The organism is Streptomyces sp. NPDC005266 (genome assembly GCF_040607655.1).
Taxonomy (GTDB): Bacteria; Actinomycetota; Actinomycetes; order Streptomycetales; family Streptomycetaceae; genus Streptomyces.
This window is the reverse complement of the sequence record NZ_JBEXHC010000012.1, coordinates 123,508-177,613: the sequence shown is the minus strand read 5'-3', so window position 1 is coordinate 177,613 and position 54,106 is coordinate 123,508. Positions and strand designations below refer to the sequence as shown.

Sequence of the window (54,106 nt, the reverse complement as noted above, 5' to 3'; positions counted from 1 at the left end):
GAACCCTAGGAAGTCCCATTATCCCAGTTCAGAGGGCATCCGCGTCTTCATGTCCAAGCCATGAACCGGCTGTTGCCCGGTGGATTCAGGCTAAGCGGATGCGGTGGGGTTCGCCGCTGATCCCTCGCCGTTCGGCCTGGCCGAGGGCTTGGACGCCGAGAAGGATCAGCACTTGACTTCGCCGTAACCGCTTAGCGCAGTTCCTCGGGGGGCGTACGGCGCGCGTCGACCTTCTCCGTGCGCTCCAGCTCACCCCAGACGACATAGCGATGGCGCGAGGTGTAGACCGGGGTGCAGGTCGAGAGCGTGATGTAGTGGCCCGGCTTCTCCCGGCCCGACTCCTTCGGGACCGGGTCGAGCACATCCACATTGAACTTCGAGGTCTCGGGCAGCGTCGCGTAGACCTTGTAGATGTACCAGGTGTCGCGGGTCTCGAAGACCACCGCGTCGCCTTCGTGGACCTTGTCGATGTTGTGGAACTTCGCACCGTGGCCGTCCCGGTGCGCGGCGAGGGAGAAGTTGCCCTTCTTGTCCCAGGGCATCGCGGCCTTGACCGGGTCCGTGTAGTACCCGGCGACGCCGTCGTTGAGGATCTTGGTCGAGGTGCCCTTCTTCACCAGCACCTCGCCGTTGTGCATGGCCGGTACGTGCAGGAAGCCGATGCCGTCCTGGGTGTCGAGCCGGCCGGGCCCCTGCCCGGCCCAGTGCCTGCGCACCTGGTCGCCCTGCTTCTTCGCCTCGCGGTCGGCGAGCACGTTCGTCCACCACAGCGAGTAGACGACGAAGAGGGCGAGGATCAGCCCGGCGGTGATCAACAGCTCGCCGAAGACGGCCACGGCCGCGGCGATCCGCCCGCGGCCGGTGTGGCGGCTCGGTGCCGCGGGTGAATCGGGGCGCCGGCCCCGCCGCTGGTCGTGGTCGGTCCGTGCCACCGCGTCGTACCCCTTTTTCTGGTGTTATGGCTGTTCGAGCTCGGCGCCTGGACTTGCCGCGCTCACTCGACCAGCGCGTCAGGCTTGCCCTCGCTGCGCGGCCGCTCGTCGACCATCTTGCCCCAGACGATCATCCGATAGGTGCTGGTGAATTCCGGAGTGCAGGTCGTCAGCGTGATGTAGCGGCCCGGCTTGGTAAAGCCGGAGCCGGGCGGCACCGGCCGGATGACGCTGGTGTTGGAGGGCGGCGTCTGCGGCAGGATGCTGCGCATCTCGTAGGTGTAGTACCGGCGCTGCGTCTCGACGATGATCTTGTCGCCGGGCTTGAGGCTGTTGACGTAGCGGAACGGCTCGCCATGGGTGTTGCGATGCCCGGCGAGCGCGAAGTTGCCCTGCTTGTTCCACGGCATCGCGGTCTTCAGCTTGCCCTTGCCGTAGTGGCCCACCATGCCGCGGTCGAGGACCTTGTGCTTGTCGATGCCCTCGGCGATCGGCGCCTTCACGTCCAGCTTGGGGATATAGATGATGGCGAACCCCTGGCCGGGCGAGAACTTGCCCGGATCGCGGTCCTCCTCGCCGTCCCGGTCCCAGTTCTTCTGCAGATCGCTGGCGGCGCCGTCCGCCTGCTGATGGGCCCGGATGTTCGTCCACCACAGCTGATACGCGACGAACAGCAGCATCACCACACCGAGGGTGATGAACAGCTCGCCGAACAGCCGGCTCGCGACGACCCCGGGACTGTCCTTGCGCGCCCGCGCGGCGCGCTTGGCCTCCATCCGGGTGCGGGGCCGGCCGGTCCCGGCGGCCGCTGTGCCCGCTTCCGGCGCGCCGCCCCCCGCACGGGCGCCGTGCCTGCCGGCCCGCTTGCCGCCCCCCTGGGCGGCCTTCCGGCGGGCGGCCCGGCCGCCGGGCGGCGGCGTCGGGCCCGGGGCCGCGTCCGGCGCGACCTTGCGCAACATCACGGTCTGGTCGCCGCCGGGGGAGGCGGCCTGCGGGCCCACGGCGCGCAGGGCGACCGTCTCGTCGTCGCCCCGGGGCGCGACCGGGCGCAGAACGGCCGTCTCGGCCGCCTCCGCGGCGCTTCGGGGGCCGGAGGGGGTGGCGGGGGCCGGAGGGGCCGAGGAGGCCGCACGGGCCCGTCTGCGCCCCGTGGGTGGCCCGGCCGGCTCCCCGGCGCTGCCGGGTGCGGAGGGGGCCGGGGAGCCGCGCCTGCGCCGTCCGGTGGCCGGCGGCAGCGGGAACGAGGCGGTGCCCACGCCGTGGCCCGTGGCCGCGTCGTCCGGGGCGGATCCCTGCCGCGGGTCGTTCAGGGAGTCCCCGGCGCCCGGCACAGCCGCCCCGAACGCGTCCGGGCCCCGTCCCGCCTCGTACGGCTCATGAGGCTCGTACGACGCGTACGGGGCGGGTTCCCGGGCACCAGGGGCGGATTCCCGGGCGCCATAGGCCGCGCCCTCTCGCTCGGGGCGCAGTGCGGTCACTCGCCGGCCTTACCGCCGACCGCCCCGACCACCGGGGCGAGCCCCGTCGACCGCTCCACCGCCCCGATGTCCCCGCACTCCACCAGCCAGTTGGCGAGCATGCGATGGCCCCACTCGGTGAGGACCGACTCGGGGTGGAACTGGACGCCCTCGACGCGCAGTCCACGGTGACGCAGCCCCATGGCGATGCCCGTCTCCGTCCAGGCCGTGATCTCCAGCTCCTGGGGAACGGTGCCCCGCTCGACGGCCAGCGAGTGGTAGCGGGTAGCGGTGAAGGGGGACGGCAGACCGCTGAAGACGCCCGCGCCCTCGTGAGTCACCAGCGAGGTCTTGCCGTGCAGCAACTCCGGGGCGCGGCCGACGACCCCGCCATAGGCGACGGCCATGGACTGCATCCCCAGGCAGACGCCGAACACCGGCACCCCGGTGCCCGCGCAGTGCCGCACCATGTCGACGCAGACGCCCGCCTCCTCGGGGGTGCCGGGGCCGGGGGACAGCAGTACACCGTCGAAGCCGTCCTGGGCGTGCGAGAGGGACACCTCGTCGTTGCGCACCACCTCGCACTCGGCGCCGAGCTGGTAGAGGTACTGGACGAGGTTGAAGACGAAGCTGTCGTAGTTGTCGACGACCAGGATGCGCGCGCTCATCGCAGAGTCCCCATTCCCTCGTCGACCGTCACATCGTTGAACGGCAGCAGCGGCTCCGCCCACGGGAAGACGTACTGGAAGAGCACGTAGACGATCGCCAGCACCAGGGCGAGCGAAACCAGCGCCCGCACCCATGCGTTCCCCGGCAGATGCCGCCAGATCCAGCCGTACATGCCATCCCTACTCACCGATGACGGAGTCGATTGCGAGACCAGGGTAAGGGCCGGGGCGGGCCGGGAGGGTCAGCTGACCAAAGCTTGGGGCTTGCCGTGGGCCACGGGCCGGGTCGCGTCGAGGTGCGCCCAGGCGATCAGACGGTGGCTGTGGCCCCACTCCGGTTCGCAGGTGGTCAGGGTCAGACAGCGGCCGGGACGCTCGAAACCGGACGCGCGCGGCACCGGGTCGATCACCCGACGTCGGAGGGCAGCGGGCGATGGGGCCGGCGGTCGATGCGGTAGGTGAACCAGGTGGTGCCGTCCGTCAGGACGACCGCGACGCCGGAACGCAGCCGGGGGAAGTCCTTGAAGGGGTCGCCGTAGGTACGGCGGTGCCCGGCGACGGCGAAGTTGCCCAGGGCTCGTGGGGGCGGTGCGGGGGCTTGGGTTCCAGGAGTCGTCGCAACACTCCAGTTCAGGGGATGCGATGGACTTCGAGATCCGTAAGGACCGGACGAAGCCTCAGGGCAGGAAGAAGCTCACCAGGGAGCGGGAGGCATATTCCCGGCTCATGCAGCAGGGTCTGAGCAACCGGGAAGCGTGCCGGATCGTCGGGATCGACCGCCGGACCGGCCAGAAGTGGCGCAACGGTCGTCACGCATACGGAAACCGGAAGGCGCTGCCACCGATCAACGCGGTGGCAGCGCCTTCCGGGCCGTCCCGGTACCTGCGCGAGGCGCGGGATGTACATGATCGCGAACGGCTCGCCCGTCCGGTAGCGGCGCGGCTGGAACGCGGGCCGGGCGCCGGCGGCGCGGACCGGCCGCCCATCGGTCCTGGAGGTGGCCGATCCCGCCGTCCATGGCCCGGTCGGCGCGGATCGATGCCCAGTACAGGAGGTGGACCACCAGCGGGATCATCACGGTGCCGACGGTGACGCAGACCTCACTGAGCACTCTGATGACCAGCCGCGTCCTCACCGGCCCCCGATGCGCTACCCGATGGGCTGTGCCTGATGCAGATCCACTGTGCCGGAGTAGCCGGGAAGAGTCACCGTCTCGTGCTGGTCGACTTTCCAGCCGAGGCCGTACGCGTCGACATAGCTGCGGTAGTTCTGGATGGCCGGGGACATGGCGAGCGCGGCGAGCAGCTTGTTCCGGTCGCCGACGGCGGTCACCTTGTACGGCGGCGAGTAGACCTGGCCCTGGAGGATCAGGGTGTTTCCGACGCAGCGCACCGCGCTGGTGGAGATCAGCCGCTGGTCCATCACCTTGATGCCCTTGGCGCCGCCCTGCCACAGGGCGTTGACCACGGCCTGCAGGTCCTGCTGGTGGATGACGAGATCGTTGGGCTGGGGTTCGGGAACGCCGGGGATCTTCGGGGTGGCGTTCGGCGGGGCGTCGGTGAGGGTGACGGTGAGCCCGGGGCCCGTGAGCGCCCTGGTGCCGGCGGTCTTCTCCAGCTCGGCGAGTTTCCGGCGCTCGGCCTTGGTGGATCCGTTGTCCCGCCGGGCGAGGGCGTCGACGTCGGAGCGCATCCGGGCGGCGCTGTCGTCCAGGGCGCCGTTCTTACGGCTGCGCTCGAGGATGAGGTCGGAGAGGCGCAGCATCGATTCATCACTGCGGAGGTTGGTGCCCTGGGCCGTATTGAAGCTGGTCCAGAAGATCACCCCGGCCAGGGCGAAGACCGCCGCGGTCAGCAGCCGGATGGGGCGGAACCGGGGGCGGCGGGAGGGCGGGGTGGGGGAGTCAGCGGAATTGCTCAACGTACCCTTGCTCCTTACGACGCCGCGGAAGGACTACGCTAACCGACGTGTGGGGGAGGGAAGTGGTCCCCTTCGCTGTCCCGCCCCGGCGCCGTCCGTACATATCCCCGCGCGGTCACGCAGCGCATTCGACAGGAGAGTTCCTCGTGCCGAAGTCACGGATCCGCAAGAAGGACGACTTCACGCCGCCGCCGGCGAAGCAGGCAGCCAACATCAATCTGAACAGCGGCCGCGGGTGGGTGGCACCGCTGATGCTGGCCATGTTCCTGATCGGCCTCGCGTGGATCGTCCTCTTCTACGTGACCACGGGTGACATGCCGGTCAAGTCTCTGGGCAACTGGAACATCGTGGTGGGCTTTGGCTTCATCGCCGCGGGGTTCGTCGTCTCCACCCAGTGGAAGTGACCCCACTCCGTCGGCTCTGTCCACGGCAGCCCTGCCCACGGCTTCGTCCACAGAGTTATCCACAGCCGGGGAAAACTCAGAAGATCTGTGGATAACCTCTGCCGCGTTGACGCCGGTGTGACCGGCGGAGCACCTCTGTTCGACCGTTCACACCTGCGATTTCCTGGGAAAACGCAGGTCAGCGGCGCTCGCACAGACGTTCTCCACAGGGTGCGCAAGATCCACCCCCATGCTGTGGACAACTGACCGAGCCCGACCTCGTTCGAGGTTTTCCGGGGTGGGCTCGCGCCGCCCCGACGCGCCCCTCAGCCGGTGAGCTGGACGGTACGGATCCACACCGCCGCGACCATCGCGAGCAGCATCAGCGCACAGGTCCCCCGCTGTACCAGCGCACGCCGCTCACGCGGCGCGTGCACCATCCCGTAGGCCACCACCGTGCCGACGACCAGCCCGCCGACATGCGCCTGCCAGGCGATGCCGTGCCAGGTGAAGGTGAAGAGCAGATTCAGCGCGAGCAGCGCGATGACCGGGCGCATGTCGTAGTTGAGCCGGCGCATCAGGACGGCCGTGGCGCCCAGCAGACCGAAGATCGCCCCCGAGGCGCCGAGCGAGGCCACCTCCGGCGCGGCGACGAGATACGAGAGGGTACTGCCGCCCAGCCCGGAGAGCAGATACAGCGCGATGTAGCGGGCGCGGCCGAGCGCGGCTTCCAGCGGCGCGCCGATCCACCACAGCGAGAGCATGTTGAAGGCGATGTGCATCAGCTGCTGATGCAGGAATATCGAGGTCAGCAGCCGGTACCACTGACCCTCTGCGACGCCCTCCGAGGCCGAGGGCCCTGGCGGCCACTGGGCGACCAGGGCGAAATCGTTCACCACCCGGTCGCCGGCCGCCAGCACCGCGAGCCATATCGCGAGATTGAGCGCGATCAGGATCTTGGTGACCAGCCGCGGATCCGAGGTCATCGTGGCGCCCGCTATGGTGCGCGGCTGGGCCGCGCGCATCGAGGGGCCGGCGTTCGCCGGGCCGGACGCGGCGGACGCGTGGCCGCGGACGCACTCCGGGCAGTGGAACCCGACGGAGGCGCTGATCATGCACTCCGGGCAGATCGGCCGCTCACAGCGGGAACAGCTGATGCCGGTCTCCCGCTGCGGATGCCGATAGCAGCAGACCGCCTGGTCCTCCATGGTGTCCCTTCGCCCCCTGTCACAGGATTGCGCGTGTCCCCCGCCCCGCTTGTTCACGCGGACACTTGTTCACACGGACAAGCGGGGCGCGGAGTTCCCGTGCGGGATCAGCCCTCGCGGGTCTCCACGACGACCGACTCGATGACGACGTCCTGGAGCGGGCGGTCGGTACGGGGGTTGGTCGCGGCGCCCGCGATCGCGTCGACGACCTTCTTGCTGGCCTCGTCGGCGACCTCACCGAAGATGGTGTGCTTACCGGTCAGCCACGCGGTCGGGGCGACGGTGATGAAGAACTGCGAGCCGTTGGTGCCCGGTCCGGCGTTGGCCATCGCGAGCAGGTACGGCTTGTTGAACGCCAGGTCCGGGTGGAACTCGTCCCCGAACTCATAGCCGGGGCCACCGGTGCCATTGCCCAGCGGATCGCCGGCCTGGATCATGAAACCGCTGATCACCCGGTGGAAGACGGTGCCGTCGTAGAGCTTCTCCTTGGCCTTCTTGCCGGTGGCCGGGTGGGTCCACTCCCGGCTGCCCTCGGCCAGCTCCACGAAGTTCTTGACCGTCTTGGGGGCGTGGTTCGGCAGCAGCCGGACCACGATGTCGCCATTGTTCGTCTTCAGGGTGGCGTAAAGCTGCTCGGCCACGATCTACCTTCCATAGTTTTCACTTCCGTCTCCTGATCCTCGCACGGACGCAAGGGCGACGAGTAGCGGCCGAAACAGCGCACGGCGCGCCGATTCGCGCTGGTTCCGGAAGAATCTCTGCCATGACCCGGATGCCCGGTCACGCATGCCTTGCGCGCAGCGAACGGGCATGATCTCCACAAACAGGCATGATCTTTCTTGGGATGGAAACACGAGACTGCGCAGATGGAGTAGCACCACTGAGTACACGACTCTGAACCCCGGAGCACGAACGCCACCGAGGAGGAGGATCCCGTGACCCGCATTGACAGCGTGCGAGCCGCGACCGGCACCGCCAAGGGCGGCGTCCTGCACGCCGCGGAGGCGGTGGCGCCCTACGCCGGCACGGCCAAGGACACCGCCGCGCGGTACGCGCACGAAGCCCGCGAACGGCTCGCGCCGATGGTCTCGCAGGCCGCACATCAGGCCCGGTGCAGCGCCGGTGCGCAGTACCACGCGCATGTCGCGCCCCGGCTCAGCCAGGCCCGCGGCACTCTGCCGCCGAAGGTGGACAAGGCCGCCGCCCGGGCCGCCAAGCGCACCCGCAAGGCCGCGCGCCGGGCCGCCGAGTACACCGGGCCGCGCGTCGAGCACGCGGTGGCCGGAGTGCGTGCAGCGGCGGGCCCGGCCCGCGAGGAGGCGGCGGTACGCACGGCCGCGGCCGTCGCGGCGCTGCGCAACCATGTGACGGCGGCCGACATCGAGAAGCTCGCCCGGAAGCGCCGCCGCCGGTCCCGCGTCGCCCGCGTCACCAAACGGGCCACGGTGATCGGACTGATCGGCGCGGGCGTCTTCGCCGCGTGGAAGTGGTGGGACAAGCAGGCCAACCCCGACTGGCTGGTCGAGCCCCCCGCCGCGACCGAGGTGGGCGACCGCGAGCGGCTGTCGGCGGTGGACGGCAGCGAGCAGAGCGCCCTCGACCCGGAGGTGCGGGCCAAGCAGGACGAGGCCGAAGCGGGCAAGGACGACAACCAGCGCTGACCGGCGGCAGGCGCGGCCGAGGGGCGGGGGACCGAGGTCTCCCGCCCCCGTCGTTTCCCCGCCCGGATGGCATGTCCGGGGGGCCGGCTGGTGCGCACCGATGCCCGGTGCAGCGCCCGCACCAGCTCTATGGCGGCCGGAGTGGCGGCGGAGCCCCGATGCGCCCCGAGATCGGTGAACAGATCGAGCACGAACTCCCACGGCGGGCTGCGGGTACCGCTCAGGAAGCGCGAGATCGTGCTGGGGTCCCGGTGGCGGCGCACGGCATAGCGGCGCACCGAGATCTCCAGCCCGGCGAACAGCTTTCTCAGCTCCACGGCGAACGCCCGGAACTCCTCGGGCAGATTGTCGCCCAGTGGACGCAGTTCACCCATCATGTCCCCCCTACGGCGGCTTGCGCCGGTCAGACGACTCCCGGGCGGCTTGCCCGAGTTATGAGGGAAAGACTGGGGCATCGCGCCAGTGTTGCGCGGGCCAATTCCGCGAGTGGCAACACCGTGCACCGGGCCCACAATGAACCAGCCAGGACACCGGATCCGGTGTCCTGGCTGGTGACAGAGGTGGAGCCTAGGAGAGTCGAACTCCTGACATCCGCCATGCAAAGACGGCGCTCTACCAACTGAGCTAAGGCCCCGTCGCCGATCAGGATACCTGGTATCGAGCACCTTTCCCGACCGGGTATCGCTCGCGCGTACCGCTCTCCGTAGGATGCCACGCAAGATTCGCGGCAGCGAAGCGAAGGGGAGAGCGAGATGGACGCAACACAGCAGGATGCCACCGCGCGCGCACGAGAGCTGCAGCGCAGCTGGTACGGGGAACCGCTGGGGGCGCTCTTTCGCCGTCTGATCGACGATCTCGGCCTCAACCAGGCCCGTCTCGCCGCCGTACTCGGTCTGTCCGCACCCATGCTGTCGCAGCTCATGAGCGGTCAGCGCGCGAAGATCGGCAATCCTGCCGTCGTCCAGCGGGTGCAGGCGCTGCAGGAGCTGTCCAGCCAGGCGGCGGACGGCAGGGTCAGCGCCGCGGAGGCCGCCGAGCGCATGGAGGAGATCAAGAAGACCGCGGGCGGCTCGGTGCTCAACTCCACCCAGGCCACGGCGAGCACGGGTGCCCCGACCGTGCGTCGCGTGGTGCGCGAGATCCAGTCGCTGCTGCGGTCCGTGGCCGCCGCGGGGGACATCATCGATGCCGCCGAAGCCCTCGCCTCCACCCATCCCGAGCTGGCAGAGTTTCTCCGTGTGTACGGCGCCGGGCGGACCGCCGAGGCGGTCGCCCACTACGAGGCGCACCAGAACTGACGGGCTGATGGACTGCTGACGAGTCGATGACGGGGCGGGCACGGCGCGATGGGTGAGATCTTCGCGGGCCGGTACGAGCTGGTGGACCCGATCGGGCGCGGGGGCGTGGGCGCCGTATGGCGCGTCTGGGACCACCGCCGCAGGCGGTACGTCGCGGCGAAGGTGCTCCAGCAACGGGACGCCCACACACTGCTGCGCTTCGTACGGGAACAGGCCCTGCGGATCGACCACCCCCATGTACTGGCGCCGGCGAGCTGGGCGGCGGACGACGACAAGGTGCTGTTCACCATGGACCTGGTGGGCGGCGGCTCGTTCGCCCACCTCATCGGCGACTACGGCCCGCTGCCGCCGCGCTATGTATGCACCCTGCTGGACCAGTTGCTCTCCGGGCTGGCGGCGGTGCACGCGGAGGGCGTGGTGCACCGGGACATCAAGCCCGCGAACATCCTGCTGGATGCCACCGGAACCAGGCGGCCGCATGTGCGGCTGTCCGACTTCGGCATCGCCCTGACGAAGGGCGAGCCCCGGCTCACCGAGGTCAACTACGTGATGGGCACGCCCGGTTACTTCGCCCCCGAGCAGATGATGGGCGAGGAACCGGACTTCCCGGCAGACCTCTTCGCGGTCGGTCTGGTGGCGCTCTACCTGCTCAGCGGACACAAGCCGGACGCGGAGGCGCTCGTCAAGCGGTTCAGCGAGCAGGGCGTGCCGAACGCGCCCGCGGGGGTGCCCGAGCCGCTGTGGCAGGTGGTCGCGAGCCTGCTCCAGCCGGATCCGGAGGACCGGTTCCGCACGGCCACCGGGGCACGGAAGGCCCTCGCGACCGCCGTCGAGCTGCTGCCCGAGCCCGATCTGGACGACGAGGCGATCGAGGTCTTCGACCAGCTCGGGCCGCTGCCCGCGGGGTTCGGACCCGGCGGTCCGACCCGGCCGGGCCGCCGTCATGCGAAGGCGGACGCGCCCGAGAAGACAGGCGCGGCGGCGCCGGCCCGGCCATCCCGGCCCGCGGCCGAAGCCGCCGCCCCGGCCCCACGGCCCTCCATGTCGGACACCGGCAGCTTCACCCTCCCGCCGCCGCAACCCCGCAACCAGCAGCCCCCGGCACCGCGCCCCGAGACCCCGCGCCAAGAGATCCCGCGCGCCGAAACCCCGCAGCCTCTGACGCCATCCCCCAGCACGCCAACACCCCAGCCGACGGCCCCGCCGACAGCCACCCCACATCCACCGGCCGTGCGGCCTTCGGCCCTCCAGGGGGCGACACCACACCCCCGGCTCCCGCAGCCGCCGATATCCCAGCAGCCTGCCCCACCCCCGCCCACGCCCTCGACCGCGGTCCCTCTCCCGCACTCCCCGCAGCCGCCCGTGGAGCGCCCGCACCACGCACAGCATCCACAGCACCCCGTACAGCACGCGCACGCGCACCCGCATACGCACCCGCATACGCCCACCCCCGCTCCGGCCGCGCCCGCACCGGCGCCGCGTGAATACCCTCCTACTCGTCCCTACACCGCTCAGCGGCCCCGGGTTCCCCACGCCGCCGGGCGGCGCCCGGGCGGACCGTCCCGGAAGGCGACGCTCTTCGTCCTGATCCTCGCGGCCCTGTGCTTCGCGGTCGGTGCGTGCGCACTGATCATCGCGGGCTGACCTGCGGTCAAAACCGGCCGCGGCGATCCGCAGGACGGGGCCGAACGGGGCCGAACTACCAGGCGGGCGGCGGGCCGTAGCGGTGCTGACCCGTCGTAGGATCCTCCACCAGCCCTTCCGAGACCGCGGACGCGGCCGAGGGCGCGGACGTGGCCGAGGGCGCGGACGTGGCCGAGGGCGCGGCCGAGGGCGTGGACGCGGCCGAGGGCGCGGCCGAGGGCGTGGACGCGGCCGAGACCGTGGACGCGGCGCGGCGCCGGCCGGCAAGCGTCCACACACCCAACCCGAGCAGCAGGGCCGTCCCGGTGCCGAGACCCGCGTACCCCACCGCCCAAAGCCCGTCCTGGCCATCGTCGGCGTGCCCCTGGGGGCCGGCGGCCCGCACGGGCGTCGCCTGCCGCTCGGCCGCCTTCCTCTCGTCGTCGGAGAGGCCGAAACCAGCCTTGACCGCGTTGCCGTCATAGGTCGGTCCGCTGCGCGCGTCACCCGCGACACGCACCCGCAGGAGGACCGGCACCGAGCCCTTCACATGTGGTTCGACGTCCGAGGGGTTGAGCGTGACCGCCAGGTAGTACCCACCGGTGAGGCTCATCGCGCGGACCGAGTAGTCGGCCCTCGCGAACCGGTTTCCGTACGCCGCGGGCACGGTGCTCACCGCGGTCCGGGGCGGCTCGCCCTCCTGCGTGGAGACGGTGCCCCGTTTCGCGAGCCCGCGCGCCGGGTTGTAGGCGCGTATTCCGACCGCCTGGTCGAGCAGTCGGGTGCTCTTGTCCGCACCGTCGGCGGGCAGTTCGGCGACTGCGGAGAGCTGCTGTCCCCACTCGACCGGCACCCGGTAGAAGTGGGTCTCCCCCGGTTGGAACCGGTCCTCCCACGTCCCCGTGGCCACCAGGGGCGCGTCGGCGAATCCGCGGCCGCCCTGCCGGGGGCGGGCGGTGCCGCCGGGCGGACTGGGCGGTGCCGTATGCCAACTCCCCTCCGGCGCCTGGCCAATGGCCCCGCCCTTCACCGGCGGTTCCGCCATCAGCCGCAGCTCCAGCGGCCAGCGGTCCGGGTCCTGGGAGCCGGCCTGCCGCTCCACCGTGACGAGGTAACGCCCGGCCTTCCGGCAGGACGTCACCGAGCCTGAGCCCATCTGGCGGGAGGCGTAATCGGCCAGGGGGTAGGCGACATCGTCCGTCTCCACCTTCGGGGACGCGGTGTCGCAGATGCCCCCGTCGGGGTTCTGCAGCGTCACCTTGATCCCGTCGCGGTACGAGGCCACGCCCGCGCCCGGCCGGGGGGCCGCGACCGCCGAGACGTAGGCGGTGGACTGGGCGTCCAGCTGTGCGCTGTAGTACCGCTTCTCACCCGGCGCGACGCTGTCGACGTAGGTACCGCCGTTCTTGAGGGGCGGGGCACCCGTGGCGTCTGCGGCGCCACGTATCCGGGTTCCCTGTGTCTCGTACGCCCGTGCCCCGGCAGTACTGTCGGCGGCCGCCACCGGGATCAGCCCCGGCGCCGCGGTCACCACGCTCAGCGCCGCCACCGCGGCGAGGCCGGTCCTGACCCTGCAGCGGTCCTTCATCGCGCCCCCTCGTCCTGCCGGCCGCCCAGCCGTCATATTTGCCCATGCAAGCAAATCATTCGCGAGAGTGAATAACAGCGGTTGCCGCCGTCACATCCCCGCCAACGCCACGGCGCCAGTAAAGCCGACGGGGCCCCGACCGCTCCAGCGGTCGGGGCCCCGTACCGGGACTCTGTGGGAGCTCACACACCCGAACCTGCGGGCACGGAGTCGGTCGCCTCCGTCCACAGATCCTGCTCGGCGCGATCCGCCTGGATCTGGCGGTACACGAGGAGCCCGCCGATGGCGGCCAGTGCGACCAGGAGAAGCTTCTTCACCGCGCTACCTCGTCTCTTTCTTGACGTAGGGGACCTCTGGCGCCCGATGATACACACCGACCGATACCGTTCGGTGACCTATGCACGGCATCGGTCGCGCAACAAACGGCCGTCAACTACCGGCGCCCATACGCGATCAGCCCGGACGGAAGAAATCTCCGTCCAGGCTGATCGCGTCGGTGGGGCTAACAGGACTTGAACCTGTGGCCTCTTCCTTATCAGGGAAGCGCTCTAACCGTCTGAGCTATAGCCCCGCGCTGCACCGAAAGATTAGCGCACCACCTGCCCTGTCCCAAAATCGGTAACGTCGGGCCGCTACTCGTCCTCGGCGAGCGTGAGCTCCACGCCGCCCACGAAGCCCGCCGACAGGTTGTAGATGAACGCGCCGAGCGTCGCCAGCGCGGTCGCCAACACCACGTTGATCGTGGCGATGATCGAGGTGAACGTCAGGACGCGGGGCAGCGACAGGAAGGATTCCAGGTCGAACCCGCTGCCCTTCTTCGACTCCGTCGCATCGCTGATCGTTCCGCCCACGGCGCTGAAGACCCCCATGGCGTCCATGACCATCCACAGCACCGCCGCGGCGATCACCGTGCAGATCCCCAGCGCGATGGCGAGCAGGAAGCTGACCTTCATGACCGACCACGGATCGACCTTGGCGACCCGCAGCCGCGCCTTGCGCGTACGCGGCACCGGACGGGCCGCGACGCCCGTACGCGGACGGCGCACGGCGGCCGCGGCCTGCTGCTGGCCGCCCTGACCCGCCTGCCCCGGCACCGCGTAACCGCCCCGTCCGGCTCCGCCGCCGGACGGCGGAGCGTAGGCCTGCGGCGGGTGGTACGGCTGGGCGGGCTGCGGCGGAGCGGGCCGCTCCCCGGGCAGCGGGCTCGCGTGCTGCGGCTCTGGCTGGGGCTGCGGCTGCGGCTGCCGGGTGTCCGTCACGGTTCCCCCCTGGGGGTCGTCGGCTGGGCCACGGGTGCCTTCCGGAGCGGACGTACCGCCCGCCGCGGCCGGGGCTCCCGATCCCGGACGCCCTCCGGCATCCGCACCGCCACCCGCGGCACCCGTGGCTCCACTCACGACTTACTCCTCGGTGTCGTCAGCCGGGGGCGGTGTACCCCCAGCCGCCTCGGACGCGGCCTCCTCGGCTGCCTCGATCGCGGTCTCGATGACGTCCTCGACCTCTTCAGCCTCACGACCGGCCTCGGCGTTCTTGGCGATGCCCACGACGGCATCGCGCTTGCCCAGGTTGATCAGTTGGACGCCCATGGTGTCACGGCCCGTCTCCCTGACCTCACTGACCCGTGTACGGATCACACCGCCGCTGAGCGTGATGGCGAGGATCTCATCCGACTCCTCGACCACCAGCGCACCGACCAGGGACCCACGGTCCTCCACGATCTTGGCGGCCTTGATTCCGAGGCCACCGCGACCCTGGACGCGGTACTCGTCGACGTTCGATCGCTTCGCGTACCCACCGTCGGTGGCGGTGAAGACGAACGTACCCGGCCGGACGACATTCATCGAGAGGAGTTCATCGCCCTCGCGGAAGCTCATGCCCTTCACACCGGAGGTCGCACGCCCCATCGGCCGCAGCGACTCGTCCGTCGCCGTGAACCGGATCGACTGCGCCTTCTTGCTGATCAGCAGCAGATCGTCCTCGGCGGAGACCAGCTCGGCACCGATCAGTTCGTCCTCGCGGCCGTCCTCCATCTCCCGGAGGTTGATGGCGATCACACCGCCGGAGCGGGGCGAGTCGTAATCCTTCAGCGGAGTCTTCTTCACCAGACCCGACTTCGTGGCGAGCACCAGATACGGCACCGCCTCGTAGTCCCGGATGGCGAGGATCCGCGCGATCTGCTCATCCGGCTGGAACGCCAGCAGATTCGCGACGTGCTGGCCGCGCGCCTCCCGGCCCGCGTCCGGGAGCTCGTACGCCTTCGCCCGGTAGACCCGGCCCTTGTTGGTGAAGAACAGCAGCCAGTGGTGCGTGGTCGAGACGAAGAAGTGGTCGACGATGTCGTCCTGCTTCAGCTTCGTACCGCGCACGCCCTTGCCGCCGCGCTTCTGCGAGCGGTAGTCCTCCGTCTTGGTCCGCTTCAGATAGCCGCCACGCGTGATGGTGACGACGATGTCCTCCTCGGCGATGAGGTCCTCGATGGACATGTCGCCGTCGAAGGGGATCAGCTTGGAGCGCCGGTCGTCGCCGAACTTCTCGACGATCGCCGTGAGCTCCTCGCTGATGATCTGCCGCTGCCGCTCGGGCGAGGCCAGGATCGCGTTGTACTCGTTGATCTTGGCCTGCAGATCGTCGTGCTCCTGGACGATCTTCTGCCGCTCCAGGGCCGCCAGCCGGCGCAGCTGCATCTCCAGGATCGCGTTCGCCTGGATCTCGTCGATCTCCAGCAGCCCCATCAGGCCGCCGCGCGCGGTCTCCACCGTGTCGCTGCGCCGGATCAGCGCGATGACCTCGTCGATCGCGTCGAGCGCCTTGAGCAGACCGCGCAGGATGTGCGCCCGCTCCTCGGCCTTGCGCAGCCGGAAGCGGGTCCGGCGGACGATGACCTCGATCTGGTGCGCGACCCAGTTGCGGATGAACGCGTCCAGAGAGAGGGTGCGCGGCACCCCGTCGACCAGCGCCAGCATGTTGGCGCCGAAGTTCGTCTGCAGATCCGTGTGCTTGTAGAGATTGTTGAGGACGACCTTGGCGACCGCGTCCCGCTTGAGCACGATGACCAGCCGCTGGCCGGTGCGCGAGGAGGTCTCGTCACGGACGTCCGCGATGCCGCCGACCTTGCCGTCCTTCACCAGGTCGGCGATCTTCTGCGCGAGGTTGTCCGGGTTGACCTGGTACGGCAGCTCGGTGACCACCAGGCACTGACGGCCCTGGATCTCCTCGACCTCGACGACCGCACGCATCGTGATCGAGCCACGGCCGGTTCGGTACGCCTCCTCGATGCCCTTGCGGCCGACGACCAGCGCGCCGGTCGGGAAGTCCGGGCCCTTGATCCGGTCGATGAGGGCGTCGAGCAGCTCCTCCTGGGTCGCCTCCGGGTTCGCCAGGAGCCACTGGGCGCCCTCGGCCACCTCGCGCAGATTGTGCGGCGGGATGTTGGTGGCCATGCCGACCGCGATTCCTGCCGAGCCGTTGATCAGCAGGTTGGGGAAGCGCGACGGCAGGACCGTCGGCTCCTGGTTACGGCCGTCGTAGTTGTCCTGGAAGTCGACGGTCTCCTCGTCGATGTCCCGGAGCATCTCCATGGCCAGCGGGGCCATCTTGCACTCGGTGTACCGCATGGCCGCCGCGGGGTCGTTGCCCGGGGAGCCGAAGTTGCCGTTGGAGTCGACCAGCGGCATCCGCATGGACCACGGCTGGGCCAGCCGCACCAGCGCGTCGTAGATCGACGAGTCGCCGTGCGGGTGGTAGGTGCCCATGACGTCGCCGACGACGCGGGCGCACTTGTAGAAGCCCTTCTCGGGGCGGTACCCGCCGTCGTACATCGCGTACAGCACGCGCCGGTGCACCGGCTTGAGGCCGTCCCGGACGTCGGGCAGCGCACGGCTCACGATCACGCTCATCGCGTAGTCGAGGTAGGAGCGCTGCATCTCCGTCTCGAGACCGACCGCCTCGACGCGGAGGGCGGCACCTTCTGCGAGCTCGTCGGGGTTCAGATCGTCAGGGGTGTTCGGGGTGTTCTCGTCGGCCATTGCTGGTCAAAATCCTTCTGTCGTCTGCGGCTGGGGGCCGACTCAGATGTCGAGGAAGCGGACATCCTTGGCGTTGCGCTGGATGAACGAGCGCCGTGCCTCGACGTCCTCACCCATCAGGACCGAGAACAGGTCGTCGGCCTGCGCCGCGTCGTCCAGGGTGACCTGGCCCAGGACGCGGTGGTCGGGGTCCATCGTGGTGACCCGCAGCTCCTCGGCGTTCATCTCGCCCAGGCCCTTGAAGCGCTGGACCGAGTCGTCCTTGATGCGCTTGCCCTGTTCGCGGCCGGCCTGGATCAGCGCGTCCCGCTCCCGGTCCGAGTACGCGTACTCGAAGTCGTCCCGGCCCCACTTGATCTTGTAGAGCGGCGGACGGGACAGGAAGACATGCCCCGCCTCGACCAGCGGGCGCATGAAGCGGAAGAGGAAGGTCAGCAGCAGGGTGTTGATGTGCTGACCGTCGACATCGGCGTCCGCCATCAGAATGATCTTGTGGTAGCGGAGCTTGGCGATGTCGAAGTCCTCGTGCACCCCGGTGCCGAAGGCGGAGATCAGCGCCTGAACCTCGTTGTTCTGGAGGATCTTGTCGACGCGGGCCTTCTCGACGTTGAGGATCTTGCCTCGGATCGGAAGGATCGCCTGGTACTGCGGGTTACGGCCGGACTTGGCCGAACCGCCGGCGGAGTCACCCTCGACGATGAAGATCTCGCACTTCGACGGGTCGTTGGACTGGCAGTCGCTCAGCTTGCCCGGCAGCGACGCGGTCTCCAGCAGCCCCTTGCGGCGGGTCAGGTCGCGCGCCTTGCGGGCCGCCACCCGGGCGGTCGCCGCCTGGATGCCCTTGCGGACGATGTCCGCCGCCTCGTTGGGGTTGCGGTCCAGCCAGTCGGCGAGGTGCTCGTTGACGACCTTCTGGACGAAGGTCTTCGCCTCGGTGTTCCCCAGCTTGGTCTTCGTCTGGCCCTCGAACTGCGGCTCGCCCAGCTTGACCGAGATGATCGCGGTCAGGCCCTCGCGGATGTCCTCACCGGTGAGGTTGTCGTCCCGCTCCCGGAGCAGCTTCTTGTCGCGCGCGTACTTGTTGATCAGGTACGTCAGCGCGGCCCGGAAGCCCTCCTCGTGGGTGCCGCCCTCATGGGTGTGGATGGTGTTCGCGAAGCTGTAGACACCCTCGGTGTACTGGGTGTTCCACTGCATCGCGACCTCAAGGGAGAGCATCCGCTCCTTGTCCTCGGCCTCGAAGCCGATCACCGTGGGGTGGACCAGATCGCCCTTGCGCGAGTTGAGGTAGGTGACGAAGTCGACAATGCCGCCGTCGTAGCGGTACGTCACGGAGAGCGGCTTGCCCTCCTCGTCCACATGGGCCTCGCGCTCGTCGGTCATCGAGATGGTCAGCCCCTTGTTGAGGAACGCCATCTCCTGGAACCGCCGCGACAGCGTCTCGAAGGAGTACTCGGTGGTCTCGAAGATGTCCGGGTCGGCCCAGAAGGTGACCGAGGTGCCGGTCTCGTCCGTGGGCTCGTTCCGGGCCAGGGGCGCGGTCGGAACGCCGAGCTTGTAGTCCTGGGTCCAGCGGTAGCCGTCCCGCTTGACCTCCACCGCCACCTTGGACGACAGCGCGTTGACGACGGAGACGCCGACGCCGTGCAGACCGCCGGAGACGGCGTAGCCGCCGCCGCCGAACTTGCCGCCCGCGTGCAGGACGGTCAGCACGACCTCCACGGCCGGCTTGCCCTCCGACGGGACGATGTCCACGGGGATGCCTCGGCCGTTGTCGACGACGCGGACGCCGCCGTCGGGCAGGATCGTCACCTCGATGGTGTCCGCGTGACCGGCCAGCGCCTCGTCGACGGAGTTGTCCACCACCTCGTAGACAAGGTGGTGCAGGCCGCGCTCGCCGGTCGATCCGATGTACATACCGGGTCGCTTGCGGACCGCGTCCAGGCCTTCCAGGACGGTGATCGCACTGGCGTCGTACGACGGCGGGGCCAGGGCCTCGCCGTCGTTCTGGGACGTGATGTTTTCGATGGGGTTGCCGGAATCGGCCACGAAGCGCCCTTTCTGGCACAGCACAAGCCGGCTCCGGGGCAGACGGGAGCGGCTGCGTCGTTCAACATGTGTCCGCGAGCGCTCGGCGCGCCAGCGGCGACGGTGTACGCGCCCAGTCTACCGGTAGCGCCGACATTAATGGGGGCTTGCCGGTGCCTGAGTCCGCATGTGCCGCCCTGAACCGGTCGCCAGCGACTCCCCATATGCGGGGACGGGCTCCAAGAGGCTCACACCGCCACTCAGCGCTTCGGGCTGTCAACCACCGGCTACCGTGACCGGGGTCTCAGCCGTCACCCTGTACTCAGGCTTGCGCACGGGCCCCGGGTCACCCGGTCAGCCGTAGGTATCACCCGGGCCGGTGGAGCCGGGAGAGCGCAGCGGACCGTAGCGGCGGGCCGGGCCGCCGGGGCCCAAGACCTTGATCAACTTCACGGTACCCTGGCCGAGATCCGCGTTCAGCCGGGCGACGAGCTGCGGGGCGAGCAGCCGCAGCTGGGTCGCCCACGCCGTGGAGTCGCAGCGCACCGTCAGCACCCGGGCGTCCTCGTCGTACCGCTGCGGCTCGCAGTGGAGCGCCACCTCGGGGCCGACCATCTGCGGCCAGCGGCCCATCACCCCGCCGACCGCGGCCGGGGTCTCCCAGCCGCGCTCGGTGATCAGCCGGTTGATCGCCGCACCGAGCGGAAGCGGATCGCGCCCATCGGCGCGCGCGCCGGAGCGCAGGCCCCCTCGGCGCGCCTGCTTCTTCTGCTGGGCCGCGGCACCACGGGCACGCGCCTGCTCCTTGGCGGCACGCAGCGCCACGCGCGCGAGATCGACGCCGGAGGGCTCGGGCGAGGTGGAGGACCCCACGGGCTGATCGGTCATACGCGCCGCACCTCGCCCTCGGCCACCGTGAAGCGCGTCCCCGTCAGCACCTGCGGGACGTCGTCCTCCACCGCCGCGGTCACCAGCACCTGCTCACCGGGGGCGACGAGCTCGGCCAGCCGCTCCCGGCGCCGCTCGTCCAGCTCCGCGAAGACGTCATCCAGCACCAGCACCGGCTCGCCCGCCTCGGTGCGCAGCAGATCATAGGAGGCCAGGCGCAGGGCGAGCGCGTACGACCATGACTCGCCATGGCTGGCGTACCCCTTGGCCGGGAGCCGGCCCAGCCTGAGCACCAGATCGTCGCGGTGCGGGCCGACCAGGGTGACGCCCCGCTCGATCTCCTGCTTCCGGGCCTCGGTGAGAGCGGTGATCAGCCGCTCGTACAGCTCCTCGCGGCCGGCGGCCGCGGCCAGGTCCTCGCCGGCCGAGCCCCGGTACTCCAGCAGGACGGGACCGCCGCCCGGGGCGAGCTGCTCGTACGCCTTGTCGGCGAGCGGCTGGAGCACGGAGATCAGGTCGAGGCGCTGGGCGAGCAGCTCGGCACCGGCCCGTGCCAGGTGCTGGTCCCAGACGTCGAGCGTGGACAGCGCACCGTCACCCCCTCCGCTGCGCGAACCGTGGCGCCGGGCCATCGCGGCGGTCTTGAGCAGGGTGTTGCGCTGCTTGAGCACCCGGTCGTAGTCGGAGCGGACCCCGGCCATCCGCGGCGCGCGGGCGGTGATCAGCTCGTCGAGGAAGCGACGGCGCTCGCCCGGATCGCCCTTGACCAGGGCCAGATCCTCGGGCGCGAACAGGACCGTGCGCACGATCCCCAGCACATCGCGCGGTCTGACCTGCGAGGAACGGTTGATGCGGGCCCGGTTGGCCTTGCCCGGGTTGAGCTCCAGCTCGACCAGCTGCTGCCGGTCGCCCTGCGCGACCGCGGCCCGGATGACCGCGCGGTCGGCCCCCATGCGCACCAGCGGGGCATCGGAGGAGACCCGGTGGCTGCCGAGGGTGGCGAGATAGCCGACGGCCTCGACGAGATTGGTCTTGCCCTGGCCGTTGGGGCCGACGAAAGCGGTGACGCCCGGGCCGAGCTCCACCTCGGCCCGGGCGTACGAGCGGAAGTCGGCGAGCGACAGATGCGTGACGTGCATGGTGGGCTGCGCCGACCTCCCCCGGCTGTGCTGCGTACTCCACCCCTGTGGGGGCGGGGTTACTTCTTGCTGTTGCTCTCGACCGCGTGGCCGCCGAACTGGTTGCGCAGCGCGGCGATCATCTTCATCTGCGGGGAGTCGTCCTGGCGGGAGGTGAAGCGGGCGAAGACGGACGCGGTGATCGCGGGCAGCGGCACCGCCTTGTCGATCGCGGCCTCCACGGTCCACCGGCCCTCGCCCGAGTCCTCGGCGTAGCCGCGCAGCTTCTCCAGGTGCTCGTCGTCGTCGAGGGCGAGGACGGCCAGGTCCAGCAGCCAGGAGCGGATGACGGTGCCCTCCTGCCAGGAGCGGAAGATCTCCCGGACGTCGGTGACCGAGTCCGCGGCCTCCAGCAGCTCCCAGCCCTCGGCGTAGGCCTGCATCATCGCGTACTCGATGCCGTTGTGGACCATCTTGGCGAAGTGGCCCGCGCCCACCTTGCCGGCGTGCACGGCGCCGAAGTCACCTTCGGGCTTGAGCGCGTCGAAGATCGGCTGGACCTTGGCCACATGCTCGGGGGCGCCGCCGTACATCAGCGCGTAGCCGTTCTCCAGGCCCCAGACACCGCCGGAGACGCCGCAGTCGACAAAGCCGATGCCCTTGGCGTTGAGCTGCTCGGCGTGCTTCTCGTCCTCGGTCCAGCGGGAGTTTCCGCCGTCGACGACGATGTCGCCGGGCGACAGCAGCTCGGCCAGCTCGTCGATGGTGGTCTGGGTGGGGACCCCCGCAGGGACCATGACCCACACCACGCGCGGGGCCTTCAGCTTGCCCACAAGCTCATCGAGGCTGTGGACATCGGCGACGTCCGGGTTGCGGTCGTATCCGATGACGGTGTGGCCTGCGCGGCGAATGCGCTCGCGCATGTTGCCGCCCATCTTGCCGAGGCCGACGAGACCGAGCTCCATCAGTGATCCTTTATGCCGTAGTCCATTGCTTTGAGCAGATGAGTCCGAGCCTACGCCCGCGGGTCACCGCACAGATGTGGGCTACACCCGCTCATTCGCTCGGTACTCACCCACTCAGTCGGACCGGCATGATCAGGTACTTGTAGGCCTCGTCCGCCTCGGCGTCCATGGCCGGCTTGCCACTGAGCAGCGCGGGCTTGGTCGAGGTGGTGAAGGACAGCTGGGCGACCGGGGAGTCGATCGCGCTGAGGCCGTCCAGCAGGAAGGTCGGGTTGAAGGCGATCGAGATGTCGTCGCCGTCGAGCTGGGCGTCCACCCGCTCCACAGCCTGTGCGTCGTCGCTCGATCCGGCCTCCAGGATCAGCACGCCCTGCTCGAAACTGAGCCGCACCGGGGTGTTGCGCTCGGCGACCAGGGCCACACGCTTGACGGCCTCGACGAACGGGGCGGTCTCGATCACCGCGACGGAGTTGAACTCGGTCGGGAAGAGCGTGCGGTACTTCGGCAGATCGCCCTCGAGCAGCCGGGTGGTGGTGCGCCGCCCGGCGCCCTCGAAGCCGATCAGGCCCTCGCCCGCACCCGACCCGGACAGCGCGAGGGTGACGGTGTCGCCGCTGGTCAGCGACTTGGCGGTGTCGAGCAGCGTCTTGGCCGGCACCAGCGCGACGGCGGAGGCGTCGGGGGCCTCGGGCTTCCACAGGAACTCACGGACCGCGAAGCGGTAGCGGTCGGTCGAGGCCAGCGTGACGGTGTCGCCCTCGATCTCGATCCGGACACCGGTGAGCACCGGCAGGGTGTCGTCACGGCCGGCGGCGATGGCGACCTGGGCGGCGGCAGCGGCGAAGACCTCACCGGGGACGGTGCCCGTCGCGGTCGGCATCTGCGGCAGCGCCGGGTACTCCTCCACAGGCAGGGTGTGGAGTGTGAATCGCGAGGAGCCGCAGACCACGGTGACCCGCGCCCCGTCGCTGGAGATCTCCACCGGGCGGTTGGGAAGGGCGCGGCAGATGTCGGCCAGCAGGCGGCCGGAGACGAGGACCGTGCCGTCGTCCTCCACGTCGGCTTCCACCGAGACGCGGGCGGAGACCTCGTAGTCGAAGCCGGAGAGGCTGAGAGCGCCCTCCTCCGCCTTCAGCAGGATGCCCGCCAGGACGGGCACCGGCGGACGGGCCGGGAGGCTGCGGGCCGTCCAGGCCACTGCCTCCGCGAGTACATCGCGCTCCACCCGGATCTTCACCGTAAGCCGCCTCCTGCTGTTGCTGGCTCGCCCTGCTGGCCTTCGTCGTCGGCTGAGTGCCGGAGACCAGTCTGACGTACGCCGCCGACAGTCGGTGCGGCTCGGGGTCAAGTCGGTACGCGGGGTGTCGGGCGGCTCGGCCCGAGGTTGTGCACAGGCCCCACTTCGAAGCGGTTTCCTCGCTCTAACTCTGTGGTCGTAGTAGTAGGGCCTGTGGAAACCGTGGATAACTGACTTTGCCCAGCTCGGCGGCGGTTTTTTGTCCACCGGCCCTGTGGGTGGAGGCAGTGGACAACCGGGGCGATCTGTGGACGCCGAAGAGTTCTGCACATGCGATGCACAGGCATCGCTCGGTTCTCCCCAGCGCCGTCCCCAGTTTTACCCACCTTTCCCACAGGCCAACCCGCCCCCTTGGTGTGACGCCTTTCACTCGCCCCGGTGACCGCGGCCGTTTCGTTGCCGAACAGTGGACAGCGGTGTGGAGAAGCTGTGGGCAACGGGCCTGCGGCTGTGGGTTACCGGTGGACAACGCGATCGGGCCCTGTGGGAACCGTGATCGTCCACAGTCTGTGGACTGGGGATTGCCACAATTCCACAACCAGCTGACCTGGAGTGATGGCCTCCATCACGCACACGCTGTGGATGGGATCGGGATAACTCGCAGGTCCCCAGGGTGTGGACAGTGGATCGGCTGCGGATCTGTGGAGAACCCGGCCGGCCGGGCAGGGAATCGAACAGCCCCGGGGGCGGAACGGCGAAGGGCGCTCCGGGAGTTGTCCGTCCCGGAGCGCCCTTCGGTGGGTGACGAGGCCTGCGCGGTGCCCTGTGAGCCCGTGTGTCAGCCGTTCTTGATGCGGTTCGTCAGCTCGGTCACCTGGTTGTAGATGGAGCGCCGCTCGGCCATCAGCGCCCTGATCTTGCGGTCGGCGTGCATCACCGTCGTATGGTCGCGGCCACCGAACTGTGCGCCGATCTTGGGCAGCGACAGATCGGTCAGCTCACGGCACAGATACATGGCGATCTGCCGCGCGGTGACCAGCACCCGGCTGCGGGAGGCGCCGCACAGGTCGTCGATCGTATGCCCGAAGTAGTCGGCGGTCGCGGCCATGATGGCGGTCGCGGTGATCTCCGGGGCCGCGTCCTCGCCGCCGGGGATCAGGTCCTTCAGGACGATCTCGGTGAGGCCCAGGTCCACCGGCTGCCGGTTCAGGCTCGCGAAGGCCGTGACCCGGATCAGCGCGCCCTCCAGCTCCCGGATGTTGCGCGAGATCCGGGAGGCGATGAACTCCAGCACCTCCGGTGGCGCGTTCAGCTGCTCCTGCACCGCCTTCTTGCGGAGGATCGCGATACGCGTCTCCAGCTCCGGCGGCTGCACATCGGTGATCAGGCCCCACTCGAAGCGGTTGCGGAGCCGGTCCTCCAGGGTGACCAGCTGCTTGGGCGGCCGGTCGGAGGAGAGCACGATCTGCTTGTTGGCGTTGTGGAGCGTGTTGAAGGTGTGGAAGAACTCCTCCTGCGTCGACTCCTTGCTCGCCAGGAACTGGATGTCGTCGACCAGCAGGATGTCCATGTCGCGGTAGCGCTTGCGGAACGCGTCCGCCTTGCCGTCGCGGATGGAGTTGATGAACTCGTTGGTGAACTCCTCGGAGCTCACATAGCGCACCCGGGTCCCGGGGTAGAGGCTGCGCGCGTAGTGCCCGATGGCATGCAGCAGATGGGTCTTGCCGAGCCCCGATTCCCCGTAGATGAACAGCGGGTTGTACGCCTTGGCCGGCGCCTCGGCGACCGCGACCGCCGCGGCGTGCGCGAAGCGGTTGGAGGCACCGATGACGAAGGTGTCGAAGAGGTACTTGGGGTTCAGCCGCGCGGTCGGCTCACCGGGCCCGGACGCGGGCGCGGGCTGCGCGGCGAGCGGGCCGGGGGCACCGGTCTGCGAGGGCAGGAGGGGGGGGCCGCCGCGGGCGCGCTCGAGCGGGTCGGGAAGATCGTGGCGCTGCTGCTCGTACGGCGAACGCTCCGAGCCCGCGCCCGCGCCCGACCCCGGGCCGCCGCGCCCACCCGGGCCGCCGGGGCCGCCGCGCCCACCCGGGCCGGGGCGCTCCGCGGCCGGACCGCGGTAGTCGCCGGGCGGCTGCTGGTCGTACGGCTGCTGGTCGTAGCCGGCCGGGGAGCGCTGCGAGGAGTGCTGTGAGGCGTACGGATCGCTCTCGGGGAAGCCGCCGAGCCGGGGCTGCTGCCAGCCGTAGTCGTCACGGGCCCGCGGCCAGGCGCCCGGCTCCGGGCGCGGCTGCTGATAGCCGGGGTACGCGGGCCGGGCCGACGGCAGCTCATCGGCGGCCGGACGCCCGTAGCTGTCCCGGCCGTCGTATCCCTCATAGCTCTCGCGCTGGTCGTGCCGCTCATAGCCGTCGCGCTGTTCCGGCCGCTCGTAGCTCTCGCGCTGCTCGGACCGTGGCTGCGGGACGACCGGCTCACCGGCCGAGTCGTCGACCGTGATCGCGATACGGATCGGACGGCCGCACTCCCGGCTCAGCGTTTCGCTGACGACCGGGGCCAGTCTCCCCTCCAGTACGCCCTTGGCGAATTCATTGGGGACGGCCAGCAGCGCGGTGTCGGCGACGAGTGCCAGCGGCTGGCACCGCTTGATCCAGTGCTCGTCCTTGGCCTCGACCTGTCCCCCCTGTCCCGTGCCCTCTCCCAGCAGCCGCTCGAGGACGCGTGGCCACACTGCGGCAAGATCGGCGGGTACGTCAGCCACAGGGCACGCTCTCTCACTCGCTGGGTGGGGGACGCCGACAGGTCTCACGAATGCGTGGTTCTCGGGACGGGCGTGAAGGAATCCGAGCCCAGCCACGGTAGTCAGGCCGGGGTGCGCGGTTCAAGTCGTTGTCCACAGGGTGTGTACAAATGTGCCATGCGATGTCGCCTGGGGTTACCTTGCCCCCTGGTTCGGGGCGTGGGCGCCGTCAGCGCGTCGTGCTCCGGTTTGACCGGATGGCGTAACCGCGCGTACCGTAACCAGGTCGAGTTGTCGATGGCTGCTGCCGCCTGCCTCCGATGGGCAAGGGTTTCGGACATCATGATCCGTGACCGTGAAGCGGTGCACTCGGGCGTATTGCGAGCTACTCGTGGGCGCACGGTGACAGCCAGGCGATGTCCCGCCACCACCCGATTCATTTCTGGAGCCCCCGAGTGAGCAAGCGCACCTTCCAGCCGAACAACCGCCGCCGCGCGAAGACCCACGGCTTCCGGCTGCGTATGCGCACCCGTGCCGGCCGCGCGATTCTCGCGTCCCGCCGCAGCAAGGGTCGCGGCCGCCTGTCGGCCTGAGCAGCCTGACCTCAAGGTCCATGACGTGCTGCCTACCGAGCATCGGCTGAGGCGGCGCGAGGACTTTGCGGCCGCGGTACGCCGAGGACGCAGGGCCGGTCGCCCACTCCTTGTCGTGCACTTTCGCAGCGGCCTCACCAGCGGTGACACGGACCCGCACGCACCTGGGGAGAGTGCTCCCCCGGCGCGTGCGGGTTTCGTCGTCAGCAAGGCCGTCGGCGGTGCCGTCGTCCGGAATCTGGTGAAGAGGAGACTGCGCCATCTGATGCGGGACCGCATCGACCGTTTTCCCGCAGGTAGCCTTGTGGTCGTACGGGCACTGCCCGGTGCGGGTGAGGCGGGTCACGACCAGCTGGCCCGCGATCTCGACACGGCAGTGCAGCGGCTACTGGGAGGGGTGCCGCGATGAAGTACCCGCTGCTGTGGTTGATCAAGCTGTACCAGTGGACCATCAGCCCCCTGCTGGGACCGGTCTGCAAGTACTACCCGTCGTGCTCGCACTATGGCTACACGGCCGTTCAGAGGCACGGCGCGGTGAAAGGAACGGCCCTGACGGCCTGGCGCATCCTGCGCTGCAACCCGTGGTCGCTCGGTGGCGTCGACCACGTTCCGCCCCGGAAGCGTCCGGTGTGGCACCAGCGGCTGCGGAACCGCCTCGGCGGGCATCCGGCTGTGGAGCCTGCCGCACAGCCCGAGACCCAGCCCAACGCCCAAGGAGCCTGATTCGTGGACACGATCCTCGGTCCTCTTTATGACGTAGTTTCCTGGATCATCGTCCAGTTCCACTCGTTCTACAGCCTCATTTTTGACCGGAACAGTGGCTGGGCGTGGGGTCTGTCCATCGTTTCGCTGGTGGTACTGATCCGTATCTGCCTGATCCCGCTCTTTGTGAAGCAGATCAAGGCGACGCGGAACATGCAGGCGCTCCAGCCGAAGATGAAGGCGATCCAGGAGCGCTACAAGAACGACAAGCAGCGCCAGTCCGAAGAGATGATGAAGCTCTACAAGGAGACGGGCACCAACCCGCTCTCGAGCTGTCTCCCGATTCTGGCGCAGTCGCCGTTCTTCATCGCGCTCTACCAGGTCCTCAACCACATCGCGAACAACAAGACGGTCGGCGTCATCGACCAGTCGCTGCTGGACAGCGCCCGTAACGCGCATATCTTCGGCGCCCCGCTGTCGGTGAAGTTCATGGACTCGGCCTCGAAGGTCGAGTCCCTGGGGGCCTCCCTGACGGATGTTCGCATCGTCACGATCACCATGATCGTGCTGATGTCGGCGTCGCAGTTCTTCACCCAGCGCCAGCTGATGACCAAGAACGTCGACCTGACGGTGAAGACGCCGTTCATGCAGCAGCAGAAGATGCTGATGTACGTCTTCCCGATCATGTTCGCCGTCTTCGGTATCAACTTCCCCGTCGGTGTCCTCGTCTACTGGCTGACCACCAACGTGTGGACCCTGGGCCAGCAGATGTTCGTCATCCGCCGCAACCCGACCCCGGGCAGCATCGCCTACCAGGCGCGCCAGGAGCGGCTGCGGGCCGCGGGCAAGCTGAAGGAGGCGCCGGAGGAGGTCGCCGCCAAGAAGGCCGTCGAGGCGGCCCGCGCCAACCGTCAGCAGCCCAAGCGCCAGACCAAGTCCCAGCGCACCTCGGCCAGCACCCAGGGCCACAGCAAGGCGACGGCGCAGTCCGGCTCCGCGGCGAAGCCCTCGCTGGACAAGCCCGCCCAGGAAGAGACCGAGAAGAGTGCGGCGGAGAAGAAGGGGGCGCAGGGCGGAAAGCCGGCCGGCGGCTCGGCTTCCGGCTCCTCCCGTAACGCGAAATCCGGGCAGCGCAAGGGCCAGCAGCGTCCCAAGCACCCGTCCAAGAAGTAACGAAGGAGTCCATCCGTGACGGAAGGCACCACCCCGGCCGCCGAGGGTGTCGACACCCTGACCCGCCTTGAGCAGGAAGGGGAGATCGCGGCCGACTACCTCGAGGGCCTGCTGGACATCGCGGACCTCGACGGCGACATCGACATGGACGTCGAGGCCGACCGCGCAGCGGTGTCGATCATCAGCGACTCGACCAGCCGGGACCTGCAGAAGCTGGTCGGCCGCGACGGCGAGGTGCTGGAGGCCCTCCAGGAGCTGACCCGGCTCGCGGTGCACCGGGAGACCGGCGACCGCAGCCGTCTGATGCTCGACATCGCCGGATACCGGGCCCGTAAGCGCGCCGAGCTCACCGAGCTGGGCGCCAAGGCCGCGGAGGAGGCGAAGGGCACCGGTCAGCCCGTGAAGCTCAAGGCGATGACGCCCTTCGAGCGGAAAGTGGTGCACGACGCGGTGGCCGCGGCCGGACTCAGCAGTGAGTCCGAGGGTGAGGAACCCCAGCGTTGCGTGGTCGTGCTTCCGGCCTGATCCGGACCGGCTCCACGATGCTTACGGCCCCGTCTGCGCGCAGGCGGGGCCGAATCTTGTCAGCCTTACATCAGCGTTCAGCACAGTGTGCGGTATGGAAGGACGGTCCCCGTGACGGAAGCAGCGGAGCTCCCACCGGCGCCCGACGAGGCCAGGGAGGTATTCGGTGAGCGCTTCCCAGAGGCCGTCCGCTACGGTGAACTGCTGGCCGACGTCGGAGTGACACGCGGGCTGATCGGGCCGCGCGAGGTCCCTCGGCTGTGGGAGCGGCACCTGCTGAACTGCGCCGTGCTCTCCGAGGTGGTGCCGGACGGCGTCACCGTGTGCGATGTGGGCTCGGGGGCCGGGCTTCCCGGTATTCCGCTCGCCCTGATCCGTCCTGATCTGCGGATCACGCTGCTGGAGCCGCTGCTGCGCCGTACGAATTTTCTGCAGGAAGTGGTGGAGCTGCTGGGGCTCGACCATGTGACGGTGGTGCGCGGCCGGGCCGAGGAGGTCCTGGGCAAGCTGCCTCCGGTGCATGTGGTGACCGCCCGGGCGGTGGCTCCGCTGGACCGACTGGCCGGCTGGGGGGTGCCGCTGCTGCGTCCGTACGGCGAGATGTTGCTGCTGAAGGGCGATACGGCGGAGGAGGAGCTGAAGCACGCCAGGGCGGCGCTGAGCAAGCTGGGCGTGGTCGGGACCTCGGTGCTGCATGTCGGCGAAGGGGTGGTCGATCCACCGTCCACCGTGGTGCGGGTCGAGGTCGGTGAGAGCCCCGGAGGTGTGCGCTTCGCGGCCAAGCGAGCCAAGGCGGCCCGCCGGACGCCACGCCGTCGCCCCTGAGTGGATGCTGTAGGCCAACCGGCCCCCTGCGATGGGCCGGGGTGCTCCATACAACCTGCCAAAACTACGCAATTCGGAGTGTCGCGACGAATTGACGGGCCCTCGCGTGCATCGTGTTTCACGTGAAACGTCGCTCCCTGCTGCATGGAATCATCAGTCGCGGTCGCGCGGCGGCCTCGCCCCGCGACCGCCGATCCCGTAAGGACGTGGATTCATCCACAGGAGAACGGGCCTCGCTGGTTCACGACCCCAAAAGCATGGCAGGCTCTGTTCATCGAGAGCCTGATGTCGAGGAGAGTGAATCCTTGCGGTCCGACGCCAACATCGCGGGGCCGATGACCGATCCGGTCCCCGGCCCCCGTACCGAAACGGCGGGGGAGGATGTTTCACGTGAAACGCCGCCCCCGATGGACGACACCCCCATTGGCCGTGCCGCTCAACTGGCGGTCGAGGCTCTTGGTCGCGCTGGCGAGGGTCTGCCCAGGCCGGAACAGACCCGGGTGATGGTGGTCGCCAACCAGAAGGGCGGGGTCGGGAAGACCACGACCACGGTCAATCTGGCCGCCTCGCTCGCCCTGCACGGCGGTCGTGTGCTGGTGATCGACCTTGACCCGCAGGGCAATGCCTCGACGGCGCTGGGGATCGACCACCACGCCGAGGTTCCATCGATCTACGACGTGCTGGTCGACAGCAAGCCCCTGTCCGATGTCGTCCAGCCGGTCCCGGATGTGGAGGGGCTGTTTTGCGCCCCGGCCACGATCGACCTCGCCGGCGCCGAGATCGAGCTGGTCTCCCTCGTGGCGAGGGAGAGCCGGCTGGAGCGCGCGATCCAGGCCTATGAGCAGCCACTGGACTACATCCTGATCGACTGTCCGCCCTCGCTCGGGCTGCTGACGGTCAACGCGCTCGTCGCCGGGGCGGAGGTACTGATCCCGATCCAGTGCGAGTACTACGCGCTGGAGGGGCTCGGGCAGCTGCTGCGGAATGTCGATCTGGTGCGGGGCCATCTCAACCCCAAGCTCCATGTCTCGACGATCCTGCTCACGATGTACGACGGCCGGACCCGATTGGCCTCGCAGGTCGCGGACGAGGTCCGCAGCCACTTCGGCGGTGAGGTGCTCCGGACGAGCATTCCGAGATCGGTGCGCATCTCCGAGGCCCCCAGTTATGGGCAGACGGTCCTCACCTATGACCCGGGCTCCAGCGGAGCGCTCTCCTATCTCGAGGCGGCCCGGGAGATCGCACTCAGAGGGGTCAGCGTGCAGTACAACGCCCAGCACGCTCACGCCTTGCCCGAGATCAGCCAGCACGACCAGCACAGCATGCAGGAGGGGATTCAGTGAGCGAGCGACGCAGAGGACTGGGCCGTGGGCTCGGGGCCCTGATCCCTCCCGCGCCGAAGGGGGCGGACAACGCCGCACCCGCGGCGGGGGCGGGAGTGATCTCGGCGCCCGGGGCCGCCACCACCTCACCGACCGCGGTCCCGGTCCTCACCCAGGAGCGCGGCGTGGCGGCGGCCAAGGTGGCCGCCCTGTCCACGAACGGTGTTCCCAGGGAGACCGAGGCTCCGCTGCCATCGCAGCAGGAGGCCGAGGCCGCTCCGGTGGAGCCGACGGGGGAGGTGGCTGCCGGAGCCCATTTCGCCGAACTGCCCCTGGACTTCATCACACCCAACCCCCGTCAGCCTCGCGAGGTCTTCGACGAGGACGCGCTCGCCGAACTGGTCACCTCGATCCAGGAAGTCGGTCTCCTTCAGCCTGTCGTCGTACGGCAGTTGGCGCCCGAGCGCTATGAGCTCATCATGGGCGAGCGCCGCTGGCGGGCCTGCCGCGAGGCCGGCCTGGAGAGGATCCCGGCGATCGTCCGCGCCACCGAGGACGAGAAGCTTCTGCTCGACGCGCTGCTGGAGAACCTGCATCGCGCCCAGCTCAATCCGCTGGAAGAGGCGGCGGCGTACGACCAGTTGCTGAAGGACTTCAACTGCACGCATGACGAGCTGGCCGACCGTATCGGGCGCTCGCGTCCACAAGTCTCCAACACGCTGCGGCTGCTGAAGCTCTCTCCCTCCGTCCAGCGCAGGGTCGCGGCCGGCGTTCTCTCCGCGGGCCATGCCCGGGCCCTGCTCTCCGTGGACGACTCGGAGGAGCAGGATCGGCTGGCGCATCGGATCGTCGCCGAGGGGCTGTCGGTCCGGGCGGTCGAGGAGATCGTCACCCTCATGGGATCGCGATCGGGCAGCGCGCCGAAGGCCAAGGGCCCCCGGGCCGGTACCCGGGTGTCCCCCGCGCTCACGGACCTCGCTTCACGTCTCTCCGATCGGTTCGAGACCCGGGTGAAGGTCGACCTCGGCCAGAAGAAGGGGAAGATCGTCGTCGAGTTCGCTTCGATAGAGGATTTGGAGCGGATTCTTGGCTCCATGGCCCCCGGGGAGGGGCCGGTGCTTGAGCAGCCACTGTCCTCCGACGAGTCAGCGGAGGACGAGAACGAGTAGGGCACTGGCCGTGCGGCGGCGCCGTACGGAATCGGCAGTGCGGGGCGGGTTGTGTTCCGGGTGATTCCGGACACGACCCGCTCTTTGCCCAAGGGGCGGTATCGGTGCAATCTCCGCACGGATACGATGCGACCAGGTAGGGCGGATCCAGGTGGAGGCGCCTCATGTGGAGGGCAGGGCCATGCGATCGGTGAGCCGCACCGGGCTGGTGGCCACAGGATTGGGCCTGGGAGCTGTCGGCGGTTTCGTCGGCAGCCTGCTCAGGGAGCGTAGTGCGCTCTCAGCCGCCCGTGCCGCGGCTGGCCAAGGAAGTGAAGGACTGGCTTCATGGGGCGTCGGCTCGTACCGCTCACGCTGGACAATCTCCCGGACATTCCCAAGCGCTGTCGCGCCTGTGTCTTCTGGGAGCTCGACCCGGTCAGCGGCGAGGCCGCGGTAAGGGCCGGCCGGCCGGAGCTGGAGAAGGAAGCGTGGATCTCAGCCGTCCTGCTGGAGTGGGGATCCTGCGGCCGGGTGGTCTATGTCGATGATGTGCCGGTGGGCTTTGTGCTCTACGCGCCTCCGGCGTACGTGCCGCGGTCCACGGCCTTTCCGACCAGCCCGGTCGCGGCGGACGCCGTGCAGCTGATGACGGCGTGGCTGATGCCCGGGTACCAGGGACAGGGGCTGGGCCGGGTGATGGTCCAGACGGTCGCCAAGGACTTGATCCGTCGGGGCTTCAAGGCGATCGAGGCGTTCGGGGACGCCGGCTGGAAGCAACCGGCGTGTGTGCTGCCCGCTGATCATCTACTGGCCGTGGGGTTCAAGACCGTGCGGCCGCATCCACGGTATCCGCGACTGAGGCTGGAGCTGCGCACGACGATCTCCTGGAAAGAGGATGTCGAGCTGGCCTTGGACCGGCTGCTCGGCGCGGTGCAGAAGGAGCCGGCGCTTCGGCCGCTGTAAGGGTTTCACGTGAAACACGAAGGGGCTGCCCCTGAGGGCAGCCCCTTCGTCTGTGAGGGTCGCGCGAGGATCAGCCGATGAAGTCGGCCAGGTCGCGCTCGATGGCGGCCTTCGGCTTGGCGCCGACGATCGTCTTGGCGACCTCGCCGCCCTGGTAGACGTTGAGCGTCGGGATGGACATCACGCCGTACTTCGCGGCGGTCGCCGGGTTCTCGTCAATGTTGAGCTTGGCGATGACGATCTTGTCGGCGTGCTCGGCCGCGATGGCTTCCAGGGACGGGGCGATCTGACGGCACGGACCGCACCACGCGGCCCAGAAGTCGACGAGTACCGGCTTGTCGCTCTTGAGGACCTTCTCCTCGAAGTCGGCGTCCGTCACGGTGACCGTGGCACCGGCCATGGCTATCTCCTTAGGGGTTTGGTGCAGGGGGAAAAGCGGAGTCAGACGGTGGCGTCGCCCTCGCCCAGCGCGGCGAGGTAGCGCTCGGCGTCGATGGCGGCCGAACAACCGGTGCCGGCCGCGGTGATCGCCTGGCGGTAGGTGTGGTCCACGACATCGCCCGCGCCGAAGACACCGGGCACGTTGGTCCGGGTGGTGGGCGAGTCGACCTTGAGGTAGCCCTCGTCATCCAGGGTCAGCTGGCCCTTGAAGAGCTCGGTGCGCGGGTCATGGCCGATCGCGATGAACAGGCCGGTCACCGGCAGCTCGGAGGTCTCATCCCTCTTGACGTCGCGCAGGGTGAGACCCGTGAGCTTGCCCTCGCCATGGAGCTCCGTGACGACGGTGTCCCAGATGAACGAGATCTTCGGGTCGGCGAAGGCGCGCTCCTGCATCGCCTTGCTGGCGCGCAGGGTGTCCCGGCGGTGGATCACGGTGACCGACTTGGCGAACCGCGACAGGAAGGTCGCTTCCTCCAGCGCCGTGTCGCCGCCGCCGATGACGGCGATGTCCTGGTCCTTGAAGAAGAACCCGTCACAGGTGGCGCACCAGGAGACGCCGCGGCCGGAGAGCTCGTCCTCGTGCGGCAGTCCCAGCTTGCGGTGCTGGGAGCCGGTGCTGACGATCACGGTCTTGGCGCGGTGGACCGTACCGGCGGAGTCGGTGACGGTCTTGATCTCCTCGGTGAGGTCGACCGCGACCACATCGTCCGGGACGAGCTCGGCGCCGAAGCGCTCGGCCTGGGCCCGCATGTTGTCCATGAGGTCGGGGCCCATGATGCCCTCCCGGAAACCGGGGAAGTTCTCCACCTCGGTGGTGTTCATCAGGGCACCACCAGCGGTCACGGAACCTTCGAAGACCAGCGGCTTCAAGGAAGCACGGGCGGTGTAGAGCGCGGCCGTATAGCCCGCGGGCCCGGAACCGATGATGATCACGTTGCGGACGTCGCTCACGGATGTCTTCCTTGTCTCTGCCGACTGACGACTGCTGACTGGGCGGCGGGGATCCCGGCTCCCGGAAATCCGCTGCCACCCCACCCAACGGATCCTACGGGTCAGGCATTCCCTGTCGGTGTCAGGCGGGGGTCCTTGCCCTTCGTGCCTCAGCGTCGGGGGTAGGTGCGGGTCACCAGGAGATCCCCGGCGGATGACGGAGACGCGGTGACACAGGAGGAATCGATCACAAAGGCATCGACGAGGGAGCTGTCGGAGGGGTGCGGCAGCACGACGATATAGGCGGCCTTGCCCTCGTAGGTGTCCGGCTGTGCGGCGAGAGCCGGCCCGCTGCGTCCCGTGCCGTCCTGAACGCAGGCCGGCACCTTGGGGTCCTCCGCGCGCAGCGGCACATCGGGGGTGTCCTGTGCGGTGACGCCGCCCGAGGCGGTGGGCTTCCGGTCGGTGAGCAGCTCATGCACGCGGTCCTTGAGCGTCCCCGACGAGAGGGTGGCCTTCGTGGAGGCGCTTCGGGTGCCATGGGCCTGGGGGCGGGACCCGCCGTCGTCGGACGAGCCCTCCTGGATGAAGAACGTTCCGACGCCGATGACGGCCGCGGCACACGCGGTGCCGAGCAGGACCTTGGGCCAGCGGCGGGCGCCACTAGGGCGGGTGCCGGTGCGGGCGCCCCGTCCCGGCCCGGTGGCGCCACGAGGACGCCCAGCGGGCCGTTCGGCGGTGACCGACGGCCTGGTCTCCTCGGTGCCGACCGGGCCGAGGGGGTTCGCTGCCGGTGCGACGTGCTCGGTTTCACGTGAAACAGGCTCGGGCGCGACCGGATCCGGAGTTTCACGTGAAACAGCGGTGGCGCCCTCGGGAGCGGTCGCGTCAAGAAGTGCCTCGGCGGCGAGCGCCGCGTCGATCCGGCCCGCGACATCGGCAGGCATCCGCACCGGGCCGGGAAGAGTGCCGAGCGTCAAGCGGATCTCGTCGAGGGAGGTCCGTACATCGGCGCACAGCACGCAGCTCGCGAGGTGGGTCCGCACATCGACGGTGCGGGACGGAGAGAGCAGCCCCTCGGTGAGTGCGGAGATCTCCGCGACTTCCGGGTGCTCGTCCGTGCCCGTCGAGGATGTCACGCTCGCCCACCTCCGCCCTTCACGGCATCTGTGTCATTCGGTCCTGCCGTTGGTGGGACGGACGTCCCCTGCGTCCGGTTCCTTGCCCCGCCCGACGGCGCGCTACCCCTCCCATTGGGGTGGAGATGCGAAAGCAGTGGCAGCAGTCGTGCCCGTCCCCGGGCACAGCGGCTTTTGACTGTGCCGGTGGGGACGTCCAGGACCTTCGCCGCCTCCGCCACGGGATATCCCTGCATGTCGACCAGAACCAGGGCCGCCCTCTGCTCGGGAGGAAGGGTGCGCAGCGCGCTCAGCAATTCGCGATGGAGATCGCCGCGCTCGGCGGGCGCGGCGGCCGATTCATGAGGCTCCAGCAGCTGCTCCAGCCGTTCGGTCTCGGCGACCGGTGAGGTGCGGCGGGAGGCGATCTTGCGGGCCCGGTCCAGACAGGCGTTGACCGTGATGCGGTGCAGCCAGGTCGTGACGGCGGACTGGCCCCGGAAGGTGTGTGCGGCGCGGTAGGCGGAGACGAGCGCGTCCTGGACCGCGTCAGCGGCTTCCTCACGGTCGCCGAGGGTGCGCAGCGCCACCGCCCAGAGTCTGTCGCGGTGGCGCCGCACTATTTCGCTGAAGGCATCGGGATCGCCGGCGACGTGCCGGGCGAGGAGCTCGCCGTCGCTCGCCCCGCCGATTGTGGCGTCGTCCAACGTCGAGTCCCCTCCCCTCGCGGCTGACTGTCAGGGGGTCAGCCCTTGACTTTGATTTCCGAGATGCCGCCACGGTAGCGATCCGGATTGCTGGTCGGTAGCTCAGTGATGTGGACCAGTACGTATCGCGTCCGTACAGGCTTGTCGAGAGTGGTGGTCAGCTGGTCGCCGACACTCTTCAAGGCCGTGACATGCTGAGGAAAGTCGCCGAGTGCGGTCGGGGCCGACGCGGACGCGCTGGCGGCGAGGACCTCCACCTTCTGGCCGGGACGGTAGAAGTCGAGGTCGATGCCGGAGACACTCTCGACGCTGCCGAGATCGACGACGATGCCGCTTCCCTCCTTGCGATTCGCCAGGTTGCCGAAGTTCGGGTAGTTGTAGAACTCCTTGGTCACCCACGCGGTGTCCGCCTTGCCGTCCACGGCGGCGTTCACCTTGTCCGCGGCGAACGGCGCGTCCAGCGGCGAGAACTCCGTGGCGCCGTCGAAGCTGAGCGCCTTGCCCACGGGCTTCGGGGCCTTGCCGTCGTCCTTCTCACTAGTGGACTTGGACGGGCCGGACTTGTTCTCCTCCTTGAGAAGGGTGTCCGCGAGCTGCCAGCTGCCGAGACCGAGGGCCGCGATCAGGAGGGCGGAGACGGTCCACTTGAGGGCCTTGCCGGTGCGGCTCTGCAGTGGCGGCGGAGGCGGTACGGGGGCGGCCGGGCCGACTCCGGCGTGCGGCTGCCCGGCACGGGTTGCGGACTGACCGTAGACGCCCTGCTGGTACGTGGTGCGCTGGTACGCCTGGGAGGGGGTGAAGGCGGGCTCGGGCGGCCGGATGCGCGGCATGGCCGCGACGGCCTTGGCCAGCTCCTCCGGGGTGGTGCAGGGCTGGTCCTGTCGGGAGGCGGTGGCTCCGTCGTTGACCAGCGCACGCATGGCGAGTTCGGACAGACCGCGGTGGACCCCCGCGCGGACCTGGTCGGGGGCGATCAGACCGACGCCCTTGGGCAGCCCGGAGAGACCGTGGGCGTCCTTCTCGTACGGCCAGCGCTGGGTGAGGGCGGCGTACAGCAGCGCGCCGATGGCTTCGGTGTCGGTGCGCTGCGGGTGCTCGGCGCTGATGCCGCGCAGGGCGGCCATCACCGCGAGGCCGCGGATGCGGTACTGACCGGATTCCGTGCGCAGGACGGATCCGGGGTTCAGCCGGAGATGGGCCAGACCCTCGCGGTGGGCGGCGCCCATGGCCTGGGAGACCTGGCTGACGAGTTGGTAGGCGTCGTGCGGCTCCAGCGGCCCGGCGGCCAGCACGGCGGTGAGCTCCGTGGCGTCCGGGAGCCATTCATGGACGACATAGACGAGATCGTTCTCCTCGACGGCGTCGAGGACCTGGACGAAGCGAGGGTCGCCCAGCAGCGCCGCCGAGCGGGCGGCGGCGAGTACCGGCCTGGCCCGCGGATGGTCGGCGGGCAGGACGTGTACGCCGACGGCGCGGCGCAGCTTCTCGTCCACAGCGCGCCAGCTGCTGAATCCGTCCAGACGGGTGACGCACTCCTCCAGACGGTAGCGTCTGGCCAGTTTGTGGCCGCTGTGCAGCTCGGGTGGGCTTGCGTCGGCCGCGGCACCTTTCTCGTCGCCGCTCGCGGCCGCTGTGTCCCTGTCGGCCTTCTGTTCCGTCCCCGCCCCGTCGGCCGTGGCCTTGCCCGCCTCGGCGGTCAGCGGCTCCTCGCCGCCGCTGTCGGCCACGTCGACGGCAGCCGTGCTCCGTTCCGCCACCGTCGTTCCTGCCTCCCCATCCGTTGCGCCTACTCCGAGCCAAGACAATTGTGCCCACAGTCCGCCGCTATGCACGACACGCGATGGCGGACGATGGTTGTGCTCAATGATCAGCGTCCGAGTCGTCCGCGCACCATACCGACCATGGCCGTCAGCTCTTCAACGCGCATCCGTTTCGCAGCAATGTAGAAGACCGCGATAAGAACGAGACCGCCGCCCACCAGAGCGGCTAGGGAGCCGACGATCCCCATCCCGAGGGCCTGCATGATCGCGTACGCGGCTCCGCCGCCCAGAAGCGCGGCGGGGATGCTCGCGCCCGTGAGGCGCGTGTAGGTGCGCACGACGCGCGGACCGTCGAGATCGCCGCCCAGGCGGCCGCGCAGCCGCTTCCAGGCCACGCCCACGCCGATGGCGTAGGCCAAGCCGTAGGCGGCGGCCATGCCGGCCACGGCCCAGCGGGCGGGGAGTACGGCGTAGGACAGTGCGGAGCCGGCGGCGTTGACGGCCGCGATGATCACCGTGTTGTAGAAGGGGGTGCGGGTGTCCTCGTAGGCGTAGAAGCCGCGGAGCACGACGTACTGCACGGAGAAGGGGATCAGGCCCAGGCTGAACGCCATCAGGATGAAGCCCATGGACACCGCGGCGTCGGTGCCGGAGGCGCCGAACAGCAGCGTGCACATCGGGACGCCGAGCGCGATGAACCCGAAGGCGACGGGCACGATGGCGACGGCGGAGGTGCGCAGGCCCTGGGAGATGTCGTCGCGGACCGCTCCGGCGTCCCCGTCGCTGGCCGCCCGGGAGATCCGGGGCAGCAGCGAGGCCATGACGGAGACGGTGATGATCGCCTGCGGCATGCCCCAGATGAGCTGGGCGCTGGAGTATCCGACGAAGCTCATGCCGGGGAAGCCCTGGTTCTCGGCGTCGGAACCGGCGGCGGTGGACAGCTGCGTCACCACGAGGACGCCGGCCTGGTTCGCGAGGACGAACAGGACGGTCCACTTGGCGAGCCGGGCGGCCTTGCCCAGGCCGTGGCCGCGCCAGTCGAAGCGCGGCCGGAACCGGAAGCCTGTGGCGCGCAGATACGGGAACATCGCCAGCGCCTGGACGACGAGGCCGAGGAGGGTGCCGACACCCAGCAGCCGGATGCCCTCCGGCGTGATGGTCGTGGTGTCCATCTTCGAGCTGCCGGCGGTGCCGAACACCCAGATGAACAGGCCGAAGGTGAAGATTATGACGATGTTGTTCAGGACGGGGGTCCACATCATCGCCCCGAACCGGCCGCGGGCATTGAGGATCTGGCCGACCACCACGTGAATGCCCATGAAGAAGATGGTGGGCAGGCAGTAGCGGGCGAAGGTGACCGCGACCTCGTTGTCCGCCGGGTTGTCGGCGATGGTCGGCGACATCATGCGGATGAGGAGCGGCGCCGCGACCACGGTCAGGGCGACCAGCAGGCCGAGCACCACCATCACCAGGGTGAGCAGCCGGTTGGCGAACGCCTCGCCACCGTCCTCGTCCTCCTTCATCGCCCGCACGAGCTGCGGGACGAAGACCGAGTTGAGGCCGCCGCCGATGGTGAGGATGTACACCATCGTCGGCAGGGTGTAGGCGAGCGCGTAGGTGGAGCCGAGGGTGGCGGCCCCGAGCGCCGCGATGACCACCATCTGGCGCACGAAGCCGGTCAGCCGGGAGACCAGGGTGCCCGCGGCCATCAGCGCGCTGGACTGCAGCAGGCTGGACGCACGGCCGCCACCCGAGGGCTTCGGGGTGGGCTCGGGCGTGGCGGGGGCGGTGACCACGGGAGCGGCCACCGTGGGAGCGGCGGCCGCTGCGGGGGCGGGCTCTGACCGTGCGGGCCCGGGCACCTGGCCCGGCACATCCGCAGGGCCCGGGCCCTGCGGATGTGCCGGGCCGTGCGGGGGCGCCTGTCCTTGCGGGGGCGCGGGCGGGTAGCCCGATGGCCCCTTTGGATAGTCCTGGGCGGGTCGTGGCTCGTAGGGCTGCTGATCGCGGAAGAGGTGCGCGAAGGCGTCCGGCTGCGGCTCCTCCTGCGCCCCGTAGCCGTCGTCGGCGCCCGGATAGCCTGACGCCGCCGGATCGGCGGCGTGCGGCTGCTGCGCGGGGGCCTCGGGCCTGGCTGTGCCCGCGGCCGGCCAAGCCCGTGGGTCGGGACCCTGCGGCGCCTGGGGATGCTGCGGGTAGTGCGGCTGATGCTGTGGGTAGCCGCCCTGCCCTCCCGTGGGGGGCGCGGCCCGGTCGTACATGGGATCCGTCAACGGATCATGGGCGTACGCGTCCTGCGCCGGATACGGGTAGGGCGTGAAGCTGCCGGTCGCATACGGATCATCCAGATAGGGATCGTGTGCCTGGTACTGCTGCCCGTACGCCTGGCGGGGATCGCCGGCGGGGGCCTGCTGCCCGCCGCCCGGATACGGGTCCTGCTGATGGGGCTCCGGTGAGTAAGGGCCCTGAGGGGTGTGGGGGGAAGGCTGCGGCGGCGGTGGCACTCGGCCATCACCGTCATATGGCGCGTTCATCGCTACCCCACCTCATCATCCGCTGCGGCCGACCGGCCCCGGCATTGCTCAATGCTCCACTTTCTCACCCGGGCCGGACGGGCCGGCGCTTTGCGATCCGGTGTCAGGCGCCGGGTCACTCGGCTGCTCGGGCACCAGGGCCTGCACGGGGGCGCTCGCGTCGGTGCCGGGGGCCTCGTTCGCGTCCTCCGGCCCGTCCGCGTCGCCGCCGTCCTGGTGGTTCTCGTCGCTGTCGTCGCCGTCCTCACCGCTGCTGGCGGTGGCGCGCTTGCGCTGGAGGTAGATCCGGATGCCGGCGAGCACCAGCAGCAGTACACCGCCCGCGATCACGAGGATGACCGTCGACGTGATTTCGGTGACATTCACCTCGAACGGCATCTCGGGACCGTAGGGCTGTCCGTCCGGGGTGTACAGCTGGGCCGACACCCACACCGGTCCGTTGGCGTTGGCCGTGGTCCCGAACTTCACGGACTGGCTGTGCCCACCCTCGACATTGACCAGCTGAGGGTCGCTGACCTCCAGGCGGTTGCCCTGGTGGGAGCGGAGGACCAGGCGCAGCTGGACGCCCTGCACCAGGTTGTTCTGCACGGTCACCGGGACGGTCGTGCTCCGCCCGGACAGGGTCATGTTCGTCTTGGGCACCAGGCGCACCTTCCCGGTGAGCCCTGACAGATAGGTCTGCACGGCGTGGCGGAAGGCGCTCGCGTGCTGTGCCTCACCCCGCCACGACGTGGACATCTCCCGCCTGAGCGCGTTCCCGAAGGGGGTGACCACCCGGTACTTGGCGGTGAGGATCCGCTCGAACATGTCGAGCGTGCCCTGGGTCTTCTGCACCTTCTGGAACGCCTCGGTCGGCAGCTCCCGCGCCCGCAGTGCGCGGGGGTACGAGCGGGCGCTGGGCACCCGCTGGGTGGCGTTCGGGTCGGCCTTGGCCTTCACGGCCTGCCCCAGGTCCAGCGGCTGGCTCCACTGCTCGGACAGGCCGTCCAGGGCGGCCGCCATCGCCTGCGCCTGGCTGGTGGTGGGCGTGCGCTGCGGGGCGACGACGATGCTGCGCTGCTTGTCCGGCGCCTGCAGGTTGATCATCTGGCTCTGGGCGAGAAACCTCTGGATGGCGCGGGTCGAGTTCTGCGCCTTGGACATGTCGCCGGTGAAGGCCGTGGACAGCCGTGCGTCCGCGACCACCGCCGTGTTGCCGCCGCCGATCTGGCGGGCCGCGGTGGGGGTGTAGGAGAGGCTGCCGGTCTCCCGGAAGCTGTCGCTGCGGGCGATGACGTTGTGTGCGCCCGCGGAGGTGGCGACGTCGACGATCGAGGAGTCGACCGCACCGTCCACCGGCCAGGCGAAGTCCGTGCGCGGCCGCACCCCGAGGACCGTCTGCACGGTCGTCGAGGCGAGCTCGGTGGCGTCCTGGAGGTGGCCGAGGGCACCGGTGTTCTTGCCCCGGTGGGCGAGCGAGGCGAGATCGGGGTCGGCGAACGGCAGCGCGACCACCTCCTTCCCCTCCACGGCCTTCTGCAGGTCGTCCAGCCACTGTTTGGCGACGGCCTGCCCGTGGCCCGCCGTGGTCCCGTCCCCCTTCTGGACCTCGTACTTCTTGGTCATCGCGTCGACGGTGGCGAGCAGGTCGGGGTCGATCACCCAGGTGATGGGGAGGTTCTTCCCCAGGGTGACCATCTGCTGCAGCCGCCCGCCGGGCGCGAGCTCCTTCGCGAGCCGGTCGTCCCGGAAGATCGGGGTGCGGTCCTCGTCGTTGTCCGTGCGCGCGGTCACATGGGTGGTGGAGATGAGCGGCCACAGATAGGTGAGCCGGGACTTCTCGGCGGGCGCGCTGGACTGCCACGGCAGGAAGGTCCGCTGGATGCCCAGCACCTGCGGCCAGGGGCGGCTGTGGGTCTGGCCGGTGAGGGAGACGCCGAGCTGATAGACGCCGTTCTCCCCGAGGTGCAGCTTGTTCACCGGTATGGAGAGGGTGAAGTCACGGCTGGCGCCGGCGGCCAGCTTGCCGATCTTCTTGGTGTACTTGCCGCCGATCTCGGTGCCGTCGAGACCCTGGCTGTAACCGGTCCGCCGGGCGGCGGTGTCGATCGCGTTGCGGCCGTTGATGGTCGGGCCGACGCGGAGGCCGACATGCGAGCCGGAGATCGCCGCCCTGCTGTCGTTGGTGACGGTCCCGCTGACCGTGAGCGTCTCGCTCTTCTTCGGTGAGGTGGGCGTCAGGGAGGTGATGGAGACGTCCACGGGCCGAGACCCGGCGGCTTTGCCCTCGGCGTGGGCGGCGGGGGCCGCCGGAAGCTGGAGCACGCCCGCGACCATCGGCGCCGCCGCGAGCAGAGCCGCTGTGCGCCGTAGCCATCGTCGGGCGCGAGCGGAAGTCGTCCCCCGGAGGTCTGCCGCATCGGCCACGCGCTCGCCCGTCCCTCGTCGTCAGTGGTCGTCAGTGGTCGTCGCAATGTACGTCCCGGAAATGGTAACGATGCCCGCTGTGGCGAAGTGCTGTGGCGCCCTCCACAAGATCGTTACGGGCTTGGGTCCGCCGATGCCGTGGAGGCTTCGAGGCGCGCGGCCACGTACCCTGTTCTGTTGTGCCGAACGCCAACAATGACAGCCGATCCCCGCAGTCGACCAATGCGCTCAGCCAGGTGCAGCGCCGCGCTGTGGGCGAGCTTCTGCGGGTCTCTCCCGTTGCCGACGATCTTGCCCGCCGTTTTGAGCAGGCCGGGCACAGTCTCGCCCTGGTCGGCGGCTCCGTACGGGATGCGCTGCTCGGTCGTCTCGGTAACGATCTGGACTTCACGACGGACGCCCGGCCGGACGAGGTGTTGAAGATCGTCCGCCCCTGGGCGGACGCCGTATGGGAGGTCGGCATCGCCTTCGGCACGGTCGGCTGCCGTAAGGACAGTTCCCTCGGTAATGGGGCGCAACAGAGCTTCCAGATCGAAATCACAACGTATCGGTCGGAAGCCTATGACCGGACATCCCGGAAGCCCGAGGTGTCGTACGGCGGCTCCATCGAGGAGGACCTGGTCCGGCGCGACTTCACGGTCAACGCCATGGCGGTGGCGCTCCCGCAGAAGGAGTTCATCGACCCGCACAACGGTCTGGAGGACCTTGCCGGGCGGGTGCTGCGTACGCCCGGGACGCCCGAGGAGTCCTTCTCGGACGATCCGCTGCGGATGATGCGCGCCGCGCGCTTCGCCGCGCAGCTGGAGTTCGAGGTGGCTCCCGAGGTGGTCGCCGCCATGAAGGCCATGGCCGACCGTATCGACATCGTCTCGGCCGAGCGCGTGCGTGACGAGCTCAACAAGCTGATCCTCGCCGCGCACCCCCGTAAGGGCCTGCGGCTGCTCGTCGACACCGGGCTCGCCGACTGCGTCCTGCCCGAGCTTCCGGCGCTGCGGCTGGAGCGTGATGAGCATCACCGGCACAAGGATGTGTACGAGCACTCGCTGACCGTGCTGGACCAGGCCATCGGTCTGGAGGCCGACGGCCCCGATCTGGTGCTGCGGCTGGCCGCGCTGCTGCATGACATCGGAAAGCCGAGGACGCGCCGCTTCGAGAAGGACGGCCGGGTCTCCTTCCACCACCACGAGGTGGTGGGCGCGAAGATGGCCAAGTCCCGGATGGCCAAGCTGAAGTACTCCAACGATCTGATCAAGGATGTCTCACGCCTGGTCGAGCTGCATCTGCGCTTCCACGGCTATGGCACGGGTGAGTGGACCGACTCCGCGGTCCGGCGCTATGTGCGTGACGCGGGGCCGCTGCTGGACCGGCTGCACAAGCTGACCCGCTCGGACTGCACCACGCGCAACAAGCGCAAGGCGACGGCGCTGTCACGTGCGTACGACGGGCTGGAGGAGCGCATCGCGCAACTGCAGCAACAGGAGCAGCTGGACGCGATCCGCCCGGACCTGGACGGCAACGAGATCATGAAGGTGCTCGGGATCGCTCCGGGACCCGAGGTCGGCAAGGCGTACAAGCATCTGCTGGAGCTGCGGCTGGAACACGGCCCCATGGAGCGCGATGACGCCGTCGCTGCGCTCAAGGAGTGGTGGGCGGAGCAGCAGCGGGGCTGACGCCTCACGTTTCACGTGAAACATCGACCCGCTGAAGGTGTTGCTGGTCATGTTTCACGTGAAACATGACCAACAGCGCGGTGATCGAGTAGAGCAGGGCCACGCCGATCACCAGAAGGCCCGAATCGCCGTCCGGCGGCAATATCACGGCGGCGACCCCGGCGGCTCCCACGAAGGCGACATTGAACAGCACGTCGTAGAGGGAGAAGATCCGGCCGCGGAACTCATCGGCGATCGCGAACTGCACCACCGTGTCAGTGGCGATCTTGGCGCCCTGGGTGATGAGTCCGAGGACGAAGGCGGCGATCAGCATAGGCGCGGGCTGGAACGCCAGTCCCAGCCCTGGCACCAGAACCGCCGCGCTCCCCGAGCAGACCGTGATCCAGGAGAGCTGGCCGTCCGGACGGGGGGCCACGAGGAGGCGGAGCCGGCCCACCGCCCATGGAGTGATCAACGCCGCCGCGAAGAAACCCGCGCCCGAGACGCCCACGGCGATGCCGAGAAGCGCCAGACCGTCGGAGTCGTTGTCGGCCCAGGCGTAGCGGCAGAGCATCAGCACCATCACCGTGAGCGCGCCGTAACAGAAGCGCATCAGCGTCATCGCGGTCAGGGCCACGGTGGGGTCCCGGCGCTCCAGGAGATGGCGCACTCCGGCGACCAGACCGCGTGCGGTGCTCACCAGGGCCGCACCCAGCCGCGGCTGAAGCGCCGACGGGTCGGGCCCGAGGAGGTCGGGCGCCATCAGGAGCGCGGCGAGCCCGGCGCTGAGGTAGAGCGCGGCGCCCAGCAGGACGACCAGCGCGTCGGAGGAGGCGCCTCCCGGGCCCGAGAGCCGGACGATGAAGGCCAGGGTGCCGCCCGCGGTGGCGGCGAGCGTTCCGGCCGTCGGCGACAGCGCGTTGGCCATGACCAGACGCTCCTGGCTGTCGACGACCCGCGGCAGGGCTGCCGAAAGACCGGCCAGCACAAAGCGGTTGACGGCCGTGACCGACAGAGCGGAGATATAGAAGAGCCACTCCGGCACCTGGCCGAGTACCAGCACGGCGGTGACGACGGCCAGTGCAGAGCGCAGCAGATTGCCGTAGAGCAGCACCTGCCGACGGCGCCAGCGGTCCAGCAGCACCCCGGCGAAGGGGCCCAGGAGGGAGTAGGGGAGCAGCAGCACGGCCATGGCGGAGGCGATGGCCGCGGCGGACGTCTGTTTCTCCGGGGAGAAGACCACATAGGTGGCCAGTGCGACCTGGTAGACGCCGTCGGCCGACTGGGACAGCAGGCGGACGGCCAGAAGATGGCGGAAGTCACGCAGCTTCAGCAGTACGCGGAGATCACGCACAACGGGCATGACGCCACCCTCACACACCACACGGGCCTCCGGGTGTATTACCCGAAGGCCCGTGAGCATGCGCCGAGGATCAGCTCAGGGGCGCGGGGTGTGCCGGCGTCAGCGCTCTACCTCGCCCTTGATGAACTTCTCCACGCTCTCCCGTGCCTCGTTGTCGAAGTACTGCACCGGAGGCGACTTCATGAAGTAGGAGGAGGCCGAGAGGATCGGGCCGCCGATGCCGCGGTCCTTCGCGATCTTGGCGGCGCGCACCGCGTCGATGATGACACCCGCGGAGTTCGGGGAGTCCCACACCTCGAGCTTGTACTCCAGGTTCAGCGGGACGTCGCCGAACGCGCGGCCCTCGAGCCGGACGTAGGCCCACTTGCGGTCGTCCAGCCACGCCACGTAGTCCGACGGGCCGATGTGGACGTTGTCGGCGCCCAGCTCGCGGTCGGGAATCTGCGAGGTGACGGCCTGCGTCTTGGAGATCTTCTTGGACTCCAGGCGCTCGCGCTCGAGCATGTTCTTGAAGTCCATGTTGCCGCCGACGTTCAGCTGCATGGTGCGGTCCAGGATGACGCCCCGGTCCTCGAACAGCTTTGCCAGGACGCGGTGCGTGATGGTCGCGCCGACCTGGGACTTGATGTCGTCACCGACGATCGGCACACCGGCCTCGGTGAACTTGTCCGCCCACTCCTTGGTGCCGGCAATGAAGACCGGGAGCGCGTTGACGAAGGCGACCTTGGCGTCGATGGCGCACTGCGCGTAGAACTTGGCCGCGTCCTCGGAGCCCACGGGGAGGTAGCAGACCAGAACGTCGACCTGCTTGTCCTTGAGGACCTGGACGACGTCGACCGGGGTCTGGTCGGACTCGTCGATGGTCTGGCGGTAGTACTTGCCGAGACCGTCGAGCGTGTGGCCGCGCTGGACCGTCACACCGGTCGACGGGACATCACAGATCTTGATGGTGTTGTTCTCGCTCGCGCCGATCGCGTCGGCCAGGTCCAGGCCCACCTTCTTCGCGTCCACGTCGAAGGCGGCCACGAACTCCACGTCGTTCACGTGGTAATCGCCGAACTGCACATGCATCAGACCCGGGACGCGGGCGTCCGGGTCGGCGTCCTTGTAGTACTCGACGCCCTGCACCAGCGAGGCGGCGCAGTTGCCGACGCCGACGATGGCTACACGAACCGAACCCATTCCGGTTGCTCCCTGTGTGTACTTGACGAAGCCCTGCGGAGTGCAGGGCCTCACTTGGCGGTGTCGTCGGACGGATCCGGCCGGGGACCACCCCGGTGCCGGGGCAGGCCGTCCGTATCTTTTGACTGGTCCTGCGAAGGCGACCGGTGCGGCTCCTGCTCCGGCGTCCGGTCCTGACCGGCGGAGCCGCTGCGCTGGTCGCGCCCGGCCCGCTCGCTCTCGATCAGCTCGTTCAGCCAGCGGACCTCGCGCTCCACCGACTCCATGCCGTGCCGCTGCAGCTCGAGGGTGTAGTCGTCCAGCCGCTCACGGGTGCGGGCCAGGGAGGCGCGCATCTTCTCCAGGCGCTCCTCCAGGCGGCTGCGCCGCCCTTCCAGCACCCGCATCCGTACGTCCCGTGACGTCTGGCCGAAGAAGGCGAAGCGGACGCCGAAGTGCTCGTCCTCCCAGGCGTCCGGCCCGGTGTGGGCGAGGAGCTCTTCGAACCGCTCCTTCCCCTCGGCCGTCAATCTGTAGACGATCTTCGCCCGGCGGCCCGAGAGGGTCGCCGCGAGGGCGTCCTCGGGGGCGCTGCCAGGCTCCTCGATCAACCAGCCGTTGGCGACCAGCGTCTTCAGGCAGGGATAGAGGCTGCCGTAGCTGAACGCCCGGAACACCCCGAGTGAGGTATTGAGGCGTTTGCGCAGCTCATATCCGTGCATCGGGGACTCTCGGAGCAGCCCGAGGACGGCGAACTCGAGGACGCCGGAGCGCCTGCTCATTCCACCACCCCTCCCGACTCCTGGAGTCGCTATGCCGAGCTGATGTATCGACTCGATACATCCAGACGATAGAACCGCGATCCGGGTGGGACAAGAGGGACCACGGTGAACGGCGTCACATCATCAATTCGTGGCACTCAATCTGACGGTTATGGAGTGAAGGTGGCGGGTGGGCGGGTTTTGACCGTGCGTACTCTGTTCGCCATGCAGACCAATGGGAACCATGTGACGCCGCGATGCGTCCTCGTCCCGGATGCAGTGCGTCCGGTTGCCTGGTGCGGCCGGATGGCACATCGGGGGGACCGGAAGCCACCTGCCGCTTTCAGGCGATAGCGCCTGCCCGAGGAGAAGTCGTTCCATGAGCGAGCACCGTCGCAAACCGCCGCAGCCGCAGGGCGGTGGACGAGCCGCGGCCCGGCGCGCCGGACAGCAGTCGTCCGGCCGTCGCGCAGCACCGACGCACAACGCCGCCGAGTCGGGGTCCGCCCCGCACGGCGAAGAGCCTTCCTATGGCAGCCGGGCTGAGGCCCGGCGCGCCGCCCAACGCGGCGGTGGACGCAGACGACCGCCCGAACCGGCCGCCGGTGGCGCGGGCCACGGCGGCCGCGGCGGGGGCCGGCGCGCCGGCGGTCGCGGCCGTGGGGGCGATGAATATCCCGACAAAAAGCGCTTTGTCGACTACCCCCGCGCGGGTAAGTCGGGTTTCCGGCGCTGGGTCCCGTCCTGGAAGCTGGTCACGGGAACCTTCATTTTCTGCTTCGGCGTGCTCATCGCCGCGGTGGCCATCGGGCTGATGGTGGTGCAAGTCCCCTCCGCCCAGGCCGCGTCCCAGACCCAGAAGAACGTCTACTACTGGGGTGACGGCAAGCAGATGGTCGTCTCCGGCGGTGGTGATCTCAACCGCCAGATCGTCCCCCTGAGCAAGATCCCGAAGTCCATGCAGAACGCGGTGATCTCCGCGGAGAACGCCAGCTTCTACGAGGACTCCGGTGTCGACCCGATGGGCGTCGCCCGTGCGGTGGTCAACATGGCCAGGGGCGGCGCGACGCAGAGTGGCTCGACCATCACCCAGCAGTTCGTGAAGAACACCTACCTCGACCAGTCGCAGACGGTGACGCGAAAGGTCAAGGAGCTGTTCATCTCCATAAAGGTCGGCGCGACCAAGGACAAGGACTACATCCTCGCGGGCTATCTGAACACCGCGTACTACGGCCGCGGCGCCTACGGCTGCCAGGCCGCGGCGCGCGCGTACTACGACAAGGACTGCGAGGACCTGACGGCGAGCGAGAGCGCCTTCCTGGCCGCGACGCTCAACGGCCCGAACCTCTACGACCCCAACGGCGGCTACGGTCCCACCGCCACCAAGGCCGCCAACACGGCGCGGGCCAAGGCGCGCTGGTCGTGGATCCTCAAGCGTGAGGCCGCGGTCGGCAGGATGCCCAAGGCCGAGGTCCAGCAGTGGATCGGCAAGGGGTTCCCGGAGCCGAAGAACCCGAAGGTGGCGACGAACAAGCAGGGTCAGATCGGCTATCTCACCGACCTCGCCGACAACTACATCGTCGCGAACACCAACATCAGCAAGTCGCAGCTGGACAAGGGCGGCTATCAGATCCACACCACGTTCGACCGCAAGAAGATCAGCCAGCTGAAGACGGCGGTCGAGAAGGTCAGCAAGAAGAACATCAAGCCGAAACTGCGCGACGTGGACAAATACGTGCAGTTCGGCGGCGCCTCGGTGGAGCCCAAGACGGGCAAGATCCTGGCGATCTACGGTGGCAAGAACGCGCTGGAGCACTATCGCAACAACGCGGACTACACCGGTGTGCAGGTGGGCTCGACATTCAAGCCCTTCGTGCTGGCCGCCGCGATGACCGACGGCGTCCGCGATCCGAAGGGGGGCCGGGAGCAGCCCGCTACCGAGCGCACCCTGGTCTCGCCGAACAGCGTCTACGACGGCGACAACAAGGTGACCCTGCGGGACTACGACGGCACCGTCTGGCACGACAAGGACGGCAAGGAGTGGCACCAGCGGAACGACGGTAACGAGGACAAGGGCCCGATCAGCCTGCGCACCGCGATGCAGTTCTCGGTGAACACCCCGTACATCCAGCTGGGCATGGACGTCGGCACCGACAAGGTGCGGGACGCGGCCATCAGGGCGGGCCTCAGCAAGGAGCAGCTGGCCTCGATCACCCCGACGTTCTCGCTCGGCACCTCGGCGCCCAGCGCCATCCGGCTCGCCGGGGCGTACGCGACCTTCGCGGCCAACGGCAAGCAGGCCGATCCGTACTCGGTCGAGCGGGTCGAGGACAAGAACGGCTCTGTCTACAGCCACAAGGAGCATGCCCAGCTCAAGCAGGCCTTCGCGGCGAACGTGGCGAACAACGTCACGGACGTCCTGCAGAACGTGGTCAAGAAGGGCACCGGCACCTCCGCGCAGATCGACCGTCCGGTGGCGGGCAAGACCGGAACCACCGACCAGAACAAGTCGGCCTGGTTCTCCGGCTACACCCCGCAGCTGTCCACGGCCATCGGCATGTGGCGGGTGAACGACCAGGCCAAGAACCAGGTCTTCAAGCCCATGTACGGGGTGGGCGGCCAGAAGACGATCCACGGTGCGTCGTTCCCGGCCCAGATCTGGTCCGACTACATGCGCGGGGCCATGGCGGGCAAGCCGGTGAAGAACTTCCCGCCGGCCACCCCGATCGGAGACAAGGTCTACGGCGACAACGCGAGCCCGACGCCGACGACCTCGTCGCCGACCCCGACCCCGTCCAAGGAGACACCCTCCGAGACCCCGTCGGAGTCGCCGTCCGAGTCGCCGTCCAGCAGCCCGTCCCCGACGGACACCTGTAACCCGCTGGACTTCAAGTGCAAGGACAACGGCGGAGCCAACGGCAACGGCGGAGCCAACGGCAACGGAGGCACGGACGGCGGCGCCACCACGTCGCCCACGCCGAGCACGGAGCCACCGGGCGGCAACGACGGCGGCGGCATCTTCGGTGGCCCGACAGGGGCCCGCAAGCCCGATTAGTCCACGTAAGCCCGCACACCCACCGCGGCCGTGCCGGAGCGAAACCCGCTCCGGCACGGCCGCCGCCGTATTCCAGGGCCTGTGCGGCCCTGTATGCCTCCTGTGGCCCCCACCCCGGGCCCGTTTACTCTCTCCGGCACGCGGAGGGCTCTCAGCGTCCCCTGGGGCGGTCCTCACACCTCACGCGTGAGGTGTACGGCAGGATGGGCCCATGAGCGTGCGCGAGGACCCACAGGCCCAGCCGGTACGGCCGACCGCCGAGGACTCGGTGGCCGCGGTCGGCAGCGAGCTGATCGGGGGCCCGACCGGGCGGCGGGCACTGCTCGGCATGAGCTGGTGGACCCCGGTGCGGATCATCGCGATCGTCGCCATCGGCATGTTCGCCCTGGGCATGGTGCAGAAGCTGCCGTGCTACGACGGCGCCTGGTTCTCCGGGGCCACCGCCCAGTACACCCACGCCTGCTACTCCGACATACCGCATCTCTACAACGGCCGCGGCTTCGCGATCGACCTGGTGCCGTACTTCGACCGCATACCGGACAGCGTCTCGGGCGGGATGGACTACCTGGAGTACCCGGTCCTCACCGGTCTCTTCATGGAGGTCGCCTCCTGGATGACCCCGCACGGCGGCTCCATCCAGGACCGCGAGCAGACCTACTGGATGGTCAACGCGGGCATGCTGATGGCCTGCACCGCCGTCATCGCCGTCTGCGTGGCCCGTACGCACCGCCGCCGCCCGTGGGACGCGCTGCTCGTCGCCCTGGCGCCGGCCTTCGCGCTCACCGCCACCATCAACTGGGATCTGCTCGCGGTCGCCCTTACGGCCGCCGCCATGCTGACGTGGTCCCGCAGCCGCCCGCTGGCCGCCGGTGTGCTGCTCGGCCTCGCGACGGCCGCGAAGCTCTACCCCGTACTCCTGCTCGGTCCCCTGCTCGTGCTGTGCCTGCGCGCGGGGCGCATGAGGGCCTTCTGGACGGCGATCGGCGGAGCCGTGGCCGCCTGGCTCGTGGTGAACGTGCCGGTGATGCTCACGGGGCAGGGCGGGGGCCTGCACATCCGCGAGGGCTGGAAGACCTTCTACACCTTCAGCCAGGAGCGGCCCGTCGACTTCGGCTCGCTGTGGCTGATCATCTCGCAGCGCACCGGCAACCCCATGGAGGACGTCAACACCTACGCCACCCTCCTGATGGCGCTGGCCTGCGCCGGGGTGGCGGCGCTCGCCCTGTGCGCCCCGCGCCGCCCGCGCCTCTCCCAGCTCGCCTTCCTGATCATCGCGGCCTTCGTCCTCACCAACAAGGTCTACTCGCCGCAGTACGTCCTGTGGCTGATCCCGCTGGCGGCGCTGGCGCGGCCGCGCTGGCGGGACTTCCTGGTGTGGCAGGCCTGCGAGGTGATGTATTTCGTCGGGATCTGGATGTACCTCGCGTACACGGGCAGTGGCGAGCAGCACCGGGGGCTGCCCCCGGAGGGGTACCAGCTGGCGATCGCGCTGCATCTGCTGGGGACGCTGTATCTGTGCGCGCTGGTCGTACGGGACGTGCTGATGCCGGAGCGGGACCCGGTGCGCCGGGACGGGTCGGACGACCCGTCGGGAGGCGTGCTGGACCAGGCCCCGGACGCGTTCGTCCTGGGCGAGGCGCGGCGCGCGGCACGCTACGAGGGCGCGGCGCGGGTGGGCTGGGGCGCCGGCCGGGAGTGAGCTCGGGCGAGCCCCTCCCGGCGACGCGGACTCAGCGGTCGAGCAGCCGGTCGAACTGTGTGGTGGTGTGCCGCAGATGCGCCACCAGTTCGTCCCCCACCTGCGGCGCCGGGACATCACCCGGCACGAACAGGATGGACACCTGCATATGCGGCGGTTCGGCGAACCACCGCTGCTTGCCCGCCCAGACGAAGGGCGAGAGGTTGCGGTTGACGGTCGCCAGACCGGCGCGGGCGACGCCCTTGGCGCGGGGCATCACGCCGTGCAGCGCCTTGGGAGCCTCCAGACCGACGCCGTGTGACGTGCCGCCCGCGACGACCACCAGATGGCCGTCCGAGGCCGCCTTCTGCTGGCGGTAGCCGAAGCGGTCGCCCTTGGCCACGCGCGTGACATCCAGCACCGAGCCCCGGTACTCGGTCGAGTCGTGGTCGCCCAGCCACAGCCGGGTGCCGATGCGCGCGCGGAAGCGGGTCTGCGGGAACTGCTGCTGCAGCCGGGCCAGTTCATCGGCCTTCAGATGGCTGACGAACATGGTGTGCAGCGGCAGTCGCGCCGCGCGCAGCCGGTCCATCCACGCGATGACCTCCTCCACCGCGTCCATGCCGTCCGTGCGGTCGAGGGGGAGGTGGATGGCGAACCCCTCCAGCCGGACGCTCTCTATGGCGGCATGCAGCTTGGGCAGGTCCTCCTCACTGACACCGTGCCGCTTCATGCTGCTCATGACCTCGATGACCACTCGCGCGTTCACCAGGCCGTAGACGCCGTCGACCGACGAGACCGACCGGATCACCCGGTCCGGCAGCGGCACCGGCTCCTCACCCCGGCGGAACGGGGTGAGGACGAGCAGGTCACCGCTGAAGAAGTCCTTCATCCGGGCGGCCTCGTAGGTGGTGCCGACCGCGAGGATGTCGGAGCCGATGCGGGCGGCCTCCTCGGCCAGCCGCTCGTGGCCGAAGCCGTAGCCATTGCCTTTGCAGACCGGGACTATCCCCGGGAACTGCTGGATCACCATCTGCTGGTGCGCCCGCCAGCGCGCGGTGTCGACGTAGAGGGTGAGCGCCATTGACCGGTCCCGGAACCTTTCTCGTTGCCGCGGTGTATTGGAGATATGCAGCGTTTGTGGGGTAGCAGCGATTCGCGGTCAGCGGCGCGACATGTAGATGTCGAGCGCCTTGTGCAGGAGCTTGTTGAGCGGGAAGTCCCACTCACCGAGGTACTCGGCAGCCTGCCCACCGGTGCCCACCTTGAACTGGATCAGGCCGAAGAGATGATCGGTCTCGTCGAGCGAGTCGCTGATGCCGCGCAGGTCGTAGACCGTCGCGCCCAGTGCGTAGGCGTCGCGCAGCATGCGCCACTGCATCGCGTTCGAGGGCCGGACCTCGCGCTTGTGGTTGGCGGAGGCACCGTAGGAGTACCAGACGTGGCCGCCGACGATCAGCATGGTGGCGGCGGCGACGGCTTCGTTCTCGTGCATCGCGAAGTACAGCCGCATCCGGTTGGGGTCCTCGGTGTTGAGGGCCGTCCACATGCGC

General features: G+C 69.4%; 46 protein-coding genes, 2 tRNA genes and 2 pseudogenes (1 of these 50 cut by a window edge). 17 read left to right on the top strand and 33 right to left on the bottom strand.

What is annotated here, in order from left to right:
• Positions 1-191: 191 nt before the first annotated feature.
• From ABZU99_RS22275 to ABZU99_RS22255, 5 genes and pseudogenes are all read right to left on the bottom strand, one after another.
• The gene (locus ABZU99_RS22275; RefSeq protein ID WP_355942740.1) at positions 192-932 is read right to left on the bottom strand and encodes a class E sortase; all 741 of its coding nucleotides are present in this window, start codon (positions 930-932) and stop codon (positions 192-194) included.
• Positions 933-994: 62 nt separating this feature from the next.
• Positions 995-2,410 (bottom strand): class E sortase, encoded by a 1,416-nt coding sequence (locus tag ABZU99_RS22270; protein WP_356046744.1) that lies wholly within the window; start codon positions 2,408-2,410, stop codon positions 995-997.
• Positions 2,407-3,057, bottom strand: a complete 651-nt coding sequence (locus ABZU99_RS22265; RefSeq protein ID WP_356046742.1) for an aminodeoxychorismate/anthranilate synthase component II — start codon at positions 3,055-3,057, stop codon at positions 2,407-2,409. Before ABZU99_RS22265 ends, ABZU99_RS22270 begins: the two co-directional genes overlap by 4 nt.
• Positions 3,054-3,230, bottom strand: a complete 177-nt coding sequence (locus ABZU99_RS22260; protein WP_355942749.1) for a hypothetical protein — start codon at positions 3,228-3,230, stop codon at positions 3,054-3,056. Before ABZU99_RS22260 ends, ABZU99_RS22265 begins: the two co-directional genes overlap by 4 nt.
• Positions 3,231-3,299: 69 nt before the next feature.
• Positions 3,300-3,628: pseudogene (locus ABZU99_RS22255) on the bottom strand (sortase); the annotation flags it as partial.
• Between the two features lie 71 nt (positions 3,629-3,699).
• On the opposite strand from ABZU99_RS22255, the gene ABZU99_RS22250 reads away from it, so the two are divergent.
• On the top strand, positions 3,700-4,149 hold the full coding sequence (locus ABZU99_RS22250) for a helix-turn-helix domain-containing protein (protein ID WP_356046740.1): 450 nt from the start codon (positions 3,700-3,702) through the stop codon (positions 4,147-4,149).
• Positions 4,150-4,206: 57 nt separating this feature from the next.
• Here ABZU99_RS22250 and ABZU99_RS22245 read toward each other — a convergent pair whose 3' ends face one another.
• Positions 4,207-4,977 carry a DUF881 domain-containing protein gene (locus ABZU99_RS22245; protein WP_355942752.1) on the bottom strand — a complete coding sequence of 257 codons (771 nt, stop codon included), beginning with the start codon at positions 4,975-4,977 and terminating at the stop codon, positions 4,207-4,209.
• A gap of 146 nt (positions 4,978-5,123) precedes the next feature.
• On the opposite strand from ABZU99_RS22245, the gene crgA reads away from it, so the two are divergent.
• On the top strand, positions 5,124-5,381 hold the full coding sequence (crgA, locus tag ABZU99_RS22240) for a cell division protein CrgA (RefSeq protein WP_355942755.1): 258 nt from the start codon (positions 5,124-5,126) through the stop codon (positions 5,379-5,381).
• Between the two features lie 305 nt (positions 5,382-5,686).
• Here the strand turns inward: crgA and ABZU99_RS22235 are convergent, their stop codons facing one another.
• Both ABZU99_RS22235 and ABZU99_RS22230 read right to left on the bottom strand, forming a co-directional pair.
• A complete protein-coding gene (locus ABZU99_RS22235) occupies positions 5,687-6,568 on the bottom strand; it encodes a rhomboid family intramembrane serine protease (RefSeq protein WP_355942759.1) in 882 nt (293 codons plus the stop codon).
• 107 nt (positions 6,569-6,675) lie between these two features.
• Positions 6,676-7,209, bottom strand: coding sequence for a peptidylprolyl isomerase (locus ABZU99_RS22230; protein ID WP_355942762.1), 534 nt, complete (start codon positions 7,207-7,209; stop codon positions 6,676-6,678).
• A gap of 294 nt (positions 7,210-7,503) precedes the next feature.
• Between ABZU99_RS22230 and ABZU99_RS22225 the strand changes: the two genes are divergently transcribed.
• The gene (locus tag ABZU99_RS22225) at positions 7,504-8,229 is read left to right on the top strand and encodes a DUF5324 family protein (protein ID WP_355942765.1); all 726 of its coding nucleotides are present in this window, start codon (positions 7,504-7,506) and stop codon (positions 8,227-8,229) included.
• A gap of 65 nt (positions 8,230-8,294) precedes the next feature.
• On the opposite strand, the pseudogene ABZU99_RS22220 reads toward ABZU99_RS22225, so the two are convergent.
• Both ABZU99_RS22220 and ABZU99_RS22215 read right to left on the bottom strand, forming a co-directional pair.
• A pseudogene (locus ABZU99_RS22220) lies at positions 8,295-8,603 on the bottom strand (response regulator); the annotation flags it as partial.
• Between the two features lie 187 nt (positions 8,604-8,790).
• Positions 8,791-8,863: transfer RNA gene (locus tag ABZU99_RS22215), tRNA-Ala, on the bottom strand.
• Positions 8,864-8,981: 118 nt separating this feature from the next.
• Between ABZU99_RS22215 and ABZU99_RS22210 the strand changes: the two genes are divergently transcribed.
• Together ABZU99_RS22210 and ABZU99_RS22205 are read left to right on the top strand one after the other, a co-directional pair.
• The gene (locus tag ABZU99_RS22210) at positions 8,982-9,527 is read left to right on the top strand and encodes a DNA-binding protein (protein WP_355943001.1); all 546 of its coding nucleotides are present in this window, start codon (positions 8,982-8,984) and stop codon (positions 9,525-9,527) included.
• A gap of 48 nt (positions 9,528-9,575) precedes the next feature.
• Positions 9,576-11,171: a serine/threonine-protein kinase gene (locus ABZU99_RS22205; RefSeq protein WP_355943004.1), complete on the top strand. Its 1,596-nt coding sequence runs from the start codon at positions 9,576-9,578 to the stop codon at positions 11,169-11,171.
• A gap of 55 nt (positions 11,172-11,226) precedes the next feature.
• On the opposite strand, the gene ABZU99_RS22200 is transcribed toward ABZU99_RS22205, so the two are convergent.
• The 11 genes from ABZU99_RS22200 to dnaA all read right to left on the bottom strand — a co-directional run bounded on the left by ABZU99_RS22200 (position 11,227) and on the right by dnaA (position 25,757).
• Positions 11,227-12,738, bottom strand: coding sequence for a hypothetical protein (locus ABZU99_RS22200; RefSeq protein ID WP_355943007.1), 1,512 nt, complete (start codon positions 12,736-12,738; stop codon positions 11,227-11,229).
• Between the two features lie 182 nt (positions 12,739-12,920).
• Complete coding sequence (locus tag ABZU99_RS22195) at positions 12,921-13,055, bottom strand: DLW-39 family protein (protein WP_003958712.1); 135 nt, start codon at positions 13,053-13,055, stop codon at positions 12,921-12,923.
• Between the two features lie 180 nt (positions 13,056-13,235).
• Positions 13,236-13,309, bottom strand: a tRNA-Ile gene (locus ABZU99_RS22190).
• Positions 13,310-13,370: 61 nt separating this feature from the next.
• Positions 13,371-14,135: a DUF3566 domain-containing protein gene (locus ABZU99_RS22185; RefSeq protein ID WP_355943010.1), complete on the bottom strand. Its 765-nt coding sequence runs from the start codon at positions 14,133-14,135 to the stop codon at positions 13,371-13,373.
• Positions 14,136-14,138: 3 nt separating this feature from the next.
• Positions 14,139-16,763, bottom strand: a complete 2,625-nt coding sequence (gyrA, locus tag ABZU99_RS22180) for a DNA gyrase subunit A (RefSeq protein ID WP_355943013.1) — start codon at positions 16,761-16,763, stop codon at positions 14,139-14,141.
• Between the two features lie 42 nt (positions 16,764-16,805).
• Entirely contained in the window at positions 16,806-18,836 is a 2,031-nt protein-coding gene (gene gyrB / locus ABZU99_RS22175) for a DNA topoisomerase (ATP-hydrolyzing) subunit B (protein ID WP_355943016.1), read from the bottom strand.
• Between the two features lie 309 nt (positions 18,837-19,145).
• On the bottom strand, positions 19,146-19,679 hold the full coding sequence (locus ABZU99_RS22170) for a DciA family protein (protein ID WP_355943019.1): 534 nt from the start codon (positions 19,677-19,679) through the stop codon (positions 19,146-19,148).
• Entirely contained in the window at positions 19,676-20,818 is a 1,143-nt protein-coding gene (recF, locus tag ABZU99_RS22165; protein WP_355943022.1) for a DNA replication/repair protein RecF, read from the bottom strand. The genes ABZU99_RS22170 and recF overlap by 4 nt, the downstream gene beginning before the upstream one ends.
• A 59-nt stretch (positions 20,819-20,877) precedes the next feature.
• The gene (gene gnd, locus ABZU99_RS22160) at positions 20,878-21,762 is read right to left on the bottom strand and encodes a phosphogluconate dehydrogenase (NAD(+)-dependent, decarboxylating) (RefSeq protein ID WP_355943024.1); all 885 of its coding nucleotides are present in this window, start codon (positions 21,760-21,762) and stop codon (positions 20,878-20,880) included.
• A gap of 106 nt (positions 21,763-21,868) precedes the next feature.
• Positions 21,869-22,999, bottom strand: coding sequence for a DNA polymerase III subunit beta (gene dnaN / locus ABZU99_RS22155; protein ID WP_355943027.1), 1,131 nt, complete (start codon positions 22,997-22,999; stop codon positions 21,869-21,871).
• An 838-nt stretch (positions 23,000-23,837) separates the two neighbouring features.
• Entirely contained in the window at positions 23,838-25,757 is a 1,920-nt protein-coding gene (dnaA, locus tag ABZU99_RS22150; RefSeq protein WP_355943030.1) for a chromosomal replication initiator protein DnaA, read from the bottom strand.
• A gap of 434 nt (positions 25,758-26,191) precedes the next feature.
• Here dnaA and rpmH point away from each other — a divergent pair, with 434 nt between their 5' ends.
• The 9 genes from rpmH (at position 26,192) to ABZU99_RS22105 (ending at position 32,990) form a co-directional block, all read left to right on the top strand.
• Positions 26,192-26,329, top strand: coding sequence for a 50S ribosomal protein L34 (gene rpmH / locus ABZU99_RS22145; protein WP_009716483.1), 138 nt, complete (start codon positions 26,192-26,194; stop codon positions 26,327-26,329).
• Positions 26,330-26,354: 25 nt separating this feature from the next.
• Positions 26,355-26,738, top strand: coding sequence for a ribonuclease P protein component (gene rnpA, locus ABZU99_RS22140; RefSeq protein WP_355943034.1), 384 nt, complete (start codon positions 26,355-26,357; stop codon positions 26,736-26,738).
• Positions 26,735-27,052: a membrane protein insertion efficiency factor YidD gene (yidD, locus tag ABZU99_RS22135; RefSeq protein WP_355943037.1), complete on the top strand. Its 318-nt coding sequence runs from the start codon at positions 26,735-26,737 to the stop codon at positions 27,050-27,052. Before rnpA ends, yidD begins: the two co-directional genes overlap by 4 nt.
• Before the next feature lie 3 nt (positions 27,053-27,055).
• The gene (gene yidC / locus ABZU99_RS22130; RefSeq protein ID WP_355943040.1) at positions 27,056-28,204 is read left to right on the top strand and encodes a membrane protein insertase YidC; all 1,149 of its coding nucleotides are present in this window, start codon (positions 27,056-27,058) and stop codon (positions 28,202-28,204) included.
• Positions 28,205-28,219: 15 nt separating this feature from the next.
• Positions 28,220-28,729 carry a R3H domain-containing nucleic acid-binding protein gene (locus tag ABZU99_RS22125; protein ID WP_355943042.1) on the top strand — a complete coding sequence of 170 codons (510 nt, stop codon included), beginning with the start codon at positions 28,220-28,222 and terminating at the stop codon, positions 28,727-28,729.
• 111 nt (positions 28,730-28,840) lie between these two features.
• Positions 28,841-29,554, top strand: coding sequence for a 16S rRNA (guanine(527)-N(7))-methyltransferase RsmG (gene rsmG / locus ABZU99_RS22120; RefSeq protein ID WP_355943045.1), 714 nt, complete (start codon positions 28,841-28,843; stop codon positions 29,552-29,554).
• A 257-nt stretch (positions 29,555-29,811) separates the two neighbouring features.
• Positions 29,812-30,897: a ParA family protein gene (locus tag ABZU99_RS22115; RefSeq protein ID WP_355943048.1), complete on the top strand. Its 1,086-nt coding sequence runs from the start codon at positions 29,812-29,814 to the stop codon at positions 30,895-30,897.
• Positions 30,894-32,045: a ParB/RepB/Spo0J family partition protein gene (locus ABZU99_RS22110; protein WP_355943051.1), complete on the top strand. Its 1,152-nt coding sequence runs from the start codon at positions 30,894-30,896 to the stop codon at positions 32,043-32,045. The genes ABZU99_RS22115 and ABZU99_RS22110 overlap by 4 nt, the downstream gene beginning before the upstream one ends.
• Before the next feature lie 327 nt (positions 32,046-32,372).
• On the top strand, positions 32,373-32,990 hold the full coding sequence (locus tag ABZU99_RS22105; protein WP_355943054.1) for a GNAT family N-acetyltransferase: 618 nt from the start codon (positions 32,373-32,375) through the stop codon (positions 32,988-32,990).
• A 70-nt stretch (positions 32,991-33,060) separates the two neighbouring features.
• Here ABZU99_RS22105 and trxA read toward each other — a convergent pair whose 3' ends face one another.
• The 7 genes from trxA to ABZU99_RS22070 form a co-directional block, all read right to left on the bottom strand.
• Entirely contained in the window at positions 33,061-33,390 is a 330-nt protein-coding gene (gene trxA, locus ABZU99_RS22100; RefSeq protein WP_268973234.1) for a thioredoxin, read from the bottom strand.
• Between the two features lie 41 nt (positions 33,391-33,431).
• The gene (gene trxB, locus ABZU99_RS22095) at positions 33,432-34,382 is read right to left on the bottom strand and encodes a thioredoxin-disulfide reductase (RefSeq protein WP_355943058.1); all 951 of its coding nucleotides are present in this window, start codon (positions 34,380-34,382) and stop codon (positions 33,432-33,434) included.
• Positions 34,383-34,531: 149 nt separating this feature from the next.
• Complete coding sequence (locus ABZU99_RS22090) at positions 34,532-35,500, bottom strand: hypothetical protein (protein ID WP_355943060.1); 969 nt, start codon at positions 35,498-35,500, stop codon at positions 34,532-34,534.
• Positions 35,497-36,186: an RNA polymerase sigma factor SigM gene (gene sigM, locus ABZU99_RS22085; RefSeq protein ID WP_355943063.1), complete on the bottom strand. Its 690-nt coding sequence runs from the start codon at positions 36,184-36,186 to the stop codon at positions 35,497-35,499. Before sigM ends, ABZU99_RS22090 begins: the two co-directional genes overlap by 4 nt.
• Positions 36,187-36,224: 38 nt before the next feature.
• Positions 36,225-37,943 (bottom strand): protein kinase family protein, encoded by a 1,719-nt coding sequence (locus ABZU99_RS22080; protein ID WP_355943066.1) that lies wholly within the window; start codon positions 37,941-37,943, stop codon positions 36,225-36,227.
• Positions 37,944-38,053: 110 nt separating this feature from the next.
• The gene (gene murJ / locus ABZU99_RS22075) at positions 38,054-40,480 is read right to left on the bottom strand and encodes a murein biosynthesis integral membrane protein MurJ (RefSeq protein WP_355943069.1); all 2,427 of its coding nucleotides are present in this window, start codon (positions 40,478-40,480) and stop codon (positions 38,054-38,056) included.
• A 48-nt stretch (positions 40,481-40,528) separates the two neighbouring features.
• The gene (locus ABZU99_RS22070) at positions 40,529-42,886 is read right to left on the bottom strand and encodes a DUF6049 family protein (protein WP_355943072.1); all 2,358 of its coding nucleotides are present in this window, start codon (positions 42,884-42,886) and stop codon (positions 40,529-40,531) included.
• A gap of 179 nt (positions 42,887-43,065) precedes the next feature.
• Between ABZU99_RS22070 and ABZU99_RS22065 the strand changes: the two genes are divergently transcribed.
• On the top strand, positions 43,066-44,556 hold the full coding sequence (locus ABZU99_RS22065) for a CCA tRNA nucleotidyltransferase (protein WP_355943074.1): 1,491 nt from the start codon (positions 43,066-43,068) through the stop codon (positions 44,554-44,556).
• Between the two features lie 4 nt (positions 44,557-44,560).
• Here the strand turns inward: ABZU99_RS22065 and ABZU99_RS22060 are convergent, their stop codons facing one another.
• From ABZU99_RS22060 to ABZU99_RS22050, 3 genes are all read right to left on the bottom strand, one after another.
• Complete coding sequence (locus ABZU99_RS22060) at positions 44,561-45,898, bottom strand: MFS transporter (RefSeq protein ID WP_355943077.1); 1,338 nt, start codon at positions 45,896-45,898, stop codon at positions 44,561-44,563.
• A 99-nt stretch (positions 45,899-45,997) separates the two neighbouring features.
• Positions 45,998-47,080 (bottom strand): inositol-3-phosphate synthase, encoded by a 1,083-nt coding sequence (locus tag ABZU99_RS22055; RefSeq protein ID WP_355943080.1) that lies wholly within the window; start codon positions 47,078-47,080, stop codon positions 45,998-46,000.
• A 50-nt stretch (positions 47,081-47,130) separates the two neighbouring features.
• Complete coding sequence (locus ABZU99_RS22050) at positions 47,131-47,841, bottom strand: PadR family transcriptional regulator (RefSeq protein ID WP_356227948.1); 711 nt, start codon at positions 47,839-47,841, stop codon at positions 47,131-47,133.
• A gap of 358 nt (positions 47,842-48,199) precedes the next feature.
• Here ABZU99_RS22050 and ABZU99_RS22045 point away from each other — a divergent pair, with 358 nt between their 5' ends.
• Positions 48,200-50,875 carry a transglycosylase domain-containing protein gene (locus ABZU99_RS22045; protein WP_355943086.1) on the top strand — a complete coding sequence of 892 codons (2,676 nt, stop codon included), beginning with the start codon at positions 48,200-48,202 and terminating at the stop codon, positions 50,873-50,875.
• 211 nt (positions 50,876-51,086) lie between these two features.
• Complete coding sequence (locus ABZU99_RS22040) at positions 51,087-52,574, top strand: glycosyltransferase 87 family protein (RefSeq protein WP_356046726.1); 1,488 nt, start codon at positions 51,087-51,089, stop codon at positions 52,572-52,574.
• A 31-nt stretch (positions 52,575-52,605) separates the two neighbouring features.
• Here ABZU99_RS22040 and ABZU99_RS22035 read toward each other — a convergent pair whose 3' ends face one another.
• Complete coding sequence (locus ABZU99_RS22035; protein WP_355943091.1) at positions 52,606-53,637, bottom strand: alanine racemase; 1,032 nt, start codon at positions 53,635-53,637, stop codon at positions 52,606-52,608.
• A 78-nt stretch (positions 53,638-53,715) separates the two neighbouring features.
• Positions 53,716-54,106 carry the end of a peptidoglycan bridge formation glycyltransferase FemA/FemB family protein gene (locus tag ABZU99_RS22030; RefSeq protein WP_355943093.1) on the bottom strand. The gene runs 728 nt beyond the window's last position, so only the last 391 of its 1,119 coding nucleotides appear in the window; its start codon lies off the right edge, out of view; its stop codon occupies positions 53,716-53,718.

What these genes read in the sequence shown, in the direction of transcription:
- gnd (WP_355943024.1), bottom strand. Translation starts at nt 21,762, where the DNA reads ATGGAGCTCGGTCTCGTCGGCCTCGGCAAGATGGGCGGCAACATGCGC.
- ABZU99_RS22055 (WP_355943080.1), bottom strand. Translation starts at nt 47,080, where the DNA reads ATGGGTTCGGTTCGTGTAGCCATCGTCGGCGTCGGCAACTGCGCCGCC.
- ABZU99_RS22170 (WP_355943019.1), bottom strand. Translation starts at nt 19,679, where the DNA reads ATGACCGATCAGCCCGTGGGGTCCTCCACCTCGCCCGAGCCCTCCGGC.
- gyrA (WP_355943013.1), bottom strand. Translation starts at nt 16,763, where the DNA reads ATGGCCGACGAGAACACCCCGAACACCCCTGACGATCTGAACCCCGAC.
- ABZU99_RS22045 (WP_355943086.1), top strand. Translation starts at nt 48,200, where the DNA reads ATGAGCGAGCACCGTCGCAAACCGCCGCAGCCGCAGGGCGGTGGACGA.
- trxA (WP_268973234.1), bottom strand. Translation starts at nt 33,390, where the DNA reads ATGGCCGGTGCCACGGTCACCGTGACGGACGCCGACTTCGAGGAGAAG.
- ABZU99_RS22035 (WP_355943091.1), bottom strand. Translation starts at nt 53,637, where the DNA reads ATGGCGCTCACCCTCTACGTCGACACCGCGCGCTGGCGGGCGCACCAG.
- ABZU99_RS22040 (WP_356046726.1), top strand. Translation starts at nt 51,087, where the DNA reads ATGAGCGTGCGCGAGGACCCACAGGCCCAGCCGGTACGGCCGACCGCC.
- ABZU99_RS22200 (WP_355943007.1), bottom strand. Translation starts at nt 12,738, where the DNA reads ATGAAGGACCGCTGCAGGGTCAGGACCGGCCTCGCCGCGGTGGCGGCG.
- ABZU99_RS22050 (WP_356227948.1), bottom strand. Translation starts at nt 47,841, where the DNA reads ATGAGCAGGCGCTCCGGCGTCCTCGAGTTCGCCGTCCTCGGGCTGCTC.
- ABZU99_RS22115 (WP_355943048.1), top strand. Translation starts at nt 29,812, where the DNA reads ATGGCAGGCTCTGTTCATCGAGAGCCTGATGTCGAGGAGAGTGAATCC.
- ABZU99_RS22250 (WP_356046740.1), top strand. Translation starts at nt 3,700, where the DNA reads ATGGACTTCGAGATCCGTAAGGACCGGACGAAGCCTCAGGGCAGGAAG.
- ABZU99_RS22210 (WP_355943001.1), top strand. Translation starts at nt 8,982, where the DNA reads ATGGACGCAACACAGCAGGATGCCACCGCGCGCGCACGAGAGCTGCAG.
- murJ (WP_355943069.1), bottom strand. Translation starts at nt 40,480, where the DNA reads ATGAACGCGCCATATGACGGTGATGGCCGAGTGCCACCGCCGCCGCAG.
- ABZU99_RS22235 (WP_355942759.1), bottom strand. Translation starts at nt 6,568, where the DNA reads ATGGAGGACCAGGCGGTCTGCTGCTATCGGCATCCGCAGCGGGAGACC.
- yidD (WP_355943037.1), top strand. Translation starts at nt 26,735, where the DNA reads ATGAAGTACCCGCTGCTGTGGTTGATCAAGCTGTACCAGTGGACCATC.
- ABZU99_RS22060 (WP_355943077.1), bottom strand. Translation starts at nt 45,898, where the DNA reads ATGCCCGTTGTGCGTGATCTCCGCGTACTGCTGAAGCTGCGTGACTTC.
- recF (WP_355943022.1), bottom strand. Translation starts at nt 20,818, where the DNA reads ATGCACGTCACGCATCTGTCGCTCGCCGACTTCCGCTCGTACGCCCGG.
- ABZU99_RS22265 (WP_356046742.1), bottom strand. Translation starts at nt 3,057, where the DNA reads ATGAGCGCGCGCATCCTGGTCGTCGACAACTACGACAGCTTCGTCTTC.
- ABZU99_RS22105 (WP_355943054.1), top strand. Translation starts at nt 32,373, where the DNA reads ATGGGGCGTCGGCTCGTACCGCTCACGCTGGACAATCTCCCGGACATT.
- ABZU99_RS22205 (WP_355943004.1), top strand. Translation starts at nt 9,576, where the DNA reads ATGGGTGAGATCTTCGCGGGCCGGTACGAGCTGGTGGACCCGATCGGG.
- ABZU99_RS22260 (WP_355942749.1), bottom strand. Translation starts at nt 3,230, where the DNA reads ATGTACGGCTGGATCTGGCGGCATCTGCCGGGGAACGCATGGGTGCGG.